Origin of the sequence: Pyruvatibacter mobilis (genome assembly GCF_012848855.1) — a bacterium.
Taxonomy (GTDB): domain Bacteria; phylum Pseudomonadota; class Alphaproteobacteria; order CGMCC-115125; family CGMCC-115125; genus Pyruvatibacter; species Pyruvatibacter mobilis.
The window spans coordinates 1,535,435-1,591,221 of record NZ_CP051630.1 but is presented as its reverse complement, the minus strand read 5'-3'; the positions used below and the strand labels follow the sequence as shown (position 1 = coordinate 1,591,221).

Below are 55,787 nucleotides of genomic sequence, written 5' to 3'. Positions count from 1 at the left end.
CGGCCCGGCCGCGGCAGCCGGTTTCGAGCCGGGTGACCTGATCGTCAGCATCCAGGGCAGTGAGATCGTCAGCTTCAACGACATGCAGCGCATCGTCTCCACAAGCCCGGAGCGCGAGCTTGACGTAGTGGTGGAGCGTGACGGTGTCCTCGTTGACCTCGTTGTGGTGCCCGAGCTCAAGGAAATCACCGACCGCTTCGGCAATACGCAGATGGTGGGCATGATCGGCCTGTCACGCAGCAATGCGGCAGACGACCTTGTGACCGTGCGCTACAACCCGGCGGTGGCCGTGTGGAAGGGCGTGGAGGAGACGGGGTTCATCATCTCCACCACCTTCAGCTATCTCGGCGACATCATCGTCGGCCGTCAGAATGCGGATCAGCTGGGCGGTCCGCTGCGCATCGCCCAGGTCTCCGGCCAGGTGGCGACGCTCGGTCTGCTGGCGCTGCTGAACCTCGCAGCCATCCTGTCCGTCTCTATCGGGCTGTTAAACCTTTTCCCCATCCCTATGCTCGACGGCGGCCACTTGCTGTACTATGCAGTCGAAGCGGTTCGCGGGGAGCCGCTGGGGGAAAAAGCCCAGGAATACGGCTTTCGTATCGGCCTTGCGGCTGTCTTGTCTTTGATGCTGTTCGCAACCTGGAATGATCTGGTTCATTTGCGGGTGGTGGAGTATATCGGCTCGGTATTTTCCTGAGCGATGGGGCGGAACATAGTGTCTTTCATTCATCTGTCACACCTTCAGGACCGCGCGGTCGCAGCGCTTGCCGCGTTCATGCTGCTGGCAACACCGGCCATGGCGCAAACGGGGCCTGCCGCCCCGCCATCCGCGCAGGCAGCTCCGGACGCATCGGCCCAGGATGCCGGCGACCAGTCCAGCCTCGAGATTGCGCGCATCCAGGTTGAAGGCAACCAGCGCGTGGAGGCGGAAACGGTCCGCTCCTACATGACCATCCGCGAGGGCCAGGAGGTCACCGCCAAGGACATCGATACCTCCCTCAAGACCCTGTTCGGCACCGGCCTGTTCGCCGACGTGTCGATCCGCCAGAGCGGCCGTGACCTGATCGTGACGGTTGTGGAAAACCCGATCATCAACCGGGTGGCGTTCGAGGGGAATTACCGCATTGACGATGATGACCTGTCGGCCGAAACGGAGCTGAAGCCGCGCGTCGTCTTCACCCGCGCCCGCGTTCAGTCGGACCTGCAGCGCATCATCGAACTCTACCGCCGCAAGGGTAACTTCGCGGCCGCCATCGAGCCGAAGATCATCCAGCTGCCGCAGAACCGTGTTGACCTCGTCTACGAGATCAGCGAAGGACCGGAAACCGGCGTGTCGAGCATCAAGTTCGTCGGGAACAAGGCCTTCTCCGACAGCGAGCTGCGCGGCGAGATCGCGACCGCTGAATCGGCCTGGTGGAAATTCCTCTCTACCAACGACAATTACGACCCGGACCGGCTGACCTTCGACCGCGAGCTGCTACGCCGCTTCTATCTCATCAACGGCTATGCCGACTTCCGCGTGCTGTCCTCGGTCGCCGAAATGGCGCCGGACGGCAGCGAGTTCTTCATCACCTTCACGGTGGAAGAGGGCGAGCTTTACACCTTCGGCGAGATCGACGTGCAGACCGAGCTGGCGCGTCTGGACACGGACGAGCTGCGCAAGCTGGTGCCCATCGAGGCCGGCGACCAGTATGACGCCTCAAAGATCGACGACGCGGTGGACGCACTCACCTTTGCGGCGGGTACGGAAGGTTATGCCTTCTCCGACGTGCGCCCCCGCGTGCGCCGCGACCGCGAAGAGCGCAAGATCAACATCACCTTCCGCATCGATGAAGGCCCGCGCGTCTATGTCGAGCGCATCAATGTCAACGGCAATGTCCGCACGCTTGACCGCGTGATCCGCCGCGAGCTGCGCCTGGCGGAAGGTGACGCCTTCAACCGCGTGCTGCTGAGCCGCTCGCGTGACCGTATCCGCAGCCTCGGCCTGTTCGCCCGCGTGGAAGTGACCGAGGAGCCCGGCTCCCAGGAAGACCTGACGGTCATCAATGTGGACGTGGAAGAGACATCGACCGGTGAACTCTCGATCGGTGCGGGCTTCTCGTCCGACACCGGCATCATCGGTGACCTGGCGATCATCGAGCGCAACCTGCTCGGCCGGGGCCAGTTCCTGCGCCTGCGCCTGTCGCTGTCGGGCGACCGCCAGCAGATCGACCTGCGCTTCACCGAGCCCTATTTCATGGGCCGCAATCTGAGCGCCGGCATCGACCTGTTCGGCACGGAAAGCGACTTCCAGGACGAATCCGGCTTCGACTTCCAGCAGACCGGTATCGGCTTCCGCTTCGGCTTCCCGATGAGCGAGTTCTCGTCGCTGCAACTGCGCACCAGCTATGTGCGCGAGGAAATCAAGAACGTGGCGTCCAACGCCTCGATCTCGGTGCAGGCATCCGAAGGCAAGGCCGACGCGCATCTGCTCGGCTACACCTACTCCCTCGACCAGCGGAACGATCCGGAAAAGCCGACGGGCGGCTACACCTTCTTCTTCGAGCAGGACCTCGGCACGCCGCTGGGTGACACGACCTTCCTCGAAAGCGAGCTGGGTGCCGCCATCTATTACGGCATCAACGAGGACTTCATCGCCTCGCTGCGCGTCGATGCGGGCTACATCTTCGGTTATAACGGCGACGATGTGCGTCTGAACAACCGCTTCTTCAAGGGCGGCTCCAGCTTCCGCGGTTTCGAACCGTCCGGCGTCGGTCCGCGTGACACCATTACCGATGACGCCCTGGGCGCCAATGCCTTCGCCATCGGGTCAGCCCAGCTGACTGTGCCGCTCTTCCTGCCGGAAGAGCTCGGCATCACCGGTGCGGTGTTCTCGGATTTCGGTGTTGTGGGCCTCAACGACGAGGATGACCGCTTCTTCCTGATCAACGGTGCCATCGTCCGTAGCGACATTCAGGACGACTTGGCCTTCCGCGCCTCGGGCGGCTTCAGCCTGTTCTGGGAGTCACCGTTCGGCCCCGTGCGCGTCGACCTCGCCGAAGCCTTCCTGAAGGAAGACTACGACAAGGAGCAGTTCTTCCGCTTCAGCGCCGGCACCAGTTTCTAAAGCAAGAAGACAGGGGAGACTTACGTGCGTAACTCCGCAGTAACGGGAGGCGGCTTCCGCCTATGGTCACCGCGCGCCACGCTGCGCGCCGCAGCCTTGATGGCAATGGTTTTGGGCGCAGCGATTGCCGCGGGCGTGATGCCAGGCACAGCCCAGGCGCAGGTGCCGCCGGCGCGTGCCCTGTTCCTCAATCTCGACACCGTGTTCACCCAGTCCGCCGTCGGCAAGGACATTCGCGGCCAGCTTGAAGCCATGCTGTCGGAAATCGCCGCCCGCGAGGAAAAGGTGATCAAGGATCTGGACGCTCGCCAGGAGGTGCTGACCGGCCAGGCCCAGACCCGTCCGCAGGCGGAGGTCCGCAAGGACTGGGACGCCCTTCAGGCCGAACGCCAGGGCCAGATGAGCCTGTTCCAGCTCGAGCGCACCGCCGTGCAGGCAGCGGCAGCTGACGCCCGCCGCAAGGTGAACGGCGTGCTGAACGAGATCATGCGCGAGGTGCTGCGCGAGCGCGGTGCCAACATGGTGCTGTCGGTGGACGCGGTGCTGGTGGGCGGTGTCGATTACGACATCACCAACGAGGTGGTCGCCCGCCTCGACAAGCAGCTGCCCAAGCTGAAGGTCGAACGGCCCAAATCGCCGAAGTAAACATGGCTGCCGGTAGCGCCTCCCTGCGCTGCCGGACCCGCCGCATGCGTAGCGTCAATTCAGAGATCGCGAGACACAGATGGCCGACCCGAGATTCTTCAAAAAGGCGGGGCCCTTCGATCTGAAGACGATTGCGGCGAAGATCTCGGCCGAGATCCGCAATGATGACGGCAGCCTGAAGATCGACGACGTGGCCCCGCTGGACGCCGCCGGCCCGTCGCAGATCAGCTTCTTCGACAATCCCAAATACAAGGATGCCCTGACCCAGACCAAGGCCGGGGCCGTGATCCTTGCACCGTCGGCGGTGGAGTTCGCGCCGGAAGGCGCAGCCCTGCTGGTGGTGGATATGGCCTATCCGTCCTACGCGGCGGTGGCGCTGATGTTCTACCCCCATGTCTCCGCGGCGCCCGGCATCAGCCCGGCGGCCCATGTGGACCCGTCAGCCAAGCTGGCGGACGACGTGACCATCGGCACCGGCGCGGTCATCTCCGCCGGGGTTGAGATCGGGGCCGGGTCGTCAGTCGGGCCCAACACGGTGATCGGCGAAGGGGTGATGATCGGCCGCAACTGCGCGATCGCCGCTAATGTGACCCTGTCCCACACGCTGATCGGTGACCGGGTGATCATCCATCCCGGCGCGCGCATCGGCCAGGACGGGTTCGGCTTCGCCATGGGGGCGCACGGCCACCAGAAGATCCCGCAGCTGGGCCGCGTGGTGATCCAGGACGATGTGGATATCGGGGCCAACACCACCATCGACCGCGGCAGCGGACCGGACACGGTGATCGGCGCCGGCAGCAAGATCGACAACCAGGTCCAGCTCGCCCATAACGTGGTGATCGGCCGCAATTGCGTGATCGTCTCCCAGGTGGGCATTTCAGGCTCTGCCAAGCTGGGTGATTTCGTGGTGGCGGGCGGCCAGGTGGGCATTGCCGGCCACCTGGAAATTGGTGACGGCGCCATGCTGGCCGCGCGCACCGGCGTGCCCAGCGATTTGCCCGGCGGCCAGCAATATGGCGGCACGCCCGCCCGTCCCATGTCGCAATGGCGGCGTGAACTGGCGGCGGTGGCCATCCTGGCCAAGAGAAGGAAGAAGAAATCGGGCTAGACTGTCCCGATACGTCCAAGACCGATTCTGCGAGACCGAAACATGGCCGATACCAACGAGACACCGCCGACCGGCGGCACCATGGGCATTGCCGACATCATGCGCGTGATGGAGCTGCTGCCGCACCGCTATCCGATGCTGCTGATCGACCGCATCATCGATATCGACGGCGACAAATCCGCCGTGGGCATCAAGAACGTGACGATCAACGAGCCGCATTTCCAGGGCCATTTCCCGGAGCTGCCGGTGATGCCGGGCGTGCTGATCATCGAAGCCATGGCACAGACGGCAGGCGCCGTGGTGATGAGCAACATGGATGCGCGGGCGGACACCAAGACGGTCTATTTCATGACCATCGACGGGGCCCGGTTCCGCAAGCCGGTGGTGCCCGGTGACGTGCTGGAACTGCATGTTGAAATGATCCGCTCGCGCGGGCCGGTCTGGAAATATTCCGGCAAGGCCAAAGTGGGTGACACATTGGTGGCGGAAGCTGAGTTCAGCGCGATGATCGCCGACCGGGACGCGGGCGGCGGCGCCAATCCGAAGATTTCCAAGGCCAAGGGAGACGCTTGATGGCCATCCATCCGACCGCAATTGTCGCGGACGGCGCTCAGATCGGCGACGGTGTCGAGATCGGCCCCTATAGCGTGGTCGGCGGGAATGTCGTGCTGGGCGACGGGGTGGTGCTGCACAGCCATGTCGTGATCGACGGCTGGACGACCATCGGTGCCGAGACGCATGTGTTTCCCTTCGCCTCCGTCGGCCATGTGCCGCAGGACAAGAAATTCTCTGGCGAGAAGACCGAACTCATCATCGGCGAGAACAACACGATCCGCGAGGGCGTCACCATCAATCCGGGTACGGAGCATGGCGGCGGCGTCACCCGGATCGGCAATGGCGGCCTGTTCATGGCCGGCGTCCACGTGGCGCATGACTGCATCGTCGGCGACAACGTGATTTTCGCCAACAATGCCACGCTCGGCGGCCATTGCGTGGTGGGTGATTTCGCCTTCATGTCGGGCCTCACGGCGGCGCACCAGTTCGTGCGCATCGGCAAGCACGCCATCATCGGCGGCATGTCGGGCGTGGAGAAGGACGTGATCCCCTACGGCTCCGTGCTGGGCAACCGCGCGGTCTTGAAGGGGCTCAACATTGTCGGCCTGAAGCGCCGCGGCTTCTCGCGCGACGAGATCCACAGCCTGCGCCGGGCCTACCGCCTGCTGTTTGCCGAAGAAGGCACGCTGAAAGAGCGCGTGGCGGATGTCGCCGAGGAATATGGCGACAATGAAAGCGTGATGGACATTGTCGATTTCATCCGGGCCGACACCAAGCGCAAGCTGGTGACGCCGCGCCCGGACGGCAACGGCATGAATAGCGCCTTTGACGACTAGCGGCAGGGCGGACGCCACCTCATGCGCAAACTAGGCATCGTCGCCGGCTCCGGCCCGGTTCCGCTGAAGCTCGCCGAGGCGTGCACGCAGATGGGCCGGCCGCTTTATGTCGTCGGCATCGAGGGCGAGGCGCGCGAGGATATCGCAGCCTATGACCATGGCTGGGCGCGGCTGGGGGCCATTGGCACGGCGGTGGAGCAGCTCAAGAAAGCCGGCTGCGAGGATGTGTGCATCATCGGGCCGGTCAAGCGGCCGGATTTCTCCAAGCTGAAACTCGACTGGACGGCGACCAAGCTGCTGCCGCGCGTGCTGAATGCCGCGCGCAAGGGGGACGACGCGCTGTTGTCCTTCTTCGTGCGCTGGATGGAGGATCAGGGCTTCAAGGTGGTCGGCGCGGAAGACGTGCTCGGCGACCTCGTGGCACCCGAGGGCCCGGTGGGCGCCAACGCGCCGGACGACGGCGCGCTGCGTGACATTGACCTGGGGGCCCAGGTGGTGCATGCGCTGGATGATCTGGACGTGGGGCAGGGGGCCATTGCCTGCGACGGGCTGGTGCTGGCCGTGGAAGCCGCTGAAGGCACCGACGAGATGCTGCGCCGGACCGCCCGCCTGCCGGAGACCGTGCGCGGCACGGCGGACAAGCGCCGCGGTGTTCTCGTCAAGCTGCCCAAGCCGTCGCAGGACCGGCGTGTGGACCTGCCCATGATGGGCACCCAGACCGTGGAACTCGCCGCCGAGGCAGGGCTTGCGGGCATCGCCATCGAAGCAGGAGGCGCCATCGTCTTCGACCGGGACGAAGTGGCGCGGCTTGCCGATGCAAACGGCATGTTCGTCTATGCCTTCCCCAGACCGGAAAAATCCTGATGAGTGACGTGACCCCAGGCGTGGCTGCATCACCTTCGCCGTCGCTGCCGCAGCGGGCGGGGACGCCTCTGCGCGTGATGCTCATCGCCGGGGAACCGTCCGGAGATATTCTGGGCGCGGAGCTGATGGCGAGCCTGCGCACAGCGTCGCCCCTGCCGATCGAGTTCATCGGCGTCGGCGGTGACCGGATGACGGCGGAAGGGCTCAACAGCATCGTCGCCATGTCCGAGATCGCCGTGATGGGCCTGCGCGAAGTGGTGCCGCGCATCCCGCTCATCTACCGCCGCATCCGCCAGACGGCGCGCTATGCCAGGGACATGAACCCGGACGTGGTCGTCATCATCGACTCGCCGGATTTTACGCACTCGGTCGCCAAGCGCATCGCCCGGCAGGCACCGCACATCCCGATCATCAACTATGTCTCGCCCCAGGTCTGGGCCTGGCGCCAGGGGCGCGCCGCCAAGATGGCGACCTACCTGACCCATGTGCTGGCGCTGCTGCCCTTTGAACCGGCCTTCTATGCAGAGAAGTCGACGCTTGCCTGCACCTTTGTGGGCCACCCGGTGCTGGAGCGCGTCCAGCTTGGCGGCGGCGATCAATTCCGTGCACGGCACAATATTGCCGCCGACACGCCGGTGCTGGCGCTGTTACCCGGCAGCCGCCCCAACGAAGTGAAGAACCTCATCGGCATCTTCCTCGACACCGCCCGCCGCCTGCGCCGGGACCTGCCGGACCTCGTGGTGGTGCTGCCGACGGTGCCCAACGTGGCAGCGCTGGTGCGCGAGAAGCTGGCGGGCGAGACCCTGCCGCTGATCCTGGTGGAGGACCAGGCCGAAAAATTCGCTGCCTTCGATGCCGCCAACGCCGCACTCGCCGCCTCCGGCACCGTGTCGCTGGAGCTGGGCCTTGCCCGCGTGCCGACGGTGATCGGCTACCGCATCGAGCGGCTGGCCGCCTTCATCATCCGCAGGCTGGCAAAGGTGAACAGCATCGTGCTGGCAAACCTCGTGCTCGGCCGCAACGTGATCCCCGAATATCTCCAGGAAGACTGCGAGCCGGAAACCCTGGCACGCGCCCTGCTGCCGCTGATGACCGACACACCGGAGCGGGACGAGATGCTGACTGCCTTGGGCGAAATGCGCATGCGGCTGGGGGATGACGGCGGCCTGCGCCCGGCGGAACGCGCCGCCGAGGTGGTGCTGTCGATCGGCCTGCCTGAGAAGGAACGCCGCGCCGCGCATCTGCCGGCCTGAGCCATCCGGCCACACAAGCTTTCAGCCACAAAAAACCGGGCCGCCCGATCCCCGAGAAGGGGGAGGGACGGCCCGGTCTTGATGCCTGGATGTCGGTGCGGCTGAGCTTAGCGCTCGCCGCGGCCCACATAGGGGCGCTCCGGATAGCCCGTGTAGAGCTGACGCGGACGGCCGATACGCTGGCTCGGGTCCTCGATCATTTCCTTCCACTGGGCGATCCAGCCGACCGTGCGGGCCAGCGCGAACAGCACCGTGAACATGGTTGTCGGGAAGCCGAGGGCCCGCAGGGTGATGCCGGAATAGAAGTCGATGTTCGGATAGAGCTTCTTCTCGACGAAGTACTCGTCCTCGAGCGCGATCTTCTCAAGCTCCATCGCCACGTTGAGCAGCGGGTCATCCTTGATGCCCAGCGTGTTCAGCACTTCGTGGCAGGTCTGCTGCATCACCTTGGCGCGCGGATCGTAGTTCTTGTACACGCGGTGACCGAAGCCCATCAGACGGAACGGGTCGTTCTTGTCCTTGGCCTTCTGCACATATTCGGGGATGCGGTCCACGCTGCCGATTTCCATCAGCATGTTCAGCGCCGCCTCGTTGGCGCCACCATGGCTGGGGCCCCACAGGCAGGCAATGCCAGCGGCGATGCAGGCGAACGGGTTGGCACCTGACGAGCCGGCAAGGCGCACGGTGGAGGTGGAGGCGTTCTGCTCATGATCCGCATGCAGAATGAAGATGCGGTCCATGGCGCGCGCCAGCACCGGGTCCACCTTGTAGTCTTCCGCCGGCACGGCGAAACACATGTGCAGGAAGTTTTCCGCGTAGGACAGCTCGTTGCGCGGATACACAAAGGGCTGACCCATGGAATACTTGTAGGCCATGGCCGCGATCGTCGGCATCTTGGCGATCAGACGGCGGCTGGCGATCATCCGCTGCTCGGGATCGTTGATGTCCGTCGAGTCGTGATAGAAGGCCGACAGGGCACCAACGACGCCGGTCATGATGGCCATCGGGTGCGCGTCACGGCGGAAGCCGCGATAGAGGTAGTTCAGCTGCTCATGCACCATGGTGTGATAGGTGATGGCGCGCTCGAACTCCTGGTACTGGCTTTCGGTCGGCAGTTCGCCTTCCAGCAGCAGGTAGCAGGTCTCAATGAAGTCGCCCTTCTCGGCCAGCTGGTCGATCGGGTAGCCGCGGTGCAGCAGCACGCCGGCCTCACCGTCGATGAAGGTGATCTTGCTTTCGCAGCTTGCCGTTGAGGTGAAGCCGGGGTCGTAGGTGAAACGGCCGCTCTGTCCATAGAGCTTGGAGATGTCCACCACATCCGGACCGACGGAGCCCGCATAGACCGGCATGTCGTAGGTGTCGCCCTCGACCTCGATCTTCGCGGTGGCTTTGGGTCCACCCTTCATTCCGTATTCATTCATAGCTCAAAAGCCCCATTGTTATATCGGACGGCCCGAAGGGCTGCTCACATCAGCCCTGGGGAAGGTCGCCCGGGTTAGTCCAAAAGGCCGCGCTTCGCCTTTTTGTTGTTGCGCGCAGTCTCCGTTGTGCCGGCTGCCGTCATGCCCGGAGGCATATCAGGCGGCCTGATCCTTGATGCGGGCAAGGCTTTCATCCCTGCCCAGGACGGCCAGGACATCGAAGATGCCTGGCGATGTGGTGGTGCCGGTGAGGGCGGCGCGCAGCGGCTGTGCCACCTTGCCCAGCTTGAGATCCTTTTCCTCGGCGAAGGCGCGGACGGCGCCCTCGATGCCGTCGAGCGACCAGTCGCCCATGCCTTCAAGCGCCGGCAAGAGGCCCGCGAGCACGCCGCGCGCATCTGCGTCCAGCAGCTTCTCGGCTTTCTCGTTCATGTCGAGGGGGCGCGTGGCGATGAGGAACTTCGCGCCCTCGGCCAGATCGTCGATGGTCTTGGCGCGCTCCTTGAGACCGGGCATGGCCTCGATCAGGGCGGCGCGGACGCCGTCATCCACCTGCCAGCCCTTGACGTCGCGCATCATGCGCAGGGTCTCATCGGCCAGGCGCGTGTCGTCAGCCTCGCGGATATAGATGCCGTTGAGATTGGCCAGCTTGGCGAAATCGAACCGGGCGGGGGACTTGCCGATCTGCTCAAGCCCGAACCACTCGATTGCCTGCTCGGTGGAAAAGACTTCATCATCGCCATGGCTCCAGCCGAGCCGGGCGAGATAGTTGCGCATGGCTTCCGGCAGGTAGCCCATGTCGCGGTACTGCTCGGCCCCCATGGCGCCGTGGCGCTTGGACAGCTTGGCACCGTCCGGCCCGTGGATCATCGGAACATGGGCATAGGCCGGCACGTCCCAGCCCATGGCCTGAAGCAGATTGATCTGCCGAGCTGCGTTGGTGAGATGGTCGTCGCCGCGAATGACGTGGGTGATACCCATGTCGTGGTCATCCACCACCACCGACAGCATGTAGGTGGGCGAGCCGTCCGACCGCAGCAGGATATAGTCATCCAGCACGTTGTTGGGCATGGTCACGTCGCCCTGCACATGGTCGCGGATGACGGTCTCGCCGTCACGCGGCATCTTGAGGCGGATGACCGGCGCCACGCCCTCGGGCGCATCGGCCGGATCACGGTCGCGCCAGCGGCCGTCATAGCCCTGCGGCTTGCCCTCGGCTTTGGCGCGCTCACGCATTTCGGCGAGCTCCTCCTGGGAGGCATAGCACTTGTAGGCCTTGCCCTCCGCAAGCAGCTGGTTGGCCACCTCTGCATGGCGTTCGCGGCGCGCATACTGGAAGACGGGTTCCTCGTCCCAGTCGAGGCCGAGCCAGCGCATGCCCTCGAAGATCGCCTCGACCGCTTCCTCGGTGGAGCGGGTGCGGTCCGTGTCCTCAATGCGCAGCAGGAACTGCCCTCCGTAATGGCGCGCGAACAGCCAGCTGAACAGCGCCGTCCGCGCCCCGCCAATATGCAGAAACCCCGTCGGAGAGGGAGCAAAGCGGGTACGCACGGCACCATCAGCAGAGGGGCTGGCGGCAGGAGAGCTGGCCGGCATCAATCGTCCTTCGGTTTGCGCCGCTGCCGGAAGGGCAGGCAAGGCAGAATGGGAAATGCGGACCTGCGCGCCGGGGCCTGCCGGAAGACAGGTCTGGATCTGCACGGTCGCATGACTTGGGGTTGGTTTCGGCGGGGGAGACGCAAGAACCTCTGAGGACGCTGCGTTTCCGTGCCGAAGCCCGGCGGGTTTTAGCATATCGCATCCCGCTGCGATACGTTGCGGTGCACCCAAAATTTACCACACCCAAGCTGCTACCATTTGGTGCAAAATCAGCTCCATGGCAAGCGTCCATGACAGGGGTTTGGGGAATTATCTCCTGAAATCAAGGGGTTGGCGGATCCGCCGTGCCGCGGTGCCACCTCTGCGCGCCATGGCGGGCAGCCTGCGCCGCCTCGCTTCAGAAGAAATTGACCGCCAGCAGGCGCGCTTGGCGCTGTGGCTGCCGGTCTTCATGGGGGCAGGCGCGGTCTGGTATCTGTCGCTGACAGCGGAGCCGCCGGGCTGGATTGCACCGCTGGCGGGGCTTCTGGCGGGCGCTGCGGCTTGGACGGCGCGCCGCACCCTGTCCCTGCTGGCCCCGGCCATGGCGTTCGCCTTCCTGGCGGCGGGATTTGCCTCCGCCGACTGGCGCACGGCGCAGGTGACGGCCCCGGTGATCGTCAAACCCATCTCCTACGCCATGGTATCCGGCACGCTGCTGAGCCGCACAGCGACGGCTTCCGGCGGCGAACGCCTGCTGATTGCCCCGCATGAGGTGGGGCGGCTGACCGCCGACGAGATGCCCGCGCGGCTGCGCATTACCGTCCGTACACAGATAGACGGCGCGCTGCCGGGAGACGTGATCCGCCTGCCCGCCGGGCTGCTGCCGCCGCCGGGACCCGCAGCCCCGGGCGCGTTCGATTTTTCGCGCCAGGCCTTCTTCCGTGAGATCGGGGCCGTGGGCTATGCGCTGGGCAAGGTGGAGGTGGAAGAAAGCTGGCCGGGTGGCTTTGCCGCCTGTCTTGAGTTCTGCGTCAGCCGCCTGCGGGTCAAGCTCACCCATCGTATCGTTGACGCGCTGCCGGCCCCGCGCGGCGCGGTGGCCGCAGCCCTGATGACCGGGGACCGGGGCGGCATTCCCGAAGACATTCTTCAGGATCTGCGGGATGCGGGGCTGGCCCACCTGCTGGCGATCTCCGGGCTGCATATGGCGCTGTTCGCCGGAACGCTGTTCTGGGGCGTGCGGGCGGCGCTGGCCCTGGTGCCGGGGCTGGCGCTGACGGCACCGATCAAGAAATGGGCCGCGGCGCTGGCGCTGGCAGGGGCGGCCGGGTACCTGCTGGTATCAGGTGCCTCCGTCGCCACCCAGCGGGCCTTTGTCATGTTCGCGCTGATCTTCATCGCGGTGCTGACCGACAGGCCGGCGATCACCTTGCGCAACGTGGCGCTGGCCGCCCTCATCATCCTGCTGCTGACGCCGGAGGCCGTGATGGAGGCAAGCTTCCAGATGTCTTTCGCAGCGGCCGCTGCGCTCGTGGCCTTCTATGAAGGCGCGCGCGGCTGGGTCACGCGCCTGTCGCAGGCGGCGGTGGAGCGCGGCTGGGCGGCGCGGGGGGCGCTCTATCTGGGCGGCATCGCGCTCACCTCCATCGTCGCGTCGCTCGCCACGTTTCCCTTTGCCGCGTTTCATTTCAACCGGGTGGTGGATTTCGGCCTTGTCGCCAATCTGGCGGCCCTGCCGCTTGTGGGGTTCATCGTCATGCCCGCCGCGCTGGTGGCCTTCATCCTGATGCCGCTCGGGCTTGAGGCCCTGCCCCTGTGGGTGGCGGGGCAGGGCATCCATGCAATCCTATGGGTCGCCCATCAGGTGGCCTCCTGGCCGGGGGCGGTGTCGCTGCTGCCCGCCATGCCCCAGACGACCCTGGCAGCCATGGCGCTTGGTGGCCTCTGGATGGTGATCTGGGCTGGGCGGCTCAGATGGGCCGGGGTGCTGGGCCCGATGATCGGCATTGTCCTTGCGGTGACGGCGCCGGTGCCGGTGATGCTGGTCGAGCGGGAGGCAAAGCTCGTGGGGCTGCGCCTGCCGGACGGCACGCTCACCCTCAGCAGCAGCCGGTCCGGCAGCTTCAGCGGCGAGGTGTGGCTGCGGCGGGACGCGGACCGGCGTGATGTGGGCGAGGCAGCGGGCGCATTCAGCTGTGACGGACAGGGCTGTGTGCGTGACCATCCGCTGCTGGGCACGGTGAGCCTGGCGCGCAACTGGCAGGCCGCGATGGAAGACTGTCAGCAGGCGGATATTCTGGTGACACCGCTCTACATGCCGCGGCGATGCGCGGCCCCTCTCATCATCGACAGAGGCGTGCTGTCGCGCCGGGGGGCACAGGCGCTTTACCTGGAGGAGGGCGGACACGGGGACGGGGGCCAGCGCCTGCGCCTGCGCGTCATCGCCGCCTGCGATCTTATCGGCGACCGGCCCTGGTCGCACTGTGCACCGCGCAAGTCCTGGGACCCCGGGCCATACTTCCGCCGGAAAGGCGGGTGAGCCTTGTCATCCGCGTGGACCCGCAGGGGAGAAGACCCATGGCACTGTTTTCCTGGTTTCGCCGCCGCACGCCGCCGCCGCCCCAACTGACAGGCGATCCGGCCCACGACATGACGCAGGTGCTGCTGCGCATCGAGGCGCATCTCAGCGACCTCTCGGACCGCTCCCGCCAGCTCGAAAAACTGGACCGGCGCCTGCAGGGAATCGAGACAGCGCTCAGGCAGATCTAGACCGCGTCCCGCCGCCATTGCCGGAGGGATAAGACCACACACTGTCATTCCGCGACGTGATCGCGGAATCCAGGGAGGCTCACTCCGGCCGTGCAGAGGGGCTCTGGGCCCCGCGATCAGGTCGCGGGGTGACGCTTGGGGAAAGACCAAAGAGCAGGCGCGAGCGCTGTGCCCACGTCGGAAGCGAGTGGGCCCTCCGGTCAAGCCGGAGGGATGCGGGTGGGGGCGTGGGGAACGGCTGTGCCTGCGGGGTTAGTAGCGCCGCATGAGGCCCACGAGTTTGCCCTGAACCTTGACCCGTTCGGACGGGAAGATGCGGGTTTCATAGGCCGGGTTGGCGGCTTCGAGTGCGATGGTGTCGCCCTTGCGGCGCAGGCGCTTCAGGGTGGCTTCCTGCTGGTCGATCAGCGCGACGACGATCTCGCCGGAGCCGGCGGTGTCGCAGCGCTGGATGACCACGATGTCGCCGTCGAAGATGCCGGCGTCGATCATCGAATCGCCCTTCACCTCGAGCGCGTAATGCTCACCGGAGCCGAGCAGGCTGGAAGGCACGCCCACATGGTTGCTGTCATCCTGCAGCGCCTCGATGGGCGTACCGGCAGCGATGCGGCCCACCAGCGGCAGGCTCAGGGCGTCGCCCCCTTCAGGCACGGAGGTGTGATTGTCCGGCACGCGGGCGGGTTCGGACAGGCTGCCCTGGATCACGCTGGGCGAGAAACCGCGCTTGGCGGGTGCGCCCCTGCCCTGAGGTGCCGCGGATTCAGGCAGCTTCACCACTTCAAGCGCCCGTGCCCGGTGCGGCATGCGGCGGATGAAGCCGCGCTCCTCAAGCGCCGTGATCAGCCGGTGGATGCCGGACTTGGACCGCAAATCCAGCGCCTCCTTCATTTCATCGAAGGAGGGGGACACGCCGGTCTCCCGGATACGCTCGTGGATAAAGGTCAAAAGCTCGTGCTGCTTGCGCGTCAGCATGCCTCAATGTCTCCCGCAATCCCCGCCGGATGCCAAAGCGGCTGCTGACGCAGCCTGCCCGGCGGGCCTGTGATGCGACCGGGCAGCGGACTGCCCGGCATATGCCCCGGCTGCCCGCCCGCATGCGGCGCTGCCGGAAGGTTGCGGTTTCGTTCGCAAGTTGATGCAAATCAGAACAAAACCAAAACCCTGCAAATGTTCTAGTTTGGTTCTCAAAACCCGTCAAGCGCTAAAGGCAGGACGCGGAACAGGCAAATGAGATGGCGCGGGGAAGGCCGGGTATCAGCCGGCGTCGCGGGTGAAGTCGCCGGACTTGCCGCCGGACTTGCTCAGCAGGCGGACATCCGAAATGACCATCGTCTTGTCGATGGCCTTGAGCATGTCATAGAGCGTGAGACAAGCGACGCTGGCGGCCGTCAGCGCCTCCATCTCGACGCCGGTCTGCCCGGTCGTCCGCACGGTCGCCGTCACGTTGACCGCGTGGTGCTCCGGGTCCGGATCGAAATCCACCGCTGCCTTGCTGACGGGCAGGGGATGGCACAGGGGGATGAGGTCGCTGGTGCGCTTGGCAGCCATGATGCCGGCGATGCGCGCGGTGGCAATGACATCGCCCTTGGGCGCGGTGCCGTCCACCAGCGCGGCGAAGGCCGCGGCCGACATGGCGATACGCCCGCCGGCCACGGCCTCCCGCTTGGTGACGGCCTTTTCCGAGACATCGACCATGGCCGCGTTGCCGCGGGCGTCGAGATGGGTCAGGCCGTCTTTTGTCATCCGGGAGATGCTCCTGGCGTCAGATGTCCCGCCGCATGACGCAGCGATGGGTGAGGCCGACTTCCGCTTCGTGGTTGGCCACGAGAATAAGAGCCGGTGTCAGCTCGGTTTCCGCGAGGATACGAAATCCCGCCGTCTCGTAAAACGGCGCATTCCACGGGACATTGGTGAAGGTGGACAGGGTGACGGCCTCAAGCCCGCGCGCCTTTGCTTCGGCGGCCACCGTCTCCACCAGCGCCCGGCCAAGCCCCTTGCCGCCGTGATCCGGGTCCATGCCCAGCTCATAGAGGTGAAGCGCGTTGTCGAGCACACCGCAGATCGCAAAGCCCACCGGCACGTCACCGGGACCGGCCATCACGAAGGCGAGGCCGAGCCGGACATGGGCACGATAGGCATCTGTGGAATGGGGGGGATGATCCGTGACCGCGGGGTGCGGGCTGTCGCCGAACAGCACAGCGGCGCGGTCTTCAAGATCAGGAAGGAGCCCGGCCTCGTCCATGCGGGCCTGGCGGATGGTGTAACCGTCGGGGAGAGAAACTGATGCTATGGATCTTATCCTTTCTTCAGGGGCGCCCGGTAAGAAGGGCGCGTGTGGCTGCGGCAACATCCTGCTGCCGCATCAGACTTTCGCCGACCAGATAGGCACGCACGCCTGACCCGGCAAGGCGGAGAATATCATCATGGTCGGCGATACCGCTCTCGCCGACAATCAACCTGTCGTTACCGATGCGCGGTGCCAGCTCCTCGGTGGTGGCAAGCGTCGTCTCGAAGGTGCGCAGATTGCGGTTGTTGATGCCGATCATTCGGCAATCCAGCTTGAGCGCGCGGGTCAGCTCGTCGCCGTCATGCACCTCAACGAGCGCATCCATCCCGAAATCACGCGCAGCGGCCGCAAGGTCCGCGGCTTCCGCGTCCGTCGTGCTGGCCATGATGATGAGGATGCAATCGGCCCCCATGGCACGCGCCTCGGCCACCTGATAGGGCTCGAACAGGAAGTCCTTGCGCAGGACCGGCAGCGAACACGCCTCGCGCGCGGCAATGAGATAATCCGTGCAGCCCTGAAAGGACGGCGTGTCGGTGAGGACCGACAGGCAGGCTGCACCGCCCTCTTCATAGGCGCGGGCATGGGCCGGCGGGTCGAAATCAGCCCGGATCAGCCCCTTGGACGGGCTTGCCTTCTTGATCTCGGCAATCAGTCCGTAGCCGGACGACATCTTGTTCTCCAGCGCTGCCGCAAACGGGCGCACGGGCGGGGCGTCGGCGGCGCGACGCTCCATCTCCGCCTGCGGCACGGCCTGACGTGCGGCTTCGATTTCCTCGCGCTTGTAGGCGGCGATGCGGGTGAGAATGTCGGTCATGTGACTTGCCCTGAAATCAGCTCTGGTTGCTGGCGGTCACCAGCGCGTCAAGCGCAGCCCGCGCCTTGCCGCCGTCAATGGCGGCTTCAGCCTGCCGGGCACCGGCCTGCAGCGTGTCCGCATGGCCTGCCACCTTAAGGGCGGCGGCTGCGTTCAGCACCACGATATCGCGATAGGCGCCCTTCTTGCCGTCAAGCAGGGCGGACAGCGCTGCTGCATTAACACCGGCGTCCCCACCCACAAGGTCAGCCGCCGCGGCGCGCGCAAGGCCCGCATCTTCCGGCACCACCTCGTAATTGCGCACGACACCGTCAGCCAGCTCGCTGACATAGGTGGTGCCGGTCGTCGTCATCTCGTCGAGCCCGTCGTCCCCATGCACCACCATGGCATGGGTCGCGCCGAGATTTTGCAGCACATGCGCCAGCGGCTCGCACAGGGCGCGGTCATAGACGCCGATGAGCTGGCGCCTGGTGCCGGCGGGGTTGGAGAGCGGGCCGAGCACGTTGAAGATCGTCCGCGTACCAAGTTCCGTCCGTACCGGACCCACATGCTTCATCGCCGCATGGTGCTGCGGGGCAAACATGAACCCGACGCCTGCGGTGTCGATGCAGCGGGCGATGGCATCCGGCTCAAGCTCGAGCCTGACACCGAGCGCGCGCAGCACATCCGCCGAGCCGGACTTGGAGGTGAGCGCCTTGTTGCCATGCTTGGCGACCTTGACGCCCGCGCCCGCCGCCACGAAGGCGACGGCGGTGGAAATATTGTAGGTGCCGGACGCATCGCCGCCCGTGCCGCAGGTGTCGATCGCATCGGCCGGGGCGGGCACATGCAGCGCCATCTCGCGCATGACACTGGCAGCGCCCGTGATCTCGTCCACCGTCTCGCCGCGCACACGCAGGGCCATCAGAAAGGCTCCGATCTGCGCCGGGGACGCCTCGCCCGACATGATGATCTCGAAGGCGGTCTTGGCGTGGCCCGCGTCAAGCGCGTTGCCGGCGCCCACATGGGCCAGGATGGTCTTGAAGTCGCTCATGCGGTTTTCCGTTCAGGCTGGCCTGGTCAGGCCGGTTCTTTGGTCCGCGCGGCGTTGAAGTCCGCGGCCATGTCGAGGAAGTTCTTCAACAGCGCGTGGCCGTGCTCGGACGCGATGCTCTCCGGGTGGAACTGCACGCCATGCACCGGATGCGTCTTGTGCTGCAGCCCCATGATAATGCCGTCATCGGTCCGGGCGGTGACTTCCAGGCTGTCGGGCAGGGTGGCCGGGTCCACCACCAGCGAGTGATAGCGGGTCGCCTCGAAATCCTTGTTGAGGCCCTTGAACACGCCCTTGCCGTCATGATGGACGGTGCTCATCTTGCCGTGCATCAGCGTCGGCGCGCGCACCACGTCGCCGCCATAGATCTGGCCGATGGTCTGATGGCCGAGGCACACGCCCATGATCGGCACCTCGCCCGCGGCCTTCTCCACCAGTTCAAGACAGATGCCGGCCTTGTCCGGATCGCACGGGCCCGGCGACAGCACGATGGCATCCGGCTTCATCGCCAGTGCCTCGTCGGCGGTGATCTTGTCATTGCGCACGACCTTCACCTCCGCCCCAAGCTCGCCGAGGAAATGGACGAGGTTGTAGGTGAAGCTGTCGTAATTATCGATGAGCAGCAGCATGGCGGCGCTCCAGAGAAGGACGGGACGTGCGGAGGCAACATATAGGGGCCTCCATGGCCGCGACGCAAGGAAACCCGCAGCTCTCGGGGGCCTGCACGGAGGGCTTCCGAACGCCCGGCACCGACTCAGATGACGCGGCGCCGGGCAGGGCGGTCAGCCCCGAAGCCGCGCCATGACAGGCAATGGGCGATCTATCCCCAGATTTCTGCGGTTTTTGGCGCGGCATGGAATTGTCCGCCACAACATGTAGTGTTAATAAAACCTTAATGCGCATGATCTGCACATGGTCGGCACACGATCTGGGCAGGTAATGGACATGATGCGGGGCGGCCCGCATCTGATTGGGGGATGAGAGGCGCGTGGCAAAGGCCCGGTCATTTACGGATCGACTGAAGCACGCCTTTGCCGTGCCCCGGCCCGTGCGTGCGCCGCTGGCCCTGGTCATGCCGTTCGCGCTGGGCCTGGTGCTCGGCGGTGCCGTGCTGGGCGGACCGGCGTTGACCCAGAACCGGACTGAAGCCCGGATCAGCACCGCAGCCGCGCCCTCTGCTGAGGATCACGTGGTGGCGCTGGGGGCTGCATCGGTGCCAACGCCGGTCGTCATCGCGCCGGGTAAGCGGGCCCTGAAGGATGCCCCGCCGCGCATGGTCTTTGCCGAAATCACCCTGCCTGCCGCACCGCTCGATCTGGGGCCCGCCTTCCGCCGCGGGCTGACGCCTGAGCGCACGCCCATCGTGGTGGCCAGCGGCAAGAGCGGGCTGCTGGCGCTTGCGTCTCTCGGCGATGTGCCGATACGCGACACGCGGCCCGCCATCGCGCTGGTGATCGATGATCTCGGCGTGGCGCCGGACCGTTCGGCCCATGCCTTGCGGCTGCCGAAGGAAGTGACCCTGTCCTTCCTGCCCTATGGCGGCGTGTCTCGCCCGCTGGCGCAGGCGGCGGCTGCCAAAGGCCACGAGATTTTCCTGCATGTGCCGATGGAGCCGCGCGGCGATGCCGATCCCGGCCCTGATGCGCTGCGGACAGCGGACAGCACCAGCCGCCTGCGGTCAAAGCTCGACCGTCAGATTGCGGACATTTCCGAAGTAGCGCCGATTGCCGGCATGAACAATCACATGGGCAGCCGCGCCACCGCCGACCGGCGGCTGATGGCTGAAGTGATGCGCGGGGCAGCCGAGCGCGGCTTTGTCTTCGTTGACAGCGTTACGACGCCGAACAGCGTCGCCCGCGCTGCCGCCGCCCGCCACGACGTGCCGTTCCTCGCCCGCGACATCTTTCTTGATCACGGCGAAGGCCCGGACTTCCTCCTCGCCCAGCTCGACACGCTGGAACAGCAGGCCCGCGCGCGCGGCGTCGCCGTCGCCATCGCCCACCCGCACGAGACCTCGCTTGAGATCCTCGACATCTGGGTGAAGGGGCTTGAGGCCAAGGGCCTGCGCCTTGTGCCGGTGACCGAAGCCATCAAAATCGAAGCCCGCCGGTCGCTGCTGGCGATGGTGCAGTAGCAAGCCGCCACCCCGATCCAAATTCCAATCATCCGTATCCCTCCGGCTTGACCGGAGGGCCTACTCTCGATGCCCCTTGCCGCAGCGTGCACGGATAGGGCACGGCGGGAGCCGCCCGCCCTGTACCCAACAGCCAAAGCGAGTGGACCCCGGATCAAGTCCGGGGTGACGGAGAGGTGGGATGATCAAAGTCACCTCTCCCCCTTGGGGGAGAGGTCGGTGCGTCAGCACCGGGTGAGGGGGATGGAGCGGGAATGGGCGGCCTGCATTTCCCCCCACCCCGCTTGCCCTCCGGCTTGACCGGGGGGCCTATGGGAGGTCGAGGGTCAGATGGGCCCTCCGGTCAAGCCGGAGGGCAAGCGGTTTCTTGGGACGGCCGCAGCAAGTTTTCCTCGGCCCCTGCCTCCTGCCGCATACTCTCTGCATGACCTCCCGCCACACGGGCAGCCGGGCCGACCGGACCTGGGCGGGAGGGCGGATGCCCGGAAGGCTGGGCGAGAGGCGGCCCCTTGGGAACGTGGGGTACGCGCGCCGGGTCGCGATGCGCAAGTAACGGGTGCGCATTAGATGGGTGGTGGTGTCCCGAACCCGGTCACGCCCTGAAAAAGCTGGCCCCACCGCGTCCAGGCCCGTTCCAAAGTGTGGAGGGTGGAAGCAGGGTTCGCGGGGTTGGACACGCAGGGTAACGCCTGCCCCGCCCCGGTCCGGCCACCGCTGGCAGCCATCCGTGCGGGACGCGCCTGAGGCTTGCGACCCAAATTTGTTTATTGCTCCTACCGGCGCCGCGTGAGCGCCGGGCGCGTCCTGCTCTCCCCGATGCCCGTGACGGCAATGCCGTGTGCGGAGGGTTTGGTGTGGGTGCGTGCCATCCACCTCACTTCCCTCTCCGTATCCCTCCGGCTTGACCGGAGGGTCTACTCTCAGCGCTGCTTGCCGCAGCAATAGCGGACACGGCACGGCGGAAGCCGCGCACCCTGTGCTCAACTGCCAATGCGAGTGGACCCCGGATCAAGTCCGGTGTGTCGGAGAAGAGAAAAGGAATGAACAAAGTTACCTCTCCCTTTGGGGGGAGGGGATGTTGGGGCGAAAGCCGCCGGCCCTGTGCTCAACAGCGGAGGCGAGTGGGCCCTCCGGTCAAGCCGGAGGGATGCGGGGTGTTGTTCGGGAGAGGGCCTGGAGTAGCGGTGCTCCGTGCTCACTTCCCCTGCACGTCTTGGCCTTCCCGCCCCGCAGCCTACTGCCCGCGGCGGGCGCTGCTGGCGTAGCGGAGGGCTTCTTCGGCGGCGCGGAAGAGGGCTTTGGCTTTGTTGACGGTTTCCATGCGTTCGGCTTCCGGGTCGCTATCGGCGACGACGCCGCCGCCGGCCTGGACGTAGAGCGTGCCGTCCTTGACGATGCCGGTGCGCAGGACGATGCAGGTGTCCATGTCGCCGCCGGCGGAGAAATAGCCGACGCAGCCTGCATAGAGCCCGCGCTTTTCCTTCTCCAGCTCGTCGATGATTTCCATCGCCCGCACCTTCGGCGCCCCGGAGACGGTGCCCGCCGGGAAACCCGCCACCAGGGCGGAGATCGCGTCATAGCTGGGGTCGAGCTGGCCGATCACGTTGGAAACGATATGCATCACCTGGCTGTAGCGCTCGATGGTGTAGCTGGCGGTAACTTCCACCGTGCCGATCTTTGCGACGCGGCCCACATCGTTGCGGCCGAGATCAAGCAGCATCAGATGCTCGGCCCGCTCCTTGGGGTCGGCCAAAAGCTCCTGCTCAAGCGCCAGATCCTCTTCGGGGGTCTTGCCGCGCGGGCGGGTGCCGGCGATGGGGCGGATCGTCACCTCGTCGCCTTCGACCTTCACCATGATCTCCGGCGAGGAACCCGCGACCGCGAAATCCTCGAAGTCGAGGTAATAGAGATAGGGCGAGGGGTTGGTGCGGCGCAGGGCGCGGTAGAGCGCGAAAGGCGGCAGGTCGAAGGGCACGGAAAACCGCTGGCTGGGCACCACCTGGAAGATGTCGCCCGCAGCGATGTAGTCCTTCGCCTTTTCGACAATGCGGTAATACTCATCGACGCCCGTGTTGGAGGCGGGCTCCGGCAGGGACGCTGTATCCATGTCCGCATCCGCCGTGTGGGGCAGGGGCTTGTCGAGGGCATCGACAATGGCCGACAGCCGTTCCTCGGCCCGCACCATGGCGGCCTTGGCAGATACATCCGCCTGCGGACGAACCGGCGTCACCAGCACGATCTCGTCGCGCACGCTGTCAAACACGGCGATGACGGTGGGCCGCGCCATCAGGCAGTCCGGCAGGCCGAGAACGTCCGGGTTCTGGTCCGGCAGGTCTTCCATCAGGCGGACCATGTCGTAGCCCAGATAGCCGAACACGCCCGCCGACATGGGCGGCAGTTCGGCCGGCAGGTCGATGCGGGATTCAGCCAGGAGCCCCCGCAGCGCGTCCAGTGTTCCCTCCGTGCACGGCGTATAGGCCGTGCGGTCAACCAGCGCCTTGCGGTTGATCTCAGCCTTGTTGCCGGTGGCGCGGAACAGGATGTCCGGATCAACGCCGATGATGGAATAACGCCCGCGGCGCGCACCGTCCTCGACGCTTTCAAGGAGGAAGCTGTTGTGCCGCCCGTCCATGAGCTTGAGCATGGCGGAGACCGGCGTCTCGAGATCGGCCACCAGCTTGGTCCAGACGACCTGCGCTGTGCCCTCTTCATAGACGCGCGAAAAGGCGGAAAAGTCGGGTTCTACATTCATGTCTTCAGCCGGGATACCAGAGGACGGCGCTTGCCGCGTGTCCTAGTAGCCGCCGGTCCCCTCGTCGCCGCCGATCACATAGGCCACGGCCTGCGGATTGACCCGGGCATCCAGATCCTGCCGGACGGCGTTGACATACTGGTACATCAGATCGCCGGACACGGTCTGGTTGATCTGCTGGCGGAAGCCGGCCAGGGCGTCCTGGGTCTGGCCTTCCTCGCCGGAGATGATGTCCGCCACCTGCAGCAGCACCACGCTGTTGCCGAAGCCGACCGGGCCGTAGGTGGCCTCGCCCTCGCCGATGCTGAACAGGTTGTTGACCGCGATGCGCGAGAAGGTCTCGTTGCTCATGCCGCGCTGCAGGGCAGGGGTCTCAAGCGGCGTGCGGCCGAACTCGTCAGCGACGGACCGCAGGCTCTCCCCGCCATTGACGCGGGCCGCGAGATCAGCGGCAAGGCGCAGCAGGGCAGCCTCGCGCTCCTCTTCCTTCCAGCTTGCAATGAGCTGGGCCCGGACTTCCTCAAGCGGCGGCGTGCGCGCTTCGGTGACCTCGCCAACTTCAACCCAGAAGAAGGAGCCGTCGGCCAGTTCGCCCATCGGGGCTTCATCACCCGGCTGAGCCTCAAAGGCCGCGGCGATGATGTCTTCATACACGGGCAGATTATCCGGGCGGCGGCCGTCGCGGCCAAGGCCCGCATTGGTCACCGGCGGCACCTGGGTGGCCTCGAGGTTGAGGTCGGCAACTGCCTGGGCCAGCGGCAGGCCGCCGGCGCGGGCATCTTCCACCTGATTGGACAGGTCAAACAATTCGTCATAGGCGCGGTCAAGCGCGAGGTCGTCGCGGAGGCGGTCCTTCACGTCCTCGAATTTGCTCTCGACGGCGGGGATCACCTGCGCGGCGCGGATCAGCACCCAGCCGAGCGGCCCTTCCACCGGCTGGCTCACCTCGCCATTGCCAAGCGAGAAGGCGGCCTCGGCGATGTCTTCGCTGAAGATGTCACGCCGGGTGAGGGTGCCGAGCTGGTAGTCGCCGGGTTCAAGCTCCTGGGCGTCGGCCAGGGCGGCGAAGGTCTTGCCTTCATCAAGGCCGGCGCGGGCTGCTTCTGCCTCTTCCCTGGTCGGATAGGAGATCTGCTCCAGCACCCGGCGTTCCACCTGGTCGAACTCGGCCTTGCGGACCGCATATTCGTCGCGCAGCTGGTCCTCCGGAATCTCGAGGCTTTCAGCCACCGTTTCCGGGGTCAGCAGCAGGTAGGAGAAGCTGCGGTATTCAGGCTCGCGGAACAGGGCCTGGCCGCGCACGTCATAGAAGTTCTGCAGCGTGGTCTCGTCCGGGTCGGCGGGAGCGGGCACCATTTCCGGCGTCAGCACCACGTAATTGGCCTTGCGGCGTTCGTTGAGCACGTTGAACAGGGCAGCGGCATAGGCGTCCGGCATGTCCACATTCTCGGAGACCGCTTCCACCAGCTGCTGCCGGGCAATGTAGCGGCGCCGGTCATCCACCAGGAAGGCCTCGCTGATGCCGTTGGCGAACAGGGTCTGCTGGAAGGTCTGCGCGTCGAACTGGCCGGTCGGACCCTGGAAGGCCGGGTCGTTGCGGATGTCCTCGATCACCAGATCCTCGCCGGCGGCAAGGCCCAGATTGCGCGCGGTCACATCCAGCGCCGTGCGGCCCACCATCTGGTCCAGCACCCGGCGGTCGAAGCCAAGGGCCTGGCCCTCGGCGGTGCTGAGCTGGCGGCCGAAGCTCTGGGAGCGCTGCTGCAGCTCGCGGCGGTATTCGAGCATGAACAGCTCGCCGGAGATGTCCTCGTCGCCGACGGTTGCCACCGTCGTGTCCACCGTGCCGGTGAAGATGTCGTTGATGCCCCACACCGCGAAGCTCAGAACGAGAAGGCCGATGAAGATCTGGGCGACGAAGCCCGAGGCATTCTTGCGGAGTTGTTCAAGCATGGCGGCTGGTCAACGCTTTCAGTGCAGAGGATGGAACCGGACCGCCCGGAAGACGGGCCGGAGACGACACGGCGCAAGCATGTAGCATATTCGCGCCTCATATGCGCCCGAATGAGGCAGGCGGACGCGGACGCCCGGCTGCCGTTCGGGAAAGGGGCGCATATTAGGAGGGGCAGGCAGGCTGCAGCAAGCCGCATGAGGCGGGAAACGGGCGCTTTTTCAAGGGATTGCCGGTCGTGCGCTCAGGCGCTGCCGCTGTGGGGTGCGGCGCATTACATCTGGCGCAGGGGCGGTCTGTTTGCTATCCGCTCCCCGCAGGTGCCGGTGCGCGCCGGCCTGACGGGCCGTGCCGCCGCATGACCGGCCGATGACCCGGATGGATAACAGAGAGCCCGACAAGGGAGAAAGCCAGACCAATGACCGACCGCCGCCCCCTTGTTGCCGGTAACTGGAAGATGAACGGCCTCAGCGCCGCCGCAGCCGAGCTCGACGCCCTGGCCAAGGCCCTGGCCGACAGGCCCGCGCCTGCCTGCGACGTGATGATCGCACCGCCCTTCACCCTGCTGGCGCCTTTCGTGGCCGCCGCCAGCGGCACCCCCATCGCGATCGGCGGGCAGGACTGCTCGCACCTGGAGCCGGGCGCGCATACCGGCGATATCGCCGCCGTCATGCTGCGCGACATCGGCGCCACCTCGGTGATCGTCGGCCATTCCGAGCGCCGCCAGGACCATCATGAAACGGACGATCTGGTGCGCCTGAAGGCCGAAGCCGCCCATGAGGCGGGCCTTGTCGCCATTGTCTGCATCGGCGAGACCGAGCCCGAGCGCGACCGGGACCAGACCCTGAACGTGGTGACCACCCAGCTGGCCGGCTCCGTGCCGGACGCGGCCACCGCCGACAACACGATCATCGCCTATGAGCCGGTCTGGGCCATTGGCACCGGCCGCACCCCGACGGCAGCCGATGTCGCCACGGTGCACGGCACCATCCGCGAGGTGCTGGTGGAGCGCTTCGGCGAGGATATCGGCAATGGCCTGCGCATTCTCTATGGCGGCTCGGTCAAGCCGGCCAATGCGGGCGAGCTGATGGCCGTGGCCAATGTGGACGGCGCCCTGGTGGGCGGTGCCAGCCTCAAGGCAGCCGATTTCGACGGCATTATCGACGCCTACCGGTAGGACTGGCCCCAAATCCGGCCCGTTTCGGCCATGCGCCAGGGGCAACCCTGCTGACTGCCTGTGCCGCCCCGGCGGCGCGGGCGGGGTATTGGCAATGTCCGCCCCCATGGCGTACAACGCGCCAACACCGCTTCGGCCCGTCCGGGACCCGGGCGGGCTTCACCGGCATCTAGTGAGAACGTTCCCCGTCATGGAAAACATCCTGCTCGTCATCCACACCCTTGTTGCCATCGCCCTTGTGGGCGTTGTGCTGCTGCAGCGGTCCGAAGGCGGCGCGCTGGGCATTGGCGGGGGCGGCGGCGGCGCCGGTGGCGGCATGTTCTCCAGCCGGACGGCGGCCAACCTGCTGACGCGGGCCACGGCCATCCTGGCAACCGTGTTCTTCCTGTCGTCCATCGCTTTGACGGTGCTGCACACCAGCGACCGCAGCGCGGGCTCTATCGTTGACCGGATCACCCCGGTGGCGCCGGTGAGCGACACGGCCCTGCCGGGCGAGGCCGACGTGGCCCCGCCCGCTGTCGGTCCCGCGGGCGAGGAACCCGCCCCGGTGGATGAACCGACCGTTCCGCGTCCCGAATAGGGCCGTTTCTCCACCTTGTTGCAACGTCTGGTTCACCAGCGGCAACAAACCTCACCCCAAACACCCCCCATTCACCATTGGGGCCTTCAAGGCCCCTGCGACTCGGGATAAGTTAATCGCCCATGGCGCGGTACATCTTCATTACCGGCGGCGTGGTGTCCTCCCTCGGAAAGGGTCTCGCATCAGCGGCGTTGGGTGCATGTCTCCAGGCGCGCGGTTATTCCGTGCGTCTCCGGAAGCTTGACCCCTACCTGAATGTCGACCCGGGCACCATGAGCCCCATTCAGCATGGCGAAGTTTTCGTCACCGATGACGGTGCGGAAACCGACCTCGACCTTGGTCACTACGAGCGGTTCACCGGCGTGCACGCCTCCCGCTACGACAACGTGACCGCGGGCAAGATCTATCAGACAATCCTCTCCAAGGAGCGCCGGGGCGACTATCTCGGCGGCACCGTGCAGGTGATCCCGCATGTGACCGACGCCATCAAGGCGTTCGTCCTGCATGGCAATGAGGATGTGGATTTCGTCCTCTGCGAGATCGGCGGCACGGTGGGCGACATTGAGGGCCTGCCGTTCTTCGAGGCGATCCGCCAGCTCGGCAACGAGCTGCCGCACAATGATGCGGTGTTCATCCACCTGACGCTGATGCCGTGGATCGCGTCCGCAGGCGAGATGAAGACCAAGCCGACCCAGCATTCCGTGCGCGAACTGCGCGCCATCGGCATCCAGCCCGATATCCTGCTATGCCGCGCCGACCGGCCGATCCCGGTGGACCAGCGCCGCAAGCTCGGCCTGTTCTGCAATGTGCGCCCCTCCAGCGTCATTGAGGCGCGCGACGTGGACACGATCTACGACGTGCCCGCTGCCTATCATGCTGAAGGGCTGGACGCCGAAGTGCTGGCCCATTTCGGCATTACCGATGCCCCGGAGCCTGATCTCGCCACCTGGCACGACATCACCAACCGCGTCCGCAAGCCGGACGGCGAGGTGACGATTGCCATCGTTGGCAAGTATACGGGCCTCAAGGACGCCTATAAGTCGCTGACCGAAGCGTTGACCCATGGCGGCATCGCCAACAAGGTGCGCGTCCACCTTGAATGGATCGACAGCGAGATCTTCGAGAAGGAAGACCCGGCGCCTTACCTGGAAGACGTCCACGCCATCCTCGTGCCCGGCGCCTTCGGCGAGCGCGGCGCGGAAGGCAAGATCGCCGCGGCCAAGTTCGCCCGCGAGCGCGAAGTACCCTATTTCGGCATCTGCTTCGGCATGCAGATGGCGGTGGTGGAAGCCGCCCGCAATCTCGCCGGCATGCCCGCGGCCTCCTCCACTGAATTCGGCCCGTGCAACGAGCCCGTCGTCGGCCTGATGACCGAGTGGATGAAGGAAGGCGAGCTCGAAAAGCGCGAGGAAAAGGGCGATCTCGGCGGCACCATGCGGCTGGGCGCCTACCAGGCCAAGCTCAAGCAGGGCACCCGCATCGCCGACATCTACGGCACCACGGACATCGCCGAACGCCACCGGCACCGCTACGAGGTCAACATGACCTATCGCGAGCCGCTGGAGGCCGCCGGCATGACCTTCTCCGGCGCGTCGCCTGACGGCCTGCTGCCCGAGACCATCGAAATTCCGTCCCATCCGTGGTTCATTGGCGTCCAGTACCATCCGGAACTGAAGTCCAAGCCGTTCGACCCGCACCCGCTGTTCGCCAGCTTCGTCGGCGCGGCCTTGCGGCAGAGCCGGCTGGTCTGACGCTGTTACGGGTCTGCCAATCGCGGAGCGAGGTCTCCGCCTTCGGAGTGAAAAGATGAGTGCCACGCCTATGACGACCGTCACCATCGGCAATGTGGCGTTCGGCAACGACAAGCCCCTGTCGATCATCGCCGGGCCCTGCGCCATGGAAAGCCGCGAACACGCGCTGGAAATGGCCTCGGCCCTGAAGGAGATCACGTCGAAGCTGGGGATCGGCCTCGTCTACAAATCATCCTTCGACAAGGCCAACCGCACCTCGGCCAACAGCGCCCGCGGCATCGGCCTGGAGCTGGCCCTGCCGATCTTCGCGGACGTGAAGGAGAGCCTCGGCATTCCCGTGCTCACCGATGTGCACACCGCCGAGCAATGCGCCCCGGTGGCCGAAGTGGTGGACGTGCTGCAGATCCCGGCCTTCCTGTGCCGCCAGACGGACCTCCTCATCGCCGCCGCTGAAACCGGCGCGGTGGTGAACGTCAAGAAGGGGCAGTTCCTCGCCCCCTGGGACATGAAGAACGTGGTGGAAAAGGTGCGCGGCGCCGGCAACCCCAACGTGATGGTCACCGAGCGCGGCGCCAGCTTCGGCTACAACACGCTGGTGTCCGACATGCGCGCCCTGCCGGAACTGGCCAAGACCGGCGCCCCGGTCATCTTTGATGCGACTCATTCGGTTCAGCAGCCCGGCGGGCAGGGGGCGACCTCCGGCGGCCAGCGCGAATTCGTGCCCGTGCTGGCCCGCGCCGCTGTGTCGGTGGGCGTCGCCGGTGTCTTCATGGAAACGCACCAGGACCCGGACAGCGCGCCCTCAGACGGCCCCAACATGGTGCATCTGAAGGACATGCCGGCCCTGCTGGAGCGGCTTCAGGCATTTGATTCGCTGGCCAAGGCCGCCTGACGCAACACCCGTCCGCTGCCTGCGAAATCCCTGTTGCCCGCACCGGGTAAATCCATGATCCTGCCCTCACTGCGCCGCGGCGGCAGCCCCCGCACGCGCCGCCAGGAGAGACCGGGCAAAGGACCGCTGGTTTCATGAACATGGACCCGCAACTCGACCGCAAGACTGCGCCTGCTGTGAGTGCCGGGCCGACTGCTCAGACCGCCGTCGATTTCTCTTATGCCTCGCCGGACGATCCGCGCCTCAAGCGGGTGGTCATCCGCGCCATCGAGCTGCTCACCGGCCAGCCGCGTCTCAAGCGCATGTATTTCGACAACCGCGAAAACCCTGTCGCGGGCGAGACCTTCTTCGCCGCCGCCATCCGCTATCTGCGCCTGCAGCTTGAGTTCGACATGGCGCGCCTAGATGCCATTCCCAAGGACGGGCCGCTGGTAGTGGTGGCCAATCATCCCTTCGGTGTCATCGACGGGCTGGTCATCGGCCATCTCACATCGATGGTGCGGCCCAACTTCAAGGTGCTGACCAACGCGGTGCTGACCCAGGCGCCGGAGCTGGAAGACTATCTGCTGCCCGTTGACTTTGACCCGACGCCCGAGGCCATGGCCACCAATATCCGCACACGGAAGGAAGCGCGCGACCTTCTCAACAGCGGCGGCACCATCATCGTCTTTCCCGGCGGCACGGTATCAACCGCCCCGCGCCCCTTCGGCCGCGCGGTGGACCCTATCTGGCAGCCATTCACCGCCCAGCTCATCCAGCGCTCGAAGGCCACCGTGGTGCCCATGTTCTTCGACGGGCAGAACGGCCGCCTGTTCCAGGTCGCCAGCCATTTCAGCCGCACCCTGCGCCTGTCGCTGCTGTTCCGCGAGGTGCGTGAGCGCATCGGCACCCGCGTGCGCATCCGCATCGGCGAGCCCATCGCCTATGACGACCTGGCCCACCTCAAGGACCGCGTAGAATTTTCAGAGGAGTTACGGCGGCGGACCTATTCCCTCGGGCCGGGCCCCGTCCCCAAGCGCACCTATAGCGGGCTCACCATGGGCGAGAAGCTGCGCGCCCGCCGCCAGCGCCGTGCCCTGGCCCGGCACCAGATTAGCGCGGCCGACTGACTTGGCGGGGTCATTTTTGACTCACCCGGCGGGTCAGCAGTGAGATTTGATCGGGGGATTAGGCAATGGCCCGGCTGTCATCTGCCTGTGCGTCCCTGCCGGCCAGGGATTGGGGCGGCAGATAGATGGTCACCGTGGTGCCGCAGCCGGGCTCGCTCCTGAATTCAAGCCGTGCGTTCAGCCGGTCCGCCATGGCACTGGTGATCGAGAGCCCCAGCCCGATGCCTTCATAGTCCCGCGACAGAGCGCCCTCATGTTGCCAGAACGGCTGCAGGGCCAGCCGTTGCTGCTCCTGCGTCATGCCGCGGCCGGTATCGGCGACCGACACATAGGGCTCGTTTGCCATGGTGATGCCGGTGGATACATCCACCCGCCCGTCTGCCTTGTTGAACTTGATGGCATTGGCAAAGAGGTGGATGAGCGCGTTCTTCAGCAGCCGTTCTTCCGTATAGAGAATGACCGGGTGGCCGGGATCCTCAACATGCACCGTAACGCAAGGCCGGTGCTGGCGAGCGCGGGCAATCTCCACGGCTCTCTGGATGGTCGCGTCGAGGTGGAAGGTGCTCTCGTCGTTGATGTCATCCACGAGGGAAATGGACGAAAGCTCCAGAAGGTCGTTGAGATGGGTGAGCAGCTTCTGGCCCGAACCGTGAATTTCCTTCACATAGTCCTTGTTCTGATCGCTGCCGAGCGGCCCGAACATTTCCTGATCCAGGATTTCCGAAAAGCCGATGATGGCGTTGAGCGGCGTGCGCAGCTCATGGCTCATATTGGAAATGAATTCCTGCTTCGCCCGTTCGTGATCCGCGACGATCTCCGCAATGCGCGCCCGCTTCATGGCCTGCTTGGTGGCCTGTTCCCGGGCCACCGCCTGCTTCTGTGACCGGATGGCGGCCGAGTGCGCGCGCCGGCGCACGAGGAATGCGATGGTGGCAACGATGGTCGAGTTGAAGAGGTAGAAGTCGTAATGCAGCGCCAGCGGGGTGGGCAGCATCGGCTCCATCACCGCAAACCACGTCCCCAGAACGACAGCATAGGACGCCCAGAAATGCTTGGTGCACAGATGAAACAGACCCAGGCAGGCGATGATCAGGCCGATTTTCACGGCCTGATAGTCTTCACCGCTGAGCACCATGTGCGTTGCCGAATTGGCCAGCAGCACAAGGCCGTAATATTGCATCAGCCAGTTGGCGTGATTGCGCGTCACCACACCCCGCTTGACCAGCACATAGATCAGCGCCGCGCTGACCACGCTGGCAGCGGCCAGTGCCGTCATGATCGCGCGGATGTCAGGGGGCAGCAGGAAGAAATGGGCGATGCCCAGAACCGAGTAGCCGCCAATCACGAAAAGCGACAGCGGTTTCAGGGCATGGCGGGTGATCTCGTTGAGATCATCATCGGTGGCCACAAGGGTGGCATCATCCGTCAGCGCAACCGGGATCTCCGCCGCCGAGGCATCCGCCCCGCCGCCATCTTGCCCTGTTAAATGCCGTGAGGCGTCCGCGCCGACCACAGGCCGTCCCCCAGAAGGTGTGCGAGTTTCAAACTGTTTTCGTTTGAAATGATCGCATTCAACCCTTGAGGGAGGGTAAATCTACAGTTGGAAAGCGGGTTAACCGCGGCCGCGATAGGCCGGCACGCCCTGGTCCGGCAGCCACACACCCGCAGGCACATCACACGTCTGCCAGAACACGTCGATGGGAATGCCGCCGCGGGGGTACCAATAGCCGCCAATGCGGAGCCATTGCGGCTCCAGCAACTCCGCAAGCTGCTTGCCGATCGCCACCGTGCAATCCTCGTGGAAGGCCCCGTGATTGCGGAAGCTGCCAAGATAGAGCTTCAGCGATTTGCTCTCCACCAGCCACGCGCCGGGCACATAGTCGATGACAAGATGCGCGAAGTCCGGCTGTCCCGTAACGGGACACAGCGAGGTAAATTCAGGTGCCGTGAAGCGGGCCACATAGGCCGTGTCCGGATGCGGGTTGGGCACCCGCTCAAGCTCTGCCTCTTCGGGCGAGGCGGGCAGGGTGGTCTGCTGGCCGAGCTGGCTGACGTCAGGCTGATCGCTCATCGTCTCACTTGCTCCTTCCGTGCCGCGAGCCCTCATAGATGCAGGCTTCCCCGCAGCTGTCGCGGTGGATCTCGATGCGCGCCAGCTCCGGTAAGGCCGCCTGCAGCCGCGTCCACAGCCACAGGGTGATGTTCTCAAGGGTCGGCTTTTCCAGCCCCTCGATCTCGTTGAGGAAGCGGTGGTCCAGCTCCTCGCGTACATCCATCAACTGCGCGTTCACGTCGCCGAAATCGCGGATCAGCCCGGTCGCGTCATCCGGCATCCCGTCCAGGCAGACGATCACCCGGAACGAATGCCCGTGCAGCCGCCGGTTGGGATGACCGTCGGGCGCATGCGGCAGGTAATGGGCGGCGTCGAAGGAAAACTGTTTCTGAATGCGCATGGACAGGCGCTCGCAACCTTTAGGGAATGCCGATGAATTTGTGTGACTGGACCGACAAACGCCATTTGGGGTGGCGAAGGCAATAGGAAACCACCGCCTGCGTGTTTTTTTCGCGGTCCGGCCCGTCCATCGGCTGCAGGAAGAAATGCTGGAAATCCAGGCCGTCAAACTGCTCCGGCTGCGCTTCGAGTTCCGTTTGCGGATAAACGAGCTTCAGCTCCTGGCCGGTGGTAAGCGTCAGCGGCGCGCTGCCCTTGGGGCTGACGCAGATCCAGTCAATGCCGCCTGTTTCCCCGTGCGGCGCGGCCAGCGTTCCGTTGGTCTCAACGGCGATCATGAACCCGTGCCCGTGCAGCGCGTCGATCAGCGGCCCGTCCAGTTGCAGCAGCGGTTCCCCGCCGGTGCAGACAACAAGGCGGTTTTCATCGCCGCCCTGCCAGGTGTCGGCCACGGCGCGCGCCAGCGCCTCGGCGGTGTCGAACTTGCCGCCGCCCTCACCGTCGGTGCCGACGAAATCCGTGTCGCAGAAGCGGCACACGGCGCTTGCCCGGTCCTGCTCCCGGCCGGTCCACAGATTGCAGCCGGCAAAGCGCAGAAACACCGCAGCCTTGCCCGCCTGGCCGCCTTCGCCCTGCAGCGTCGCGAACATCTCTTTGACGGAATAGGTCACAGCCGCGACGCCTGGAAGCTCTGCCAGCCTTGGGCGCGCAGCTCGCAGGCCGGGCAACTGCCGCAGCCATGGCCCCAGTCATGCAGCGTGCCGCGCTCGCCGAGATAGCAGGTGTGGGTGTCCTCCCTGATGATCTCCATCAGTGGTGCCCCGCCCAGCCGCTCGGCCAGCGCCCAGGTTGCCGCCTTGTCGATCCACATCAGCGGCGTCTCGATCACGAAGTCGCGCCCCATGCCCAGCGTGATCGCCGCCTGCAGGGTCTTCAGCGTCGTGTCGCGGCAATCGGGATAGCCCGAATAATCGGTCTCGCACATGCCGCCCACCAGCACGCTCAGCCCGCGCCGGAAGGCGATGGCTGCCGCATAGGTGAAGAACAGAAGGTTGCGCCCGGGCACGAAGGTGGACGGCAGCCCCTCCGCGTCAAACGCGATCTCCGCGTCGCGCGTCAGCGCCGTTTCCGAGATGCGGCCAAGGTCGCTGAGGTCCAGCATGTGGTCCTCGCCCAGCTTCGCGGCCCACGCGGGAAAGGCCTGCGCCAGATGATCCAGCACCACGCGCCGCTGCTCGAGCTCCACCCGGTGCCGCTGGCCGTAGTCAAACCCGATCGTCTCCACCCGCTGGTAGCGGTCCAGCGCCCAGGCAAGCGTCGTCGTCGAGTCCTGGCCGCCGGAAAACAGCACCAGAGCCCCGGCACCGGCAGCGCCGACGGGAACGGGAGATGAAACAGCATCTGTCATGCAGGGGTTGAAGCCTGCGCAAGAGGACCCGTCAAGTCATGCGTGCCTTGCAAAAAGTCAGGCGGCATGGTGGGCCGGCTTTACAGCGGCACATTCACCCACAGAGAGCCGCCATAGGCATGGAAGCCGTTGAGCCCGATGCCCTCATATTTGCCGCTGACCGACAGGTTGAGCCCGTCCAGCCCGTGCAGGATGGCCCCGCCTTCCACCACCCCGCGCAGCCGCCCGTCGCCATAGCTGGCATTGCCGATGGTGATGGTGTCCGCCGGTTCGAAATCCCAGATGCCCCGGAATGCGACCCGCGGCTCCAGCACCATGCCGTCGCCCAGCGTCACCAGGGTCGCCATTTCAGGCCCGGCCCGCACCCGGCCCAGCCGCACGGTCTGCTCCGGCGTGGCAAGGCCCGGCCGCCCGGTGATCCCGTCCAGCTTTTCCTCGATATATTCAACCGACACTTCCGGCGTCACGCGGATGTCGCCCGTATGGAAGTTGCCGGTCAGCTGCGCCGTCGCCAGCCACCGCGCGGTCGCGTAGCTGCCTGCGGCTCCCAGCGCCGTCACGTCGGTATCCGACCGGCCCCAGGCCGCCCGGATGTCGAAATAGAGATCAGGCGTCAGCCGCATCGAGGCATAGGGGCCGACCATCCAGCCGGTGCTGCGGATGCGGGTGGAGGCAACGGGCATGTCGTCGCTCATCCAGTCCATCTGCCCCAGCAGCCCTGCCACCACCCATGGCGTGAGATGCATGTCCGCCCCCACATAGACCACGGTGAAATCGCCGTCCCGGTCTTCGTCGTCGTTGAAGCGGGTGTAATGCGCCTCGGTCCACACATCGAGGCAGCGCAGCGTCATGCGGCCCTCATCGCACCCGGCCTCGTCGCTGCTGTCGTCATAGGCATAGGCGCTGAGCGTCGCGTCCCGCGCCGCCATGCCCACCAGCATCCGGTTCGCCGGCGCTTCGGCCACGCGCACCGGGCGGCGCCGGTTGCGGGTCTCGGTCAGCCGGTCCGCCAGTGCCATATCATCCGTGTCCGCCCCATTGCTCCCGCCGCCCCACAGGGCCTTGAGCTGCTTGCGCACGAAGCGCGCCCGGTCCGGCCGCTCCTCCAGAAGGCGGCGCACCCGCTCGGTGGCGAAAGTCGTGCTGGCCGCGGTGGTGGTGGCCGCAGCCGCGCTCGCGGACGGGCCCGGCGTGCAGCGTATGGTGACTTCGATGGATCCCTCGGGGCTGGTGAAGGGCGCCGTATCGATCGTGAGCGCGACATTGGTGGCGTCCGAAGGCGGATCATAGGCAGCCGAGCGGAGCTGTGGCGGCCCCAGCGGAAAGCCGCCGCCCCCCGGCAGCGTGAAGGTGAACGTCTCCGAGAAAACCGTCGCCCCGCCAATCGTCACCACACTGCTGACAAGCCCGGCGGCGCCTGAGTTCGCCGCGATCTCAAGCGAAATGGCGTCATCGTCATTCAGCGTACCGATGGTCAGCGCCTGGCTGGTAATGACGCTGAGGGAATCCCGCTCGAAATAGAAACCATCGAGATCCGCGCAGGACCCCAGGGCGCTCTGGGCGCGGGCCGGTGCTGCCAAAGCCGCTGCAGCGCCTGCAAGGGCGGCTGCGAAAAGGACAGGGCGCCTGCACGCCGATACTATCGAAAAGACCATGCCCGGCAGTCCCCCAACTGCGCATTGCACAAAGGCAGGGCAGCCCGGGTCCCCATGCCCGGAGCCTGCCCTGATACCGGCATGAAAGCGTGCGGCAGCGGGTCTGTCAGTGATTGATGAAACTAATGGTTAACCATCATGGCTGGCGGTCGTGCGCGCCTTACACCCCGGCCTGCATCTCGAGCGGCCAGCGCGTGGCTTGCAGGCTGGGGCGGGCGCCCACCACGTCCATCCAGCGGGTCAGCGACGGTGTCTCCGCCAGCATCGCCCGGCCCTCATCGGTGAGGGCCACGCCCACCAGCGTGCAATACATGAAGATATCCGCCAGCGAGAAGAAAGGCCCCGCCAGATAGGGCACCTCGGACAGCCGGTCCTCCACCACCTGCAGGTAATAGCGGATGGCGGGCAGCGCCTCGCGGATCAGGTCCTCGCGCGGCTCACGCCCCATCATCGGCACCACGAGCCGCGGCAGGGTCAGCCGCTCCTCCGTAAGCGGAAAGACATAGTGGTCATTCACCGCCATCCATTGCCGCATCCGCGCCCGCTCCAGCGGGTCATCCGGCTGCAGCGCACCGCCATTATAGACATCGTCGATGTAAGGGCAGATGGCGCTGCTCTCATACATCGCCACCCCGTCAATCTCCACTGCGGGGGTCTTCATGAAGGGATGCCGCGCCCGGTGCTCTTCCGTCTTGGAGTCGGTGGGGATGGTCTCATGGGCAATCCCCGCTTCCTCCGCCACCGTCGCCACGATGCGGCCATAGGTCGATATCCTGGCGACGTAGATCGTCAGCATCAGTCAGCGGCCTCACCTGTCGCCACGAAGCCGATATCCGCCTCGCTGAACCGATCGATGCCTTGGGCGTAGTTCTGGGCATTGCGCAGATAGAACCGTGCATTGACGAGATTGGCCTCACCATTGTCGCGCGTGCCCACGAGCTTTGCCGGCACCCCGGCAATGATCGAGTTGTCCGGAAATTCCTGCCCCTCGCGCACGATGGTGTGTCCCGCGACAATCGAATTGGCGCCGATCTTGGCCCCGTCCATGATGGTGGCATTGATGCCGATCAGGCACCGGTCGCCGATCTCGCAGCCATGCAGCGTCGCGTGATGGGTGATGGAGCAGTCCTCGCCGACAATTGTCGGCGAGGCATTGCCCACATGCACCATCACGAAGTCCTGGATGTTGGTGCGCGCGCCGATGCAGATCTCAAACATCTCCGCCCGCATCACCACCTGCGGCCAGACCGACGCCCCCTTGCCGATATGCACCTTGCCGTAGATCGACGCCGTGTCGTGGATGAAGGCCGGGTCGTCGAGGGTCACATGCGGGCCGATATGGGGCATTCGGATCAATCCTGTCAGGCTGTGCGGGTCGGGGAGGGGAGGCGCGACGCCGCCCACACGGCAAGCGCTGCGGGCGTCACCACGCCAACAAAATCCGATGCCGCGATGATGTCAAACGGCAATCCGCGGTGGATCCAGATCCAGATATGAAACAGGCCGTGGAACGCAAACCACATGGCCCCGGCATAGCCCAGCCGCTGGTCGCCCGTCCGCGCCGCCCAGGCGAGGATCAGCCCGCCCGCCAGATAGGCCAGCGAGACATCCTTCATGAAGTGGATCGAGAACGGCCCCATCATCGCGACGCCGGGCGTGTTGTCATAGAAGGTCTGCGGCAAAAACCAGATATAGCCGGAAATCAGCAGCGCATATCCGGCGAGGACATAAAGAAGCGTGCGGGCCATGGAACATTTCCTCCTGCGGGAAGCCTGAAAAACGCTAGGGGCGCCGCACCGCGCGCGGCAAAGGCCAATGCCCCCAGATCGGGCCGGGCCAAACCCCGAAAACCTGACGCACAGGCCGTGGGTCCTGTGACCAATTTAAAACTAAGAAAATCACCTAAGTATCTTGCGCAACGCCCGCCGGCGCCATAAGTTAGGTGCATGCCTAACTTTCAAACAGCCACCGACCCAAGCCTCGACAGCGTGTTCCACGCGCTGGCCGACCCCACGCGCCGCGCCGTCATCGCGCAGCTTTCATCCGCCACCGAACCGGCAAGCGTCAGTGACCTGGCCAAACCGTTCGACATGGCCCTGCCGTCCTTCATGCAGCATCTGCGGGTGCTGGAGGGGTCGGGCCTGGTCAGCACCACCAAGCAGGGGCGGGTACGCACCTGCAAGATGGAGCCCGAAGCGCTGGCCACAGCGCAGGACTGGATCGCCGAACAGAAGGCGCTGTGGGAGGGCCGGCTCGACCGACTTGAAGCCTATTTGAGTGACATTCAGCAAAACGAGAAATAACGACCATGCACTTGCCAGCCAATTTTGATGCCGACCGCGACCTGTTCATCGAGCGCCACCTGAAGGCCCCCCGGTCCGTCGTCTGGACCGCCTGGACCACCCCTGACCACCTCAAGAAGTGGTGGGCGCCCAAGCCCTACATCACGACGGAATGCGAGATGGACCTGCGCCCCGGCGGCATCTTCCGCACCGTCATGAAAGGGCCGGACGGCACCGAGATGGATGGCGGCGCCGGCTGCTTCCTCGACGTCGAGGACCAGTCCCGCGTCGTCTTCACCGATGCGCTCGGACCGGGCTGGCGTCCGAACCCGGAGCATTTCATGACTGCGATCATTTCATTCACCGATGACGGCACCGGCACCCGCTATTCAGCCCATGTGCTTCACGACGACATCGCCGCCCGCAAGCGCCACGAGGAAATGGGCTTCGAAGGCGGGTGGGGCACCATGATCACCCAGCTCGACGCCGTCGCCCAATCCCTCGCCGAGACGGTCTGACCGTCAGATCGGACTTCCAGCCAACCGACGGGCGAGGCCCCGTCACCACCCAGGAGACGTGCAATGGGAAAGATGCAAATTGATGTGCACGGTGAGATGCCCGGCAAGGGCTACACCATCACCCGCCTGCTCGATGCCCCGCGTGATCTTGTCTTCAGCGTCTGGACCGAGCCGGAGCACATCCGCAACTGGATGTTCCCCGCAAACTTTCAGCATACGGATGGCGGTTGCGAGGTGCGGGTTGGTGGGGAATGGTTCGCTGTCATCCGGTCACCTGGCGGTGAGGATTACCGCATGGAAGGCGAATATGTGGAAGTCGTCCCCGGCCGGCGCATCGTCCAGACCCATCAATGGATCAATGCCGATGGTCCGGGCGTGAAGACCCTCATCACCATCACCTTCGAGGATGAGGGCAGCAAGACGCGCCTCACCTTCACCCAGACAGGCTTCGAGGCCCGCGACATGCGCCTGAGCAATTCCGAAGGCTGGGGCGAGGTGCTGGACAATCTCGACGCCTATCTCCGCCGCGAGGCTGCCTGACGGCTTGCCTGCGTGCCTTCCACGCGCCTTCAGGTCAGCGGAATGTCCACTGACCTGAAGGCCGGCCGCGAGCGGATGGCGTCGAACCAGCTTTCCACATGCTGGTGCCGCTTGTGGTCCACCGGCAGCTTCAGCCAGCGCGCCACCGTCAGGCCTACCGGGATATCCGCCATGGTGAAGCGCTTGCCCGCCACGAAGGCCGCTTTCTCCAGCTGCGCGTCGAGGATCGCCAGCCGTGCCTCGGTCGCATCCGTGGCGTCCGCGATCTGGGTGGCGTGGATGCCGTCCTCCTTGCGGATCAGCCCTTTGAAGATCGGCCGCATGGTCGGCCAGAAATCCGTCGCCTGCCAGTCCATCCATTGTTCCTCGATGGCCCGCACCCGCGCGTCGGTCGGGTAGTGCAGCCCGGTGCCGCTGGCCGGCGCATAGGCCGCGAAGAGATAGCGCACGATGGCGTTGCTCTCCCAGATCACCTGCTCCCCGTCGCGGATCACCGGCACCAGCCCGTTGGGGTTCATCGCCCGGTAGGCGTCGCTGTCCGTGCCGCCGAAGGCCCCGCCCGCATCCACGCGCTCATAGGCAACCCCCAGCTCCTCGCAAGCCCAGATCACCTTCTGGACATTGATCGAGTTGTTGCGCCCCCAAAGGCGGATTTTGGCGGTGGCTGGCGGCATGAACCCCTCCGGCAGATCTGATTGGCGGCCCGGTGGCGCATATGGCTTTCATGCGGCGGGCGCTTCGGTTATGAAGTCGCCACCTTTATGCCCCACCGGGCCCCCATTTCCATAGTCTCAAGCACGACCGAAGGAGCGCCAAATGGCCGCTATCATCGACATCACCGCCCGCGAAATCCTCGACAGCCGCGGCAACCCCACCGTCGAAGTGGATGTGGTGCTGGAAGATGGCGCCATGGGCCGCGCCGCGGTCCCGTCCGGCGCCTCCACCGGCGCCCATGAGGCGGTGGAGCTGCGCGACGCGGATGCCAAGCGCTATGGCGGCAAGGGCGTGCTCAAGGCCGTCGAGAACGTCAACACCGAGATCTTCGACGCTCTGGCCGGCATGGACTCCGAAGACCAGATCATTCTCGACCGGATGATGATCGACCTCGACGGCACCCCCAACAAGGCCCGCCTCGGCGCCAACGCGATCCTCGGCGTGTCGCTGGCGCTCGCCAAGGCGTCCGCCCAGTCCTGCGGCCTGCCGCTCTACAAATATGTCGGCGGTCCCGCCGCCCGCACCCTGCCGGTGCCGATGATGAACATCGTCAATGGCGGCGAGCATGCGGACAACCCGATCGACATCCAGGAATTCATGATCATGCCCGTCTCCGCCGGCTCCATCGCCGACGGTGTGCGCATGGGCGCGGAAGTCTTCCACCAGCTCAAGAAGGGGCTGAAGGACGCGGGCCACAACACCAATGTGGGCGACGAGGGCGGCTTCGCTCCCAACCTCGCGTCTACCGAGGACGCGCTGGGCTTCATCATGAAGGCCATCGAGACCACCGGCTACAAGCCCGGCGAAGACATCCACCTCGCCATCGATGCCGCCTCCACCGAGTTCTACAAGGACGGCAAATACGTGCTGGCAGGCGAGGGAAAGACGCTCGATGCCGGCGGCATGGCCGACTACTGGGCCGACCTCGTGGGCCGCTTCCCCATCATCTCCATCGAAGACGCCATGGCAGAAGATGACTGGGACGGCTGGAAGGCGCTGACCGACAAGATCGGCGGCAAGGTGCAGCTGGTGGGCGACGATCTGTTCGTCACCAACTCCGCCCGCCTGTCCGACGGCATCGACAAGGGCGTCGCCAACTCGATCCTCGTCAAGGTCAACCAGATCGGCTCGCTCACCGAGACGCTTGAAGCCGTCGAGATGGCCCACAAGGCGTCCTATACCGCTGTCATGTCGCACCGCTCCGGCGAAACCGAAGACGCCACCATCGCCGACCTGGCGGTCGCCACCAATTGCGGCCAGATCAAAACCGGCTCCCTTGCCCGCTCCGACCGCATGGCCAAATACAACCAGCTCATCCGCATCGAAGAAGAACTCGGCGCCGCGGCAGAATACGCCGGCACGTCGATCCTCCGCGGCTGAGCAAGGGGCGGTCAGACAGCCCTAAACACCGCTTTCCCTCCGGCTCGACCGGAGGGCCCATCCGACCATCCATCCGGCACAAAGCCTGTGCCACACTGCCCCACCCATAGACCCTCCGGTCAAGCCGGAGGGAAAGCGGGGTGGGGGGAAGGCCTGGCCAATAATTCCCTCTCCCCTAGCGGGAGAGGGAGGGGCCCGCGGGCGCAAGCCCGTGGGAGGGTGAGGGGGCGGCAGCAGTGGTCTCTGATCTCAGACTTTATGAGGGTTGAGGGTCTCACCCCCTCACCCGGTGCTGACGCACCGACCTCTCCCTCGAGGGGGGAGGTAACACCGGCAGGCGCACTAAAATCCCGTAGCCCTCCGGCTTGACCGGAGGGCCTACTCTCGGCCCCGCTTGCCGCAGCAGGTGTGCTTGCACAGATGCGCCAGCCGCACCCGCCATCCCCAACAGCCAAGGCGAGTGGACCCTCCGGTCAGGCCGGAGGGATGCGGTTGTTTCTGGGTTGACGGACGCATCAACCCCCGAGCCCCTCAGGGCCGCAGCTTCCACGGCTCCACCTGCCCGGCGACCGTCACCACATCATCGCCCGCAGCAGCCTGCAGCACGCCCGCGCAAATCTCCTCATGGGTCAGCCAGCGCGACACGCCGTCATGGTGCACAAAGCCCAGCAGCACCTGCCGGTAGCGGATATGCGGCAGCCCCTGCATCACCCGCACCCTTTCCTCGCCGAAGGCGCCGGGCCGCGATGCGGCTGACCCCAGCACCTCGATCAAAAGCCCGCCTTCGGCCATGTGATGAACAATCTGCGCCCGCAGCGCTTCGTCGCGCCCATGCATCCACACAAGCGCTGCCCGGAACGGCCCCTGCGCCGCACCGGCCTGCTCCAGCGCCGAGACGAAGCCCGCAGCATCGCTCCAGTCCGTGTCATAGGCGCTGAGCCGCGCGTCCAGCGCCGCTTCCCCGAACCGGAACGCCGAGGCCCGCCGCGCCAGCACCGCGATATCGGCCCCGCCGGAGCCGGCCAGCTGCCGGGCCGCACCCGCCAGCATGCCCGTGGTTCCGATACACAACAGCGGCATGGGGCACTCCTAGGTCAGCAGGGTCCGCGTCATGAAGGCCTTGGCATCAGCAAATGCCTTCTCACGCATGGGCGGGTTGCCACCAATATGCGCGCCGAACTTGGCCAGCGTCGCAAAGCCCTCCAGCCGCCCGTCGCGGGTTGAGACATCCTTGCCGCTGTCCGTCAGCATCCGCCCGTCCAGCTTCACCGTGGCGCTGCGCCCCGGCGGCAGGGCGATCACGTCCGGCAGATATTCAACGGGGTCGGTGCTGTCGAAGGAGTGATAACTGTCCGGATACAGAATAATCTCCGCATTGCCCCCATGCGCGTTGATGTCCTCGACAAGCTCCACGGCGGGTGCCGCCGGCGTATAGTCCTCGGCTTCCCCCATCAGGATGCACATTGGCGCCGACGACCAGCGATTGTCCTCGGTCCTGATGTGGCACGCGGGATAAACCGGCATGTGGGCGGCAAAGCGCAGGCCGTCCGGCGACAGCTTCTCGATCAGCGGCTCCCAGGCGCTGTAGGCCGCCATGCCGCCGCCCAGGCTCCACCCGGCAATCGCCACACGGGTCGCGTCGATCTTCGGATGGGCCGCCAACAGTTTCAGTGCCGCATAGGCGTCCGCGATCATCATCGCCATGGTGACTTCCACCTGGGTAGTCGACACCTCCCGCGTGCCGCGCGCCTCGAAGGAATGCGGCCGGAAGGTCGCGATCCCCATCCCGTGGAACATGTCCGCATAATCGAGATGGTGCGACCGCCAGCCATAGGAGCCATGGCACATCACCACGCAGGGGAACGGACCGTCTCCATGTGTGGCTCCCTCAGGCAGTTCCAGGTCACCGAAGATCTCCTGCGGCTGCGCTGACTGATCAAGGATCTGCGTGAACTCGAACGCATCGCTGCTGGTGTAGGTGATGCGTTCGCCCCGATCCGTGCGCGGGTCCCGGTTGAGATCGACCATGAATTCTGCCGTCCGTTCTTGTTGTTGAAACCGAACGCACAGGATGGGCAGAAGCCCCGGCGAGGGCAAGCCGCCCGGCTGATCGCGAAGGGGTGGTGCGGTGTCACACAAGCAGCTTGTAGAGCACATGCGCATCTACCAGCCCTTGCGCCGGGTGGTCGAAGGCCTTGGGCAGTGTGCCAGCGATCTCGAAGCCGAGCTTCTGCCACAGCCGCACAGCGCCTTCATTGGTGGAGACAACGAGATTGAACTGCATGGCCGTAAAGCCGCGTGCCCGCGCCTCGTCCTGGGAGTGCGCGCACAGCATCCCCGCCACCCCCTTGCCGCGCGCAGCCTCGGCGGTCACATAGCCGCAATTGCACACATGCGCGCCGCCGCCCATCTGGTTGGCCTTCAGGTAATAGGTGCCCAGCAGCACGCCTGTTGCATCCTCGGCCACAAAGGTCGCCTTCTCCACGCTGGTCCAGTAGGCGAGGGCCGCCTCGCGGCTCATGTCACGCGGCAGGGCATAGGTTTCACCCGCGCGGATCACCGGCTCAAGGATCATCCAGATGGCATCATGGTCGCCGGGGCGGGCAGGGCGGATGGTGACGGACATGGGCAACGTCTCTCTTGGGAAGCGGAGCGAGGCATCAGCACGGGCCGGGGCAGGGCCCGGTCCAGACGCCCGGGACCCTAGGCAGGCAACCGGATTCTGTCTCTCACAGAATCAGCATAAGAGACTGACTCAATTAGGCTTGCCATGAGAATCACAAGTATGATTCCTTAAGCTCATGAGACTTCACGATACGATTCGCACCGGCACCTACGCCGCTGAAACCGATGGCCTGAGGGCCCGTCTCGGCCGCGCCATCGTGCCTGTCGCCTGCCTCAGCATCATGGCCTATTTCGCCTGGCACGCCGTCCACGGCGACAACGGGCTGCTGCGCCTTGTGGAGCTGCGCGAGGAGCGCGCGGCGATGGCGGCCAAGGTGCAGTCCGCCAAGGAGATCCGCGCCCGGCTGGAGCGTGACGTGGCGCTGCTGCGGCCCGAGAGCCTCGACCCCGACCTGCTGGATGAACGCGCCCGCGCCGCCCTCGGCTTTGCCCATCCGGACGAACTCACCATATTCATCGACGAATAGGATCAGGTGGCGACACGCGGTTTTGCGCCGATTTTGGAACGATTTCGCCGTTTGGGCTGTTCTCACAATTTTGTAACCCGCCGGCGTCAGCATTAGACGCAAACGTGCGCGTGCCCCCATCGCAAGCGCGCACAGGCCGGGATACACTCAGGCCAGTCCCGCAACCCCTCGAGGAGCCCCCATGGCGGCGCGCAGCACAGCCTCCAAATCAACCTCCCAGACTCGTGGCAAGACCCGCAGCAAGACGGCTGCGAAGAAGTCCGCTCCGGCCAGCCCCGCAGGCGATGGCACGGACCGCGAAGACACCTCCCAGGCCGCCTGGGACAAGATCAAGCGCGGCGACGCCACCCTGTCGAAGGACGAAACCCTCAAGGCTTATGAGGACATGCTCCTCATCCGCCGCTTCGAGGAACGCGCCGGCCAGATGTACGGCATGGGGCTGATCGGCGGCTTCTGCCACCTCTATATCGGTCAGGAAGCAGTCGTCACCGGCGTCGAGATGGCGCTGGAGGACGGCGACCAGATCATCACCAGCTACCGCGACCACGGCCACATGCTGGCCAAGAACATGGACCCCAAGGGTGTGATGGCCGAGCTGACCGGCCGCGAAGGCGGCTACTCCCGCGGCAAGGGTGGCTCCATGCACATGTTCTCCACCGAAAAGGCGTTTTACGGCGGCCACGGCATCGTCGGCGCCCAGGTGCCCATCGGCACCGGTCTCGCCTTCGCCAATGCCTATCGGGACGACGGCAAGGTCTGCGCCACCTTCTTCGGCGAGGGCGCGTCCAATCAGGGGCAGGTTTACGAGGCCTTCAACATGGCCGAGCTCTGGAAGCTGCCGGTCATCTACGTCATCGAGAACAACCGCTATTCCATGGGCACCTCGCTGGAGCGGGCCGCCGCCGAGACCCACCTGCACCGCCGCGGCCGCTCCTTCAACATTCCCGGCGAGGAAGTGGACGGCATGGACGTGGCGCAGGTGCGTGAAGCCTCCGCCCGCGCCGCCAAGTGGTGCCGCGAGGGCAACGGCCCGGTGATCCTCGAAATGAAGACCTACCGCTATCGCGGCCACTCCATGTCGGACCCCGCGAAGTACCGCACCAAGGACGAAGTCCAGAAGATGCGCACCGAGCATGATCCCATCGACATGGTGCGCGCCCGCATCCTGGACGAGAAGTGGGCCTCGGAAGACGATCTCAAGAAGATCGACCGCGCCGTGAAGGACACGGTCTCCGCCGCCGCCGAATTCGCGCAGGAAAGCCCGGAGCCGCATCCGGACGAATTGTGGACCGACATCTATGCTCCGGTCGGAGAGGGCGCACGCTAATGGCAACGAACATCACCATGCCCGCCCTGTCGCCCACCATGGAGGAGGGCACCCTTGCCAAATGGCTGGTCAAGGAAGGCGACGAGATTTCCGCCGGTGACGTGATCGCCGAAATCGAAACCGACAAGGCCACCATGGAAGTGGAAGCCGTGGATGAAGGCATCCTCGGCAAGATCGTTGTCGCCGAAGGCACCGAGAACGTGCCCGTCAACGACGTTATCGCCGTCCTGGTCGAAGAGGGCGAGGACGCGGGCGACGTGGACGCAGCCCCGGAGGCCGACAGCGCGCCGAAGGAAGAGAAAAAAACAGACGACAAGAAGGCCGACGCCGACAGTTCAGCCAAGTCTGGCAAGTCCGCCAAATCCGACGACGGGCCGTCATCAAGAGACATCCGGATCCTCGCTGATCTCGCCGAACCCGAAGTGCCCGACGGCGTCTCGCTTAAATCCATCACCGTGCGCGAAGCGCTGCGCGACGCCATGGCCGAGGAAATGCGGGCCGATGACCGCGTCTTCGTCATGGGCGAGGAAGTGGCCGAGTATCAGGGCGCCTACAAGGTCACCCAGGGCCTGCTGGAAGAGTTCGGCGCCCGCCGCGTCATCGATACGCCGATCACCGAGCATGGCTTCGCCGGCGTCGGTGTCGGTGCGGCCTTCGCGGGCCTGCGCCCGATCGTCGAATTCATGACCTTCAACTTCGCCATGCAGGCGATCGACCAGATCGTCAATTCGGCCGCCAAGACCCGCTACATGGCCGGCGGGCAGATCGATTGCCCAATCGTGTTCCGCGGCCCCAACGGCGCCGCCGCCCGCGTGGCCGCCCAGCACAGCCAGGACTATGCGGCCTGGTATGCCCATATCCCCGGGCTCATCGTCATCGCCCCCTATACGGCGGCTGATGCCAAGGGCCTGCTCAAGGCCGCCATCCGCGATGCCAACCCGGTCATCTTCCTTGAAAACGAGGTGCTCTACGGCCAGAGCTTCGATGTGCCGGATACGGATGACTGGGTGGTGCCCATCGGCAAGGCCAAGGTGATGAAGGAAGGAACGGACGTCACCATCGTCTCCCATTCCCACGGCCTCACCTATGTGCTCGATGCCCTGCCGCAGCTTGAAGAGATGGGCATCAACGCGGAGGTGATCGACCTGCGCACCATCCGCCCCCTCGACAAGCAGACCATCATCGACAGCGTGAAGAAGACCAATCGCTGCGTCACCGTCGAAGAAGGCTGGAGCATCTGCGGCATCGGCTCGGAGATATCCGCGATCCTGATGCAGGACGCGTTTGATTATCTCGACGCGCCGGTCACCCGCGTGGCGGGCAAGGACGTGCCCATGCCCTATGCCGCCAATCTCGAAAAGCTGGCGTTGCCCAGTGCCGCCGAGGTGGTCGAGGCGGTCAAAGCCGTTACCTACAAATAGGGGCGCCGATGTCCGGGGATAGCAGCGTCATACGCGGAACATGCCATTGCGGCGCGGTCAAAGCCGAAATGCGGCTGACAGCGCCCGCCGACGGTATCGTGCTGCGCCGCTGCCCGTGCAGCTTTTGCCGCCGCACCGGCGCGCTGGCCTATTCCGATCCTGATGGCCGGGCCCATCTCACCGCGCGGGTAGATGACCTCACGATCTACCAGTTCGGCGAAGGGGCGTGTGACTTCCTCCTCTGCCGCATCTGCGGTGTCTTCGTGGCGGCGGTCTCCGGCGACGCGGAGACCCAGCGCTGCGTCCTCAATGTCGCGGGACTTGATCCGGACCTGGCGCAGGATTGCGCAAGCGTGCCGCTTGAAGCTGCGGGCGAAGACCGCTCGGGCCGCAAGCAGCGCCACGCCTCCCGCTGGACACCGATCACCTTCTCCGATCCCCGGATCCCGCACCGTCTCAAAACCCTAACGCCGCCGCATCAGGCGGCAGGGAGCGTCTGATGCCCATCCCCGTGCTCATGCCGGCCCTGTCCCCCACCATGGAAGAGGGCACGCTCGCCAAATGGCTGGTGAAGGAAGGCGACAAGGTGGCCTCCGGTGACGTCCTCGCCGAGATCGAGACCGACAAGGCGACCATGGAAGTGGAAGCCGTGGACGAAGGCACGCTCGGCAGGATCCTTGTCGATGAAGGCACTGAAGGCGTCGCCATCAACAAGCCCATCGCCGTCATCCTCGAAGACGGCGAAGACGAGGGCGACCTCGACGATTTCGACGCAGGCGACGCAGGCGACGCTGCACCGGCACCAAAGCCCGCCCCGTCCGAAAAAGATACAAGCGATGAAGAAGAGGCGGACGACGACGGTGCAGAAAAACGCGCCTCTCCCCAGCGGGGAGAGGAAGGGGCCCGTCGCGAGAGCGATGGGAAGGTGAGGGGGGTTGAGACCGCCACACCGCCGGCACCTGAAAAGGACGGCGAGCGCATCTTTGCAAGCCCGCTCGCCCGCCGCATCGCCGCCGACAAGGGCGTCGACCTGAAAAGCCTCGATGGCTCCGGCCCCCATGGCCGCATCATCAAGGCGGATGTGGAAGCAGCCCAGCCCGGCAAGGCCGCGCCGAAGAAAGCCGCCGCCGAAAAATCGGATGCCAAGCAGCAGGGCAAGGCACCAGCCGCCGCCCCCGCAGGCTCCCTGCCGGACCCGCGCCTTTATTACGAAGACGGCACCTACAAAGAAGTGCCGCTCGACGGCATGCGCAAATCCATCGCCAAGCGCCTCACCCAGTCCAAGCAGGAACTGCCGCACTACTATCTCACCATCGATTGCGAGTTGGACGAGCTGCTCCGTGTCCGGAAGGAACTGAATGCTCGCGGCGAGGACGACGGCATCAAGGTGTCGGTCAACGACTTCATCATCCGCGCCTCCGCCCTGGCCCTCATGAAGGTGCCGGACTGCAACGTGTCCTATGCGGGCGACGCGCTGCTGAAGCACAAGCACGCTGATATCGGCGTCGCCGTGGCGCTGGATGGCGGGCTCATCACCCCCATCGTCAAGGCAGCCGAAACCAAGGGGCTGGCACAGATTTCAGCCGAGGTGAAAGAGCTCGCCCAGCGTGCCAAGGACCGCAAGCTGAAGCCCGCTGACTATGAGGGCGGCTCCTTCTCGGTCTCCAATCTCGGCATGTTCGGCATCAAAAACTTCACCGCCGTCATCAATCCGCCGCAGGCCGCCATCATGGCGGTGGGCGCCGGCGAGGAACGGCCCGTGGTGAAGAATGGCACGCTGAGTGCCGCCACCATGATGACCGTCACGCTCTCCTGCGATCACCGCGCCATTGACGGCGCGCTGGGGGCTAAACTCCTTCAGGCCTTCAAGCGCCTGATCGAGGATCCGCTCACCATGCTGCTCTAGTCTTTCTCTGTTTCAGGGAGGCCGCCCCATGGCCACTTCCTATGATCTTGTCGTCGTCGGCTCCGGCCCGGGCGGCTATGTCGCCGCCATCCGCGCCAGCCAGCTCGGCATGAAAACCGCCATCATCGAGCGCAGCGAGCTCGGCGGCATCTGCCTCAACTGGGGCTGCATTCCCACCAAGGCGCTGCTCCGCACGTCTGAGATCTATGACCATCTCAACCACCTGGATGAGTTTGGTCTGTCTGCGGACAATGTGTCCTTCGACGTCGAAAAAATCGTCAAGCGCTCCCGCAAGGTGGCGGGCCGCCTGTCCAGCGGCGTCACCTTCCTGATGAAGAAGAACAAGATCGACGTGATCCGCGGCACAGCGAAGCTCGCCGGAAAGGGCAAGCTCTCGGTCGACGGCGAGGACGGCACGCAGGACGTGTCAGCCAAACACATCGTGCTCGCCGCCGGCGCCCGCGCCCGGTCCCTGCCGGGGCTTGAGCCTGACGGTGAAACCATCTGGACCTATCGCGAGGCCATGGTGCCGAAGGAAATGCCCAAGCGCCTGCTGGTCATCGGCTCCGGCGCCATCGGCATCGAGTTCGCCAGCTTCTACAACACCATGGGCGCGGACGTGACCGTGGTGGAGGTGATGGACCGCATCCTGCCCGTCGAAGACGAAGAGATTTCAGCCTTCGCCGCCAAGGCGTTCAAGAAGCAGGGCATGAATCTCGTCACTGGCGCCAAGGTGACCAAGCTGGAAGTCAAGTCCGGCACGGCGCACGCCACCATCGAGGTGGACGGCAAGAGCGACACCCAGAAATTTGACAAGGTCATCCTCGCCGTCGGCATCACCGGCAATGTGGAAGGCCTCGGCCTCGAAGAGGCCGGCGTCAAGGTCGAGAAGGGCCATGTGGTGGTCGACGGCTATGGCCGCACCGGCGTCGATGGCCTCTATGCGATCGGCGATCTCACCGGCCCGCCCTGGCTTGCCCACAAGGCCAGCCATGAAGGCGTCGCCTGCGTCGAGAAGATCGCGGGCCTCGACAACGTCCATCCGCTGGACACATCCAACATCCCCGGCTGTACCTATTGCCGCCCCCAGGTCGCGTCCGTCGGCATGACCGAGGCAAATGCGAAAGAAGCCGGCCACGAGGTGCGCGTCGGCAACTTCCCCTTCCAGGGCAACGGCAAGGCCATCGCGCTGGGCGAGCCCGACGGCTTCATCAAGACCATCTTCGACAAGAAAACCGGCGAGCTCTTGGGCGCCCACATGATCGGCCCGGAAGTGACCGAACTCATCCAGGGCTATGCCGTCGCCCGCCAGCTCGAAACCACCGAAGCCGAGCTGATGCAGACCGTCTTCCCGCACCCGACCCTGTCCGAAGCCATGCATGAGAGCGTGCTCGATGCCTATGGCCGCGTCCTGCATATCTGACGCTGTTATCCGTAAAGTATTGATTTTGTAAACGAAATTACGGAACCATTTCCTCTTACAACACTTATTCAATCAGAGGTTTTGCGTCTAAGGTTGAAGTCAGTGTCACACCCGGCCGCGCCGCCGGGGAAGGAGGAGGCCATGGCCAAGCTTCCCGAGGGCCTGAATGTTGAGTGGACCGCCAGCGATACGGATCGCCCGGCGCATCCGAGCAATGTCCGCCTGCACGACTATTATCTCGCCAAAAAGCCTGCCGACGGCCTGCCGGGCCGGGCGGATTTCGACCTGCTGGACCTCTATGACATCGCCCCCGGCCTGTTCATCATCGAGCAGGATCCGGACAATCGCGGCGGCATCCGCTACCGCCTCGTCGGCAGCGACATCGAGGCGCGCCTCGGTATCTCCCTCACCGGCCGCGGCACCGGCGCCTTTACCGAGCCGGTCTCCGAGCGCCTGCAGTCCCTGTATGAAGACATCTTCACAAACCAGACGATCCACATCCTGCGCGGCCGCTTCGTCGGCAGCGGCATCGAGCATGTGGATTATGAGAGCTTCCTGCTGCCCATGCGCGCTCGCGACGGCCACAGTGTGAACATCATAGGTGGTATGTTCGCCTTTGATTGACGTTGCGTGCGCACCGGCCAATCAGGCATTGATGCCCCTCCCCAAGCCGCTCCCACCCGAAGCCGCCTCCACAACGCCGTGACCGCAGATGATTGATCTCCTGGCATCGCCCGAAGCCTGGGCCAGCCTCGCCACCCTCGCCATCCTCGAGATCGTGCTGGGCATCGACAATCTGGTCTTCATCTCCATTCTGGCAGACCGCCTGCCGGAGCATCAGCGCCAGCGCGCCCGCCGCATCGGCCTTGCGGCGGCGCTTGGCACCCGCATCCTGCTCCTGTTCTCCATCGTGTGGGTCATGCAGCTCACCCAGCCGCTGTTCACCCTGTTCGAGCACACGGTCTCCATCCGCGATCTCATCCTCATCGGCGGTGGCCTGTTCCTGTTGGCCAAGGGCACGCTCGAAATCCATCACACGGTGGAAGGGGAGGTCGGCGAGACCAGGACCAAGGGCCATGCTGGCTTCGCCTCGGTCATCATGCAGATTGCCGTCCTCGACATCGTCTTTTCCCTCGACAGCGTCATCACCGCTGTCGGCATGGCCCGCGACATCGAGATCATGGTCGCAGCGGTTGTCATTGCCGTCCTTGTCATGCTGTTCGCCGCTGAGGCGGTCGGCGGCTTCGTTGCCCGCCATCCGACGGTGAAGATGCTGGCGCTGTCCTTCCTGCTGCTGATCGGCGTGGCCCTTGTCGCAGACGGCCTGCAGTTCCATATCCCCAAGGGATATCTGTACTTTGCGGTGGCGTTCGCGGTGGGCGTTGAAATGCTGAACCTGCTGCGCACAAGCCGCAGGGCTAAGCAGCAAAGCCAGGTCGCGAAAACCCGGGCCTGACGCCCTTTTTCACCCATTCCCAGCCCGTTTGTTGTTTGTAAACAAACGCGAAAGAAACTCTCTAAGATGTTGCAGTCCAAGTCCCAGTTCCTCGGATATCACTCCGACCCTGTGGAAGAACCGGAACACCCCGGCAGCCGCCAGCTGCTTGCCTATTGGCAGGAGAAGCGGCAGGAAAACGGCCCCCTGCGCCGGTCGGATCTCAATCCCGCCGAAATCGCTGCGGCCTTGCCCGGCGTGTTCGTGGCCGAGGAGGCCGACGACACGTTCCGTTTCCGCCTCGTCGGCAGCGACATCGAAGCGCGCATGCGCCGCGTGGTCACCGGCAAGACCCTTCAGGAAATCTACGGCGATGACGTCGGCGGTCGCACCGCCGCCATGTATGCGGACATCATCGCGAACGGCAAACCGCTCTGCCTGCAGGGCAATTTCGTCGGCGACAATCTGGAGCATGTGCGCATCGAATCCCTGATGCTGCCGCTCATCTTCGACAATGGCCGCCCCGGCATCGTCGGCACCGTCTTCGACCTAAACTAGGCAGCCTGTCGGCCCGCCCTCGCTTTTGTGACCCCACGGCCCGCAGACGCGGCACTATATGCTAGGCTCCAGCCACGCAGATACGGCCCCGGGCCGGATTCGCCTGGTACTCATGCCCACCAGGCCCCCGGGCCGATGTGGTCCAACGCCTAAGATCGGCAAGTCCCCAAGGTCAGCACGCCAAGATCAGCAAGCCATGGTAACCGTTCTCGACACCACCCAGAGCAACCGCCCCCGCCACCCGGAAAAGCAGAAGCGTCCGGATAGCCCGGTGCTGCGCAAGCCGGACTGGATCCGGGTCAAGGCGCCGGTCAGCAAGGGCTACGCCGCCACCCGCAAGGTGGTGAAGGAGCACGGCCTGCACACCGTGTGCGAGGAGGCCGCCTGCCCGAATATCGGCGAGTGCTGGGACCAGCGCCACGCCACCATGATGATCATGGGCGACACCTGCACCCGCGCCTGCGCCTTCTGCAATGTGCGCACCGGCCTGCCGGCCCCGCTCGACGATGCTGAACCCGGCCGGGTGGGGGAGGCGGTGGCCAAGCTCGGCCTCGCCCATGTGGTCATCACCAGCGTCGACCGCGACGACCTGGCCGATGGCGGCGCTGCGCATTTCGCCGCCGTCATCCGCGCCATCCGCGATCAGGCGCCCGGCACCACCATCGAAATCCTGACGCCCGATTTCCTCCGCAAGGACGGCGCGCTTGAAGTGGTGATGGAGGCCCGCCCGGATGTGTTCAACCACAATCTGGAGACCGTGCCTTCGCTTTATCTGCGGGTGCGGCCCGGCGCGCGCTACTACCATTCCATCCGCCTGCTCGAGCGCGCCAAGCAGCTCGACCCGTCGGTCTTCACCAAGTCCGGCATCATGGTCGGCCTCGGCGAGGAGCGCGACGAGGTCTTGCAGCTGATGGATGACCTGCGCACGGCGGAGGTGGATTTCCTCACCATCGGCCAGTACCTGCAGCCCACCCGCAAGCACCATGCGGTGGCCCGCTTCGTCACGCCGGATGAGTTCGCCTCCTATGAGCGGGTGGCCCGCGCCAAGGGCTTCCTGCAGGTTTCCGCCACGCCGCTGACGCGGTCCTCCTACCATGCGGACAAGGACTTCGCGGAGATGAGACAGGCCCGCGAACGGGCATTGGGACGCTGATGCCGGTCCACGACGAACAGCGTTTTGTGCCCTACACCCCGGAAAAGATGTTCGACCTCGTGGCCGACGTCGCCCGCTATCCGGAGTTTCTGCCCTGGTGCGCAGGTGCCCGCATCCGCACCCGTGAGCGCATCGACGGCGTGGACCGGATGACCGCTGACCTCATCGTCGCCTACAAGGTGTTCCGCGAGCGCTTCACCAGCCGCGTGACCCTCGACCGCGCCGGCAAGCGCATCGAGGTTGAATATCTCGACGGGCCGTTCACCCATCTGGTCAACCGCTGGACATTTACGCAGCATGCGGATGATCAGGGCCGCCCCGGCACCCGCATCGGCTTCTTCGTCGATTTCGCGTTCAAGAGCCGGACGCTGCAGAAGATCATCGAAAGCCGCTTTGCAGAAGCGGTGATCAAGATGGGCGAAGCCTTCGAGGCCCGCGCGCACGAGCTTTATGCCAATGACCCGTCCGCCTGGCCACAGCAGGCCCCGGCCAACTCGCCAGCCAACCCGGTCGCAGGCAGCTAGCCGCTGATCCGGCCAAGCAGCATGGTGAGCGCCACATCCATGGATTTGAGCCGCACCTCGTGACGGCCGATATCCCCGAAGCGGTGGCTGTCATGCATGATGCGCCCGCCGCGCTTTGCGGTGGCGAAATGCACCAGCCCCACGGGCTTCATCGGCGTGCCGCCGCCGGGACCGGCCACACCGGTGATCGCCACCGACACATCTGCGTTCGACCGGGCTATCGCGCCTTCGGCCATGGCCCGCGCAACGGGCTCGCTCACCGCGCCGAAATCCGCAATCAGGTCACCCTGCACGCCGAGCATCGCCCGCTTGGCCTCGTTGGAATAGGTCACAAAGCCCGCATCCACCACGGCCGATGACCCGGCAATGTCCGTCAGGCACGCGGCCACCAGCCCGCCGGTGCAGGATTCAGCGGTGGCGACTTTCAGCCCCGCCGCCTGTGCATCCGCCAGCACCAGCTGCGCCAGCTTGCTGATCGGGCCGGGAAAAAGCGTGTCCATCAGGGTCTCCCGTCAAACGGTGAAGAGCGCCATGCCCGCCACCCAGGCGGCGATGATGGCATAGATCGCCGCCACCATGTCATCGACCATCACCCCCATCTCGCCCTTCACCCGGCGCTCAAGCCCCCGGATCGGCCAGGGTTTCCAGATGTCGAACAGGCGGAAGAAGACAAAGCCCAGCAGATAGGCCAGCGGCGTCGGGGGCAGGGCGGCCATCACCAGCCACATCGCGGCCACCTCGTCGATCACCACTTCGCTTGGGTCCTGATTGCCGGACGCCTCGATATACCGTTCCGTCGCCCACAGCCCGGCGAGGAACGCCACCACGGCGGCCACGCTCATGGCCACAGGTCCGCCCAGCACGGCGATGGGCCAGCCGGCGAACACCGCCGCCAGCGTGCCCCAGGTCCCCGGCGCCGGCCGCAGCAGGCCCGACCCGCCGAATGTTGCGATGGTCACCACCGGGTCCGCGAAATGCAGCTCCTTCGGCAGCGGGGTCAGAAAGCGGCTCATAGGGGCAGCCTGACGGTTGCCACCGACTGCGCGGCAATGCCCTCGCGGCGGCCGGTGAAGCCCAGCTGCTCGGTCGTCGTCGCCTTCACCGACACCCGCTCCTCGGTGATCTCCAGGATCTCCGCCACCCGGGCGCGCATGGCCGGGCGGTACGGACCCACCTTGGGCCGTTCGCAGATGATGGTGATGTCGGCACTGGCGATGACCCCGCCGCGCTCCCGCACCAGCCCCGCCGCATGGGCAAGGAACTTCCACGAGGCCGCGCCCTTCCACTGCGGATCACTGGGCGGGAAGTGTTCGCCGATATC

57 protein-coding genes (2 of these 57 running past the window's edge) are annotated in these 55,787 nt (G+C 65.4%); 31 read left to right on the top strand and 26 right to left on the bottom strand.

Features of this window, described 5'->3' with window-relative positions; translation table 11 throughout:
- From rseP to lpxB, 8 genes are all read left to right on the top strand, one after another.
- Positions 1-697 carry the 3' portion of an RIP metalloprotease RseP gene (rseP, locus tag HG718_RS07565; RefSeq protein ID WP_160587570.1) on the top strand. 452 nt of this gene lie to the left of the window's left edge, so only the last 697 of its 1,149 coding nucleotides appear in the window; the start codon falls outside the window, past its left edge; the stop codon is at positions 695-697.
- An 18-nt stretch (positions 698-715) separates the two neighbouring features.
- Positions 716-3,106: an outer membrane protein assembly factor BamA gene (bamA, locus tag HG718_RS07560; RefSeq protein WP_205345664.1), complete on the top strand. Its 2,391-nt coding sequence runs from the start codon at positions 716-718 to the stop codon at positions 3,104-3,106.
- Positions 3,107-3,130: 24 nt separating this feature from the next.
- Complete coding sequence (locus HG718_RS07555) at positions 3,131-3,751, top strand: OmpH/Skp family outer membrane protein (RefSeq protein ID WP_160587571.1); 621 nt, start codon at positions 3,131-3,133, stop codon at positions 3,749-3,751.
- Positions 3,752-3,830: 79 nt separating this feature from the next.
- Positions 3,831-4,859 (top strand): UDP-3-O-(3-hydroxymyristoyl)glucosamine N-acyltransferase, encoded by a 1,029-nt coding sequence (gene lpxD / locus HG718_RS07550; RefSeq protein ID WP_027844364.1) that lies wholly within the window; start codon positions 3,831-3,833, stop codon positions 4,857-4,859.
- 42 nt (positions 4,860-4,901) lie between these two features.
- On the top strand, positions 4,902-5,432 hold the full coding sequence (fabZ, locus tag HG718_RS07545) for a 3-hydroxyacyl-ACP dehydratase FabZ (RefSeq protein WP_160587572.1): 531 nt from the start codon (positions 4,902-4,904) through the stop codon (positions 5,430-5,432).
- Positions 5,432-6,250 carry an acyl-ACP--UDP-N-acetylglucosamine O-acyltransferase gene (lpxA, locus tag HG718_RS07540; protein ID WP_027844362.1) on the top strand — a complete coding sequence of 273 codons (819 nt, stop codon included), beginning with the start codon at positions 5,432-5,434 and terminating at the stop codon, positions 6,248-6,250. The genes fabZ and lpxA overlap by 1 nt, the downstream gene beginning before the upstream one ends.
- A gap of 21 nt (positions 6,251-6,271) precedes the next feature.
- Positions 6,272-7,114 (top strand): LpxI family protein, encoded by an 843-nt coding sequence (locus HG718_RS07535; protein ID WP_160587574.1) that lies wholly within the window; start codon positions 6,272-6,274, stop codon positions 7,112-7,114.
- Entirely contained in the window at positions 7,114-8,367 is a 1,254-nt protein-coding gene (gene lpxB / locus HG718_RS07530; RefSeq protein WP_160587575.1) for a lipid-A-disaccharide synthase, read from the top strand. Before HG718_RS07535 ends, lpxB begins: the two co-directional genes overlap by 1 nt.
- A gap of 107 nt (positions 8,368-8,474) precedes the next feature.
- Here lpxB and gltA read toward each other — a convergent pair whose 3' ends face one another.
- The gene (gene gltA / locus HG718_RS07525) at positions 8,475-9,773 is read right to left on the bottom strand and encodes a citrate synthase (protein ID WP_027844359.1); all 1,299 of its coding nucleotides are present in this window, start codon (positions 9,771-9,773) and stop codon (positions 8,475-8,477) included.
- A gap of 171 nt (positions 9,774-9,944) precedes the next feature.
- A complete protein-coding gene (gltX, locus tag HG718_RS07520) occupies positions 9,945-11,384 on the bottom strand; it encodes a glutamate--tRNA ligase (protein ID WP_160587576.1) in 1,440 nt (479 codons plus the stop codon).
- A gap of 355 nt (positions 11,385-11,739) precedes the next feature.
- Here gltX and HG718_RS07515 point away from each other — a divergent pair, with 355 nt between their 5' ends.
- Both HG718_RS07515 and HG718_RS07510 read left to right on the top strand, forming a co-directional pair.
- Positions 11,740-13,908, top strand: coding sequence for a ComEC/Rec2 family competence protein (locus HG718_RS07515; RefSeq protein ID WP_160587577.1), 2,169 nt, complete (start codon positions 11,740-11,742; stop codon positions 13,906-13,908).
- A 38-nt stretch (positions 13,909-13,946) separates the two neighbouring features.
- A complete protein-coding gene (locus HG718_RS07510) occupies positions 13,947-14,138 on the top strand; it encodes a hypothetical protein (RefSeq protein WP_027844357.1) in 192 nt (63 codons plus the stop codon).
- A gap of 252 nt (positions 14,139-14,390) precedes the next feature.
- Here HG718_RS07510 and lexA read toward each other — a convergent pair whose 3' ends face one another.
- From lexA to HG718_RS07480, 6 genes are all read right to left on the bottom strand, one after another.
- On the bottom strand, positions 14,391-15,110 hold the full coding sequence (lexA, locus tag HG718_RS07505) for a transcriptional repressor LexA (protein WP_160587578.1): 720 nt from the start codon (positions 15,108-15,110) through the stop codon (positions 14,391-14,393).
- Between the two features lie 282 nt (positions 15,111-15,392).
- Positions 15,393-15,881 (bottom strand): cyclic pyranopterin monophosphate synthase MoaC, encoded by a 489-nt coding sequence (gene moaC, locus HG718_RS07500; protein WP_160587579.1) that lies wholly within the window; start codon positions 15,879-15,881, stop codon positions 15,393-15,395.
- 19 nt (positions 15,882-15,900) lie between these two features.
- Entirely contained in the window at positions 15,901-16,380 is a 480-nt protein-coding gene (locus tag HG718_RS07495) for a GNAT family N-acetyltransferase (protein ID WP_160587580.1), read from the bottom strand.
- 64 nt (positions 16,381-16,444) lie between these two features.
- The gene (trpC, locus tag HG718_RS07490) at positions 16,445-17,239 is read right to left on the bottom strand and encodes an indole-3-glycerol phosphate synthase TrpC (RefSeq protein WP_160587581.1); all 795 of its coding nucleotides are present in this window, start codon (positions 17,237-17,239) and stop codon (positions 16,445-16,447) included.
- A 16-nt stretch (positions 17,240-17,255) separates the two neighbouring features.
- Positions 17,256-18,272, bottom strand: coding sequence for an anthranilate phosphoribosyltransferase (gene trpD / locus HG718_RS07485; protein WP_160587582.1), 1,017 nt, complete (start codon positions 18,270-18,272; stop codon positions 17,256-17,258).
- A 26-nt stretch (positions 18,273-18,298) separates the two neighbouring features.
- On the bottom strand, positions 18,299-18,901 hold the full coding sequence (locus HG718_RS07480) for an anthranilate synthase component II (RefSeq protein WP_160587583.1): 603 nt from the start codon (positions 18,899-18,901) through the stop codon (positions 18,299-18,301).
- A 359-nt stretch (positions 18,902-19,260) separates the two neighbouring features.
- Here HG718_RS07480 and HG718_RS07475 point away from each other — a divergent pair, with 359 nt between their 5' ends.
- Positions 19,261-20,406 carry a divergent polysaccharide deacetylase family protein gene (locus HG718_RS07475; RefSeq protein ID WP_160587584.1) on the top strand — a complete coding sequence of 382 codons (1,146 nt, stop codon included), beginning with the start codon at positions 19,261-19,263 and terminating at the stop codon, positions 20,404-20,406.
- Between the two features lie 1,234 nt (positions 20,407-21,640).
- Here the strand turns inward: HG718_RS07475 and trpE are convergent.
- Positions 21,641-23,158 carry an anthranilate synthase component I gene (trpE, locus tag HG718_RS07470; RefSeq protein ID WP_027843684.1) on the bottom strand — a complete coding sequence of 506 codons (1,518 nt, stop codon included), beginning with the start codon at positions 23,156-23,158 and terminating at the stop codon, positions 21,641-21,643.
- Positions 23,159-23,200: 42 nt separating this feature from the next.
- Entirely contained in the window at positions 23,201-25,111 is a 1,911-nt protein-coding gene (locus tag HG718_RS07465; protein ID WP_160588113.1) for a peptidylprolyl isomerase, read from the bottom strand.
- A gap of 416 nt (positions 25,112-25,527) precedes the next feature.
- On the opposite strand from HG718_RS07465, the gene tpiA reads away from it, so the two are divergent.
- The 5 genes from tpiA to HG718_RS07440 all read left to right on the top strand — a co-directional run bounded on the left by tpiA (position 25,528) and on the right by HG718_RS07440 (position 30,618).
- On the top strand, positions 25,528-26,286 hold the full coding sequence (tpiA, locus tag HG718_RS07460; protein ID WP_160588111.1) for a triose-phosphate isomerase: 759 nt from the start codon (positions 25,528-25,530) through the stop codon (positions 26,284-26,286).
- 190 nt (positions 26,287-26,476) lie between these two features.
- Positions 26,477-26,866, top strand: a complete 390-nt coding sequence (gene secG / locus HG718_RS07455) for a preprotein translocase subunit SecG (RefSeq protein WP_160588109.1) — start codon at positions 26,477-26,479, stop codon at positions 26,864-26,866.
- 122 nt (positions 26,867-26,988) lie between these two features.
- Positions 26,989-28,617 (top strand): CTP synthase, encoded by a 1,629-nt coding sequence (gene pyrG, locus HG718_RS07450; RefSeq protein ID WP_160588107.1) that lies wholly within the window; start codon positions 26,989-26,991, stop codon positions 28,615-28,617.
- 55 nt (positions 28,618-28,672) lie between these two features.
- Positions 28,673-29,509: a 3-deoxy-8-phosphooctulonate synthase gene (gene kdsA, locus HG718_RS07445; protein WP_160588105.1), complete on the top strand. Its 837-nt coding sequence runs from the start codon at positions 28,673-28,675 to the stop codon at positions 29,507-29,509.
- Between the two features lie 134 nt (positions 29,510-29,643).
- Positions 29,644-30,618, top strand: coding sequence for a lysophospholipid acyltransferase family protein (locus HG718_RS07440; protein ID WP_160588103.1), 975 nt, complete (start codon positions 29,644-29,646; stop codon positions 30,616-30,618).
- A 58-nt stretch (positions 30,619-30,676) separates the two neighbouring features.
- Here the strand turns inward: HG718_RS07440 and HG718_RS07435 are convergent, their stop codons facing one another.
- The 9 genes from HG718_RS07435 to HG718_RS07395 form a co-directional block, all read right to left on the bottom strand.
- Positions 30,677-32,131 carry a sensor histidine kinase gene (locus HG718_RS07435; protein ID WP_160588101.1) on the bottom strand — a complete coding sequence of 485 codons (1,455 nt, stop codon included), beginning with the start codon at positions 32,129-32,131 and terminating at the stop codon, positions 30,677-30,679.
- A 99-nt stretch (positions 32,132-32,230) separates the two neighbouring features.
- The gene (queF, locus tag HG718_RS07430) at positions 32,231-32,689 is read right to left on the bottom strand and encodes a preQ(1) synthase (RefSeq protein WP_160588099.1); all 459 of its coding nucleotides are present in this window, start codon (positions 32,687-32,689) and stop codon (positions 32,231-32,233) included.
- A gap of 4 nt (positions 32,690-32,693) precedes the next feature.
- Positions 32,694-33,071 (bottom strand): 6-pyruvoyl trahydropterin synthase family protein, encoded by a 378-nt coding sequence (locus HG718_RS07425; RefSeq protein WP_027843693.1) that lies wholly within the window; start codon positions 33,069-33,071, stop codon positions 32,694-32,696.
- A 19-nt stretch (positions 33,072-33,090) separates the two neighbouring features.
- Positions 33,091-33,741: a 7-carboxy-7-deazaguanine synthase gene (queE, locus tag HG718_RS07420; RefSeq protein WP_160588097.1), complete on the bottom strand. Its 651-nt coding sequence runs from the start codon at positions 33,739-33,741 to the stop codon at positions 33,091-33,093.
- Positions 33,738-34,478 carry a 7-cyano-7-deazaguanine synthase QueC gene (queC, locus tag HG718_RS07415; RefSeq protein ID WP_160588096.1) on the bottom strand — a complete coding sequence of 247 codons (741 nt, stop codon included), beginning with the start codon at positions 34,476-34,478 and terminating at the stop codon, positions 33,738-33,740. Before queC ends, queE begins: the two co-directional genes overlap by 4 nt.
- A gap of 80 nt (positions 34,479-34,558) precedes the next feature.
- Positions 34,559-36,058, bottom strand: coding sequence for an autotransporter outer membrane beta-barrel domain-containing protein (locus HG718_RS07410; RefSeq protein ID WP_160588094.1), 1,500 nt, complete (start codon positions 36,056-36,058; stop codon positions 34,559-34,561).
- A gap of 235 nt (positions 36,059-36,293) precedes the next feature.
- The gene (locus HG718_RS07405; protein WP_160588093.1) at positions 36,294-36,929 is read right to left on the bottom strand and encodes a glutathione S-transferase family protein; all 636 of its coding nucleotides are present in this window, start codon (positions 36,927-36,929) and stop codon (positions 36,294-36,296) included.
- A complete protein-coding gene (locus HG718_RS07400; protein WP_160588091.1) occupies positions 36,929-37,480 on the bottom strand; it encodes a gamma carbonic anhydrase family protein in 552 nt (183 codons plus the stop codon). The genes HG718_RS07405 and HG718_RS07400 overlap by 1 nt, the downstream gene beginning before the upstream one ends.
- Before the next feature lie 14 nt (positions 37,481-37,494).
- Positions 37,495-37,881 carry a hypothetical protein gene (locus HG718_RS07395; RefSeq protein ID WP_027843699.1) on the bottom strand — a complete coding sequence of 129 codons (387 nt, stop codon included), beginning with the start codon at positions 37,879-37,881 and terminating at the stop codon, positions 37,495-37,497.
- Between the two features lie 198 nt (positions 37,882-38,079).
- Between HG718_RS07395 and HG718_RS07390 the strand changes: the two genes are divergently transcribed.
- The 3 genes from HG718_RS07390 to HG718_RS07380 all read left to right on the top strand — a co-directional run bounded on the left by HG718_RS07390 (position 38,080) and on the right by HG718_RS07380 (position 39,473).
- Positions 38,080-38,436, top strand: a complete 357-nt coding sequence (locus HG718_RS07390; RefSeq protein WP_027843700.1) for an ArsR/SmtB family transcription factor — start codon at positions 38,080-38,082, stop codon at positions 38,434-38,436.
- A gap of 5 nt (positions 38,437-38,441) precedes the next feature.
- On the top strand, positions 38,442-38,933 hold the full coding sequence (locus HG718_RS07385; RefSeq protein ID WP_160588090.1) for an SRPBCC family protein: 492 nt from the start codon (positions 38,442-38,444) through the stop codon (positions 38,931-38,933).
- A 63-nt stretch (positions 38,934-38,996) separates the two neighbouring features.
- On the top strand, positions 38,997-39,473 hold the full coding sequence (locus HG718_RS07380; RefSeq protein ID WP_244617714.1) for an SRPBCC family protein: 477 nt from the start codon (positions 38,997-38,999) through the stop codon (positions 39,471-39,473).
- Positions 39,474-39,502: 29 nt separating this feature from the next.
- Here the strand turns inward: HG718_RS07380 and HG718_RS07375 are convergent, their stop codons facing one another.
- Positions 39,503-40,147: a glutathione S-transferase family protein gene (locus tag HG718_RS07375; RefSeq protein ID WP_160588088.1), complete on the bottom strand. Its 645-nt coding sequence runs from the start codon at positions 40,145-40,147 to the stop codon at positions 39,503-39,505.
- A gap of 142 nt (positions 40,148-40,289) precedes the next feature.
- On the opposite strand from HG718_RS07375, the gene eno reads away from it, so the two are divergent.
- Positions 40,290-41,567, top strand: coding sequence for a phosphopyruvate hydratase (gene eno / locus HG718_RS07370; RefSeq protein ID WP_027843705.1), 1,278 nt, complete (start codon positions 40,290-40,292; stop codon positions 41,565-41,567).
- 531 nt (positions 41,568-42,098) lie between these two features.
- Here the strand turns inward: eno and HG718_RS07365 are convergent.
- The 3 genes from HG718_RS07365 to HG718_RS07355 all read right to left on the bottom strand — a co-directional run bounded on the left by HG718_RS07365 (position 42,099) and on the right by HG718_RS07355 (position 44,193).
- Positions 42,099-42,647 (bottom strand): Rossmann-fold NAD(P)-binding domain-containing protein, encoded by a 549-nt coding sequence (locus tag HG718_RS07365; RefSeq protein ID WP_160588087.1) that lies wholly within the window; start codon positions 42,645-42,647, stop codon positions 42,099-42,101.
- A 9-nt stretch (positions 42,648-42,656) separates the two neighbouring features.
- Positions 42,657-43,595 carry a dienelactone hydrolase family protein gene (locus tag HG718_RS07360; RefSeq protein ID WP_160588085.1) on the bottom strand — a complete coding sequence of 313 codons (939 nt, stop codon included), beginning with the start codon at positions 43,593-43,595 and terminating at the stop codon, positions 42,657-42,659.
- A 103-nt stretch (positions 43,596-43,698) separates the two neighbouring features.
- Positions 43,699-44,193, bottom strand: coding sequence for a GNAT family N-acetyltransferase (locus tag HG718_RS07355; RefSeq protein ID WP_160588084.1), 495 nt, complete (start codon positions 44,191-44,193; stop codon positions 43,699-43,701).
- A 175-nt stretch (positions 44,194-44,368) separates the two neighbouring features.
- On the opposite strand from HG718_RS07355, the gene HG718_RS07350 reads away from it, so the two are divergent.
- From HG718_RS07350 to HG718_RS07300, 11 genes are all read left to right on the top strand, one after another.
- Positions 44,369-44,719 carry an FtsB family cell division protein gene (locus HG718_RS07350; RefSeq protein ID WP_160588082.1) on the top strand — a complete coding sequence of 117 codons (351 nt, stop codon included), beginning with the start codon at positions 44,369-44,371 and terminating at the stop codon, positions 44,717-44,719.
- A 181-nt stretch (positions 44,720-44,900) separates the two neighbouring features.
- A complete protein-coding gene (gene pdhA, locus HG718_RS07345) occupies positions 44,901-46,046 on the top strand; it encodes a pyruvate dehydrogenase (acetyl-transferring) E1 component subunit alpha (RefSeq protein WP_160588080.1) in 1,146 nt (381 codons plus the stop codon).
- On the top strand, positions 46,046-47,467 hold the full coding sequence (locus tag HG718_RS07340) for a pyruvate dehydrogenase complex E1 component subunit beta (protein ID WP_160588079.1): 1,422 nt from the start codon (positions 46,046-46,048) through the stop codon (positions 47,465-47,467). Before pdhA ends, HG718_RS07340 begins: the two co-directional genes overlap by 1 nt.
- Before the next feature lie 68 nt (positions 47,468-47,535).
- The gene (locus HG718_RS07335; RefSeq protein ID WP_160588077.1) at positions 47,536-47,967 is read left to right on the top strand and encodes a GFA family protein; all 432 of its coding nucleotides are present in this window, start codon (positions 47,536-47,538) and stop codon (positions 47,965-47,967) included.
- Complete coding sequence (locus HG718_RS07330; RefSeq protein WP_160588075.1) at positions 47,967-49,373, top strand: pyruvate dehydrogenase complex dihydrolipoamide acetyltransferase; 1,407 nt, start codon at positions 47,967-47,969, stop codon at positions 49,371-49,373. Before HG718_RS07335 ends, HG718_RS07330 begins: the two co-directional genes overlap by 1 nt.
- 28 nt (positions 49,374-49,401) lie before the next feature.
- Positions 49,402-50,796 (top strand): dihydrolipoyl dehydrogenase, encoded by a 1,395-nt coding sequence (gene lpdA, locus HG718_RS07325; protein WP_160588074.1) that lies wholly within the window; start codon positions 49,402-49,404, stop codon positions 50,794-50,796.
- Positions 50,797-50,937: 141 nt separating this feature from the next.
- Complete coding sequence (locus HG718_RS07320; RefSeq protein WP_160588072.1) at positions 50,938-51,420, top strand: PAS domain-containing protein; 483 nt, start codon at positions 50,938-50,940, stop codon at positions 51,418-51,420.
- Between the two features lie 88 nt (positions 51,421-51,508).
- Complete coding sequence (locus tag HG718_RS07315) at positions 51,509-52,252, top strand: TerC family protein (RefSeq protein ID WP_160588070.1); 744 nt, start codon at positions 51,509-51,511, stop codon at positions 52,250-52,252.
- A gap of 66 nt (positions 52,253-52,318) precedes the next feature.
- Positions 52,319-52,789, top strand: a complete 471-nt coding sequence (locus HG718_RS07310) for a PAS domain-containing protein (protein ID WP_027841603.1) — start codon at positions 52,319-52,321, stop codon at positions 52,787-52,789.
- Between the two features lie 196 nt (positions 52,790-52,985).
- Complete coding sequence (lipA, locus tag HG718_RS07305) at positions 52,986-53,942, top strand: lipoyl synthase (RefSeq protein WP_160588069.1); 957 nt, start codon at positions 52,986-52,988, stop codon at positions 53,940-53,942.
- Positions 53,942-54,466, top strand: a complete 525-nt coding sequence (locus HG718_RS07300; protein WP_160588067.1) for a type II toxin-antitoxin system RatA family toxin — start codon at positions 53,942-53,944, stop codon at positions 54,464-54,466. Before lipA ends, HG718_RS07300 begins: the two co-directional genes overlap by 1 nt.
- Here HG718_RS07300 and HG718_RS07295 read toward each other — a convergent pair.
- The 3 genes in view from HG718_RS07295 to HG718_RS07285 are tightly spaced (at most 12 nt apart) and all read right to left on the bottom strand, a layout consistent with a single transcriptional unit that may run on beyond the window.
- A complete protein-coding gene (locus HG718_RS07295; protein WP_160588065.1) occupies positions 54,463-54,966 on the bottom strand; it encodes a CinA family protein in 504 nt (167 codons plus the stop codon). The two genes, HG718_RS07300 and HG718_RS07295, sit on opposite strands and share 4 nt — an antisense overlap.
- 12 nt (positions 54,967-54,978) lie before the next feature.
- Entirely contained in the window at positions 54,979-55,479 is a 501-nt protein-coding gene (locus HG718_RS07290) for a phosphatidylglycerophosphatase A family protein (protein ID WP_160588063.1), read from the bottom strand.
- A protein-coding gene (locus HG718_RS07285; protein ID WP_160588061.1) for a bifunctional 2-C-methyl-D-erythritol 4-phosphate cytidylyltransferase/2-C-methyl-D-erythritol 2,4-cyclodiphosphate synthase crosses the window boundary here: on the bottom strand, positions 55,476-55,787 show its end. 873 nt of this gene lie beyond the right edge of the window; the window shows 312 of its 1,185 coding nt (coding positions 874-1,185); its start codon lies beyond the right edge, outside the window; it ends in the stop codon at positions 55,476-55,478. The genes HG718_RS07290 and HG718_RS07285 overlap by 4 nt, the downstream gene beginning before the upstream one ends.

Excerpts from the sequence above, each read along its gene's own strand:
- lpxD (WP_027844364.1), top strand. The coding sequence starts at position 3,831 with ATGGCCGACCCGAGATTCTTCAAAAAGGCGGGGCCCTTCGATCTGAAG.
- fabZ (WP_160587572.1), top strand. The coding sequence starts at position 4,902 with ATGGCCGATACCAACGAGACACCGCCGACCGGCGGCACCATGGGCATT.
- lpxA (WP_027844362.1), top strand. The coding sequence starts at position 5,432 with ATGGCCATCCATCCGACCGCAATTGTCGCGGACGGCGCTCAGATCGGC.
- HG718_RS07535 (WP_160587574.1), top strand. The coding sequence starts at position 6,272 with ATGCGCAAACTAGGCATCGTCGCCGGCTCCGGCCCGGTTCCGCTGAAG.
- lpxB (WP_160587575.1), top strand. The coding sequence starts at position 7,114 with ATGAGTGACGTGACCCCAGGCGTGGCTGCATCACCTTCGCCGTCGCTG.
- gltA (WP_027844359.1), bottom strand. The coding sequence starts at position 9,773 with ATGAAGGGTGGACCCAAAGCCACCGCGAAGATCGAGGTCGAGGGCGAC.
- gltX (WP_160587576.1), bottom strand. The coding sequence starts at position 11,384 with ATGCCGGCCAGCTCTCCTGCCGCCAGCCCCTCTGCTGATGGTGCCGTG.
- HG718_RS07510 (WP_027844357.1), top strand. The coding sequence starts at position 13,947 with ATGGCACTGTTTTCCTGGTTTCGCCGCCGCACGCCGCCGCCGCCCCAA.
- lexA (WP_160587578.1), bottom strand. The coding sequence starts at position 15,110 with ATGCTGACGCGCAAGCAGCACGAGCTTTTGACCTTTATCCACGAGCGT.
- moaC (WP_160587579.1), bottom strand. The coding sequence starts at position 15,881 with ATGACAAAAGACGGCCTGACCCATCTCGACGCCCGCGGCAACGCGGCC.
- HG718_RS07495 (WP_160587580.1), bottom strand. The coding sequence starts at position 16,380 with ATGGACGAGGCCGGGCTCCTTCCTGATCTTGAAGACCGCGCCGCTGTG.
- trpC (WP_160587581.1), bottom strand. The coding sequence starts at position 17,239 with ATGACCGACATTCTCACCCGCATCGCCGCCTACAAGCGCGAGGAAATC.
- trpD (WP_160587582.1), bottom strand. The coding sequence starts at position 18,272 with ATGAGCGACTTCAAGACCATCCTGGCCCATGTGGGCGCCGGCAACGCG.
- HG718_RS07480 (WP_160587583.1), bottom strand. The coding sequence starts at position 18,901 with ATGCTGCTGCTCATCGATAATTACGACAGCTTCACCTACAACCTCGTC.
- trpE (WP_027843684.1), bottom strand. The coding sequence starts at position 23,158 with ATGAATGTAGAACCCGACTTTTCCGCCTTTTCGCGCGTCTATGAAGAG.
- HG718_RS07465 (WP_160588113.1), bottom strand. The coding sequence starts at position 25,111 with ATGCTTGAACAACTCCGCAAGAATGCCTCGGGCTTCGTCGCCCAGATC.
- tpiA (WP_160588111.1), top strand. The coding sequence starts at position 25,528 with ATGACCGACCGCCGCCCCCTTGTTGCCGGTAACTGGAAGATGAACGGC.
- secG (WP_160588109.1), top strand. The coding sequence starts at position 26,477 with ATGGAAAACATCCTGCTCGTCATCCACACCCTTGTTGCCATCGCCCTT.
- pyrG (WP_160588107.1), top strand. The coding sequence starts at position 26,989 with ATGGCGCGGTACATCTTCATTACCGGCGGCGTGGTGTCCTCCCTCGGA.
- kdsA (WP_160588105.1), top strand. The coding sequence starts at position 28,673 with ATGAGTGCCACGCCTATGACGACCGTCACCATCGGCAATGTGGCGTTC.
- HG718_RS07440 (WP_160588103.1), top strand. The coding sequence starts at position 29,644 with ATGAACATGGACCCGCAACTCGACCGCAAGACTGCGCCTGCTGTGAGT.
- queF (WP_160588099.1), bottom strand. The coding sequence starts at position 32,689 with ATGAGCGATCAGCCTGACGTCAGCCAGCTCGGCCAGCAGACCACCCTG.
- HG718_RS07425 (WP_027843693.1), bottom strand. The coding sequence starts at position 33,071 with ATGCGCATTCAGAAACAGTTTTCCTTCGACGCCGCCCATTACCTGCCG.
- queC (WP_160588096.1), bottom strand. The coding sequence starts at position 34,478 with ATGACAGATGCTGTTTCATCTCCCGTTCCCGTCGGCGCTGCCGGTGCC.
- HG718_RS07405 (WP_160588093.1), bottom strand. The coding sequence starts at position 36,929 with ATGCTGACGATCTACGTCGCCAGGATATCGACCTATGGCCGCATCGTG.
- HG718_RS07400 (WP_160588091.1), bottom strand. The coding sequence starts at position 37,480 with ATGCCCCATATCGGCCCGCATGTGACCCTCGACGACCCGGCCTTCATC.
- HG718_RS07395 (WP_027843699.1), bottom strand. The coding sequence starts at position 37,881 with ATGGCCCGCACGCTTCTTTATGTCCTCGCCGGATATGCGCTGCTGATT.
- HG718_RS07390 (WP_027843700.1), top strand. The coding sequence starts at position 38,080 with ATGCCTAACTTTCAAACAGCCACCGACCCAAGCCTCGACAGCGTGTTC.
- HG718_RS07385 (WP_160588090.1), top strand. The coding sequence starts at position 38,442 with ATGCACTTGCCAGCCAATTTTGATGCCGACCGCGACCTGTTCATCGAG.
- HG718_RS07380 (WP_244617714.1), top strand. The coding sequence starts at position 38,997 with ATGGGAAAGATGCAAATTGATGTGCACGGTGAGATGCCCGGCAAGGGC.
- HG718_RS07375 (WP_160588088.1), bottom strand. The coding sequence starts at position 40,147 with ATGCCGCCAGCCACCGCCAAAATCCGCCTTTGGGGGCGCAACAACTCG.
- eno (WP_027843705.1), top strand. The coding sequence starts at position 40,290 with ATGGCCGCTATCATCGACATCACCGCCCGCGAAATCCTCGACAGCCGC.
- HG718_RS07365 (WP_160588087.1), bottom strand. The coding sequence starts at position 42,647 with ATGCCGCTGTTGTGTATCGGAACCACGGGCATGCTGGCGGGTGCGGCC.
- HG718_RS07360 (WP_160588085.1), bottom strand. The coding sequence starts at position 43,595 with ATGGTCGATCTCAACCGGGACCCGCGCACGGATCGGGGCGAACGCATC.
- HG718_RS07355 (WP_160588084.1), bottom strand. The coding sequence starts at position 44,193 with ATGTCCGTCACCATCCGCCCTGCCCGCCCCGGCGACCATGATGCCATC.
- HG718_RS07350 (WP_160588082.1), top strand. The coding sequence starts at position 44,369 with ATGAGACTTCACGATACGATTCGCACCGGCACCTACGCCGCTGAAACC.
- pdhA (WP_160588080.1), top strand. The coding sequence starts at position 44,901 with ATGGCGGCGCGCAGCACAGCCTCCAAATCAACCTCCCAGACTCGTGGC.
- HG718_RS07340 (WP_160588079.1), top strand. The coding sequence starts at position 46,046 with ATGGCAACGAACATCACCATGCCCGCCCTGTCGCCCACCATGGAGGAG.
- HG718_RS07335 (WP_160588077.1), top strand. The coding sequence starts at position 47,536 with ATGCGGCTGACAGCGCCCGCCGACGGTATCGTGCTGCGCCGCTGCCCG.
- HG718_RS07330 (WP_160588075.1), top strand. The coding sequence starts at position 47,967 with ATGCCCATCCCCGTGCTCATGCCGGCCCTGTCCCCCACCATGGAAGAG.
- lpdA (WP_160588074.1), top strand. The coding sequence starts at position 49,402 with ATGGCCACTTCCTATGATCTTGTCGTCGTCGGCTCCGGCCCGGGCGGC.
- HG718_RS07320 (WP_160588072.1), top strand. The coding sequence starts at position 50,938 with ATGGCCAAGCTTCCCGAGGGCCTGAATGTTGAGTGGACCGCCAGCGAT.
- HG718_RS07315 (WP_160588070.1), top strand. The coding sequence starts at position 51,509 with ATGATTGATCTCCTGGCATCGCCCGAAGCCTGGGCCAGCCTCGCCACC.
- HG718_RS07310 (WP_027841603.1), top strand. The coding sequence starts at position 52,319 with ATGTTGCAGTCCAAGTCCCAGTTCCTCGGATATCACTCCGACCCTGTG.
- lipA (WP_160588069.1), top strand. The coding sequence starts at position 52,986 with ATGGTAACCGTTCTCGACACCACCCAGAGCAACCGCCCCCGCCACCCG.
- HG718_RS07300 (WP_160588067.1), top strand. The coding sequence starts at position 53,942 with ATGCCGGTCCACGACGAACAGCGTTTTGTGCCCTACACCCCGGAAAAG.
- HG718_RS07295 (WP_160588065.1), bottom strand. The coding sequence starts at position 54,966 with ATGGACACGCTTTTTCCCGGCCCGATCAGCAAGCTGGCGCAGCTGGTG.
- HG718_RS07290 (WP_160588063.1), bottom strand. The coding sequence starts at position 55,479 with ATGAGCCGCTTTCTGACCCCGCTGCCGAAGGAGCTGCATTTCGCGGAC.